The sequence below is a fragment of the Pseudomonas sp. BMW13 genome (genome assembly GCF_013357275.1).
GTDB classification, from domain to species: domain Bacteria; phylum Pseudomonadota; class Gammaproteobacteria; order Pseudomonadales; family Pseudomonadaceae; genus Aquipseudomonas; species Aquipseudomonas khazarica.
The window spans coordinates 221910-278530 of record NZ_SUKD01000022.1; the positions used below are offsets into that span (position 1 = coordinate 221910).

The 56621-nt window shown below is 63.9% G+C and carries 54 protein-coding genes, 1 tRNA gene and 1 pseudogene (2 of these 56 cut by a window edge); 35 read left to right on the forward strand and 21 right to left on the reverse strand.

Features of this window, described 5'->3' with window-relative positions; translation table 11 throughout:
- The 3 genes from E4487_RS17735 to cysB all read left to right on the forward strand — a co-directional run.
- Window positions 1-392, forward strand: the 3' end of a protein-coding gene (locus E4487_RS17735; protein WP_134677883.1) for a 5'-nucleotidase. 514 nt of this gene lie to the left of the window's left edge; only the last 392 of its 906 coding nucleotides appear in the window; the start codon falls outside the window, past its left edge; it ends in the stop codon at window positions 390-392.
- 121 nt (window positions 393-513) lie between these two features.
- Window positions 514-1014 carry a universal stress protein gene (locus tag E4487_RS17740; protein WP_037047740.1) on the forward strand — a complete coding sequence of 167 codons (501 nt, stop codon included), beginning with the start codon at window positions 514-516 and terminating at the stop codon, window positions 1012-1014.
- 107 nt (window positions 1015-1121) lie between these two features.
- A complete protein-coding gene (gene cysB, locus E4487_RS17745; protein WP_037047738.1) occupies window positions 1122-2096 on the forward strand; it encodes an HTH-type transcriptional regulator CysB in 975 nt (324 codons plus the stop codon).
- A 63-nt stretch (window positions 2097-2159) separates the two neighbouring features.
- On the opposite strand, the gene E4487_RS17750 is transcribed toward cysB, so the two are convergent.
- Entirely contained in the window at window positions 2160-2780 is a 621-nt protein-coding gene (locus tag E4487_RS17750) for a phosphoadenosine phosphosulfate reductase family protein (protein ID WP_037047737.1), read from the reverse strand.
- A 176-nt stretch (window positions 2781-2956) separates the two neighbouring features.
- Between E4487_RS17750 and thrH the strand changes: the two genes are divergently transcribed.
- Window positions 2957-3574 (forward strand): bifunctional phosphoserine phosphatase/homoserine phosphotransferase ThrH, encoded by a 618-nt coding sequence (gene thrH, locus E4487_RS17755; RefSeq protein ID WP_047593108.1) that lies wholly within the window; start codon window positions 2957-2959, stop codon window positions 3572-3574.
- 75 nt (window positions 3575-3649) lie between these two features.
- Here thrH and pabB read toward each other — a convergent pair whose 3' ends face one another.
- On the reverse strand, window positions 3650-4993 hold the full coding sequence (gene pabB, locus E4487_RS17760) for an aminodeoxychorismate synthase component I (protein WP_175253997.1): 1344 nt from the start codon (window positions 4991-4993) through the stop codon (window positions 3650-3652).
- A 165-nt stretch (window positions 4994-5158) separates the two neighbouring features.
- On the opposite strand from pabB, the gene E4487_RS17765 reads away from it, so the two are divergent.
- From E4487_RS17765 to E4487_RS17795, 7 genes are all read left to right on the forward strand, one after another.
- Window positions 5159-7873, forward strand: coding sequence for a LuxR C-terminal-related transcriptional regulator (locus E4487_RS17765; protein WP_134677885.1), 2715 nt, complete (start codon window positions 5159-5161; stop codon window positions 7871-7873).
- Entirely contained in the window at window positions 7870-10593 is a 2724-nt protein-coding gene (locus tag E4487_RS17770) for a LuxR C-terminal-related transcriptional regulator (RefSeq protein ID WP_037047729.1), read from the forward strand. Before E4487_RS17765 ends, E4487_RS17770 begins: the two co-directional genes overlap by 4 nt.
- Before the next feature lie 234 nt (window positions 10594-10827).
- The gene (locus E4487_RS17775) at window positions 10828-11250 is read left to right on the forward strand and encodes a DUF6160 family protein (RefSeq protein ID WP_037047726.1); all 423 of its coding nucleotides are present in this window, start codon (window positions 10828-10830) and stop codon (window positions 11248-11250) included.
- An 84-nt stretch (window positions 11251-11334) separates the two neighbouring features.
- Window positions 11335-12096, forward strand: coding sequence for a C39 family peptidase (locus E4487_RS17780; RefSeq protein ID WP_134677887.1), 762 nt, complete (start codon window positions 11335-11337; stop codon window positions 12094-12096).
- Between the two features lie 38 nt (window positions 12097-12134).
- Entirely contained in the window at window positions 12135-13139 is a 1005-nt protein-coding gene (locus E4487_RS17785) for a transporter (protein WP_037047719.1), read from the forward strand.
- Between the two features lie 18 nt (window positions 13140-13157).
- Window positions 13158-14747, forward strand: a complete 1590-nt coding sequence (locus tag E4487_RS17790; RefSeq protein WP_037047716.1) for an outer membrane protein transport protein — start codon at window positions 13158-13160, stop codon at window positions 14745-14747.
- Window positions 14748-14751: 4 nt separating this feature from the next.
- Complete coding sequence (locus tag E4487_RS17795; protein ID WP_175253998.1) at window positions 14752-15903, forward strand: MalM family protein; 1152 nt, start codon at window positions 14752-14754, stop codon at window positions 15901-15903.
- Between the two features lie 68 nt (window positions 15904-15971).
- Here E4487_RS17795 and E4487_RS17800 read toward each other — a convergent pair whose 3' ends face one another.
- From E4487_RS17800 to E4487_RS17810, 3 genes are read right to left on the reverse strand one after another with little or no spacing between them, the layout of a single operon-like run.
- Entirely contained in the window at window positions 15972-16958 is a 987-nt protein-coding gene (locus E4487_RS17800; RefSeq protein WP_037047711.1) for an alpha-L-glutamate ligase-like protein, read from the reverse strand.
- Window positions 16959-16962: 4 nt separating this feature from the next.
- Entirely contained in the window at window positions 16963-18489 is a 1527-nt protein-coding gene (locus tag E4487_RS17805) for an inactive transglutaminase family protein (RefSeq protein ID WP_037047708.1), read from the reverse strand.
- 5 nt (window positions 18490-18494) lie between these two features.
- Window positions 18495-19031 carry an ATP-dependent zinc protease gene (locus E4487_RS17810; protein ID WP_037047706.1) on the reverse strand — a complete coding sequence of 179 codons (537 nt, stop codon included), beginning with the start codon at window positions 19029-19031 and terminating at the stop codon, window positions 18495-18497.
- Window positions 19032-19335: 304 nt separating this feature from the next.
- On the opposite strand from E4487_RS17810, the gene E4487_RS17815 reads away from it, so the two are divergent.
- The 5 genes from E4487_RS17815 to prpF all read left to right on the forward strand — a co-directional run bounded on the left by E4487_RS17815 (window position 19336) and on the right by prpF (window position 26122).
- Window positions 19336-20073, forward strand: a complete 738-nt coding sequence (locus E4487_RS17815; RefSeq protein ID WP_037047704.1) for a GntR family transcriptional regulator — start codon at window positions 19336-19338, stop codon at window positions 20071-20073.
- Complete coding sequence (prpB, locus tag E4487_RS17820) at window positions 20070-20957, forward strand: methylisocitrate lyase (RefSeq protein ID WP_037047702.1); 888 nt, start codon at window positions 20070-20072, stop codon at window positions 20955-20957. Before E4487_RS17815 ends, prpB begins: the two co-directional genes overlap by 4 nt.
- A gap of 30 nt (window positions 20958-20987) precedes the next feature.
- Complete coding sequence (gene prpC / locus E4487_RS17825) at window positions 20988-22145, forward strand: 2-methylcitrate synthase (RefSeq protein WP_037047700.1); 1158 nt, start codon at window positions 20988-20990, stop codon at window positions 22143-22145.
- 14 nt (window positions 22146-22159) lie between these two features.
- Window positions 22160-24769: a Fe/S-dependent 2-methylisocitrate dehydratase AcnD gene (acnD, locus tag E4487_RS17830; RefSeq protein ID WP_175254022.1), complete on the forward strand. Its 2610-nt coding sequence runs from the start codon at window positions 22160-22162 to the stop codon at window positions 24767-24769.
- Window positions 24770-24934: 165 nt separating this feature from the next.
- Entirely contained in the window at window positions 24935-26122 is a 1188-nt protein-coding gene (gene prpF / locus E4487_RS17835) for a 2-methylaconitate cis-trans isomerase PrpF (protein WP_175253999.1), read from the forward strand.
- Between the two features lie 5 nt (window positions 26123-26127).
- Here prpF and E4487_RS17840 read toward each other — a convergent pair whose 3' ends face one another.
- From E4487_RS17840 to E4487_RS24925, 3 genes are all read right to left on the reverse strand, one after another.
- Complete coding sequence (locus tag E4487_RS17840; protein WP_175254000.1) at window positions 26128-26757, reverse strand: LysE family translocator; 630 nt, start codon at window positions 26755-26757, stop codon at window positions 26128-26130.
- Window positions 26758-26774: 17 nt separating this feature from the next.
- A complete protein-coding gene (locus tag E4487_RS17845; RefSeq protein WP_037047682.1) occupies window positions 26775-27593 on the reverse strand; it encodes a pyruvate, water dikinase regulatory protein in 819 nt (272 codons plus the stop codon).
- A gap of 86 nt (window positions 27594-27679) precedes the next feature.
- Entirely contained in the window at window positions 27680-27895 is a 216-nt protein-coding gene (locus E4487_RS24925; RefSeq protein ID WP_371923154.1) for a hypothetical protein, read from the reverse strand.
- Between E4487_RS24925 and ppsA the strand changes: the two genes are divergently transcribed.
- From ppsA to E4487_RS17885, 8 genes are all read left to right on the forward strand, one after another.
- A complete protein-coding gene (ppsA, locus tag E4487_RS17850) occupies window positions 27842-30214 on the forward strand; it encodes a phosphoenolpyruvate synthase (protein WP_175254001.1) in 2373 nt (790 codons plus the stop codon). The genes E4487_RS24925 and ppsA overlap by 54 nt on opposite strands.
- A 207-nt stretch (window positions 30215-30421) precedes the next feature.
- On the forward strand, window positions 30422-31411 hold the full coding sequence (locus E4487_RS17855; RefSeq protein WP_175254002.1) for an alpha/beta fold hydrolase: 990 nt from the start codon (window positions 30422-30424) through the stop codon (window positions 31409-31411).
- A 204-nt stretch (window positions 31412-31615) separates the two neighbouring features.
- Window positions 31616-32104, forward strand: a complete 489-nt coding sequence (gene rraA / locus E4487_RS17860; RefSeq protein ID WP_037047675.1) for a ribonuclease E activity regulator RraA — start codon at window positions 31616-31618, stop codon at window positions 32102-32104.
- A gap of 5 nt (window positions 32105-32109) precedes the next feature.
- Window positions 32110-33096 (forward strand): zinc transporter ZntB, encoded by a 987-nt coding sequence (locus tag E4487_RS17865; RefSeq protein WP_150609783.1) that lies wholly within the window; start codon window positions 32110-32112, stop codon window positions 33094-33096.
- A 49-nt stretch (window positions 33097-33145) separates the two neighbouring features.
- Window positions 33146-33397 (forward strand): CrfX protein, encoded by a 252-nt coding sequence (locus E4487_RS17870; protein ID WP_371923282.1) that lies wholly within the window; start codon window positions 33146-33148, stop codon window positions 33395-33397.
- 1 nt (window position 33398) lies between these two features.
- Window positions 33399-34223, forward strand: a complete 825-nt coding sequence (locus E4487_RS17875) for a mechanosensitive ion channel domain-containing protein (protein ID WP_037047666.1) — start codon at window positions 33399-33401, stop codon at window positions 34221-34223.
- An 83-nt stretch (window positions 34224-34306) separates the two neighbouring features.
- The gene (sigX, locus tag E4487_RS17880; RefSeq protein WP_037047663.1) at window positions 34307-34897 is read left to right on the forward strand and encodes an RNA polymerase sigma factor SigX; all 591 of its coding nucleotides are present in this window, start codon (window positions 34307-34309) and stop codon (window positions 34895-34897) included.
- A gap of 108 nt (window positions 34898-35005) precedes the next feature.
- The gene (locus E4487_RS17885; protein WP_037047661.1) at window positions 35006-35983 is read left to right on the forward strand and encodes an OmpA family protein; all 978 of its coding nucleotides are present in this window, start codon (window positions 35006-35008) and stop codon (window positions 35981-35983) included.
- Between the two features lie 57 nt (window positions 35984-36040).
- Here the strand turns inward: E4487_RS17885 and cobA are convergent, their stop codons facing one another.
- The 9 genes and pseudogenes from cobA to E4487_RS17930 all read right to left on the reverse strand — a co-directional run bounded on the left by cobA (window position 36041) and on the right by E4487_RS17930 (window position 46607).
- Window positions 36041-36784 (reverse strand): uroporphyrinogen-III C-methyltransferase, encoded by a 744-nt coding sequence (gene cobA, locus E4487_RS17890; RefSeq protein ID WP_175254003.1) that lies wholly within the window; start codon window positions 36782-36784, stop codon window positions 36041-36043.
- Between the two features lie 10 nt (window positions 36785-36794).
- Window positions 36795-39506: a nitrate reductase gene (locus E4487_RS17895; protein ID WP_175254004.1), complete on the reverse strand. Its 2712-nt coding sequence runs from the start codon at window positions 39504-39506 to the stop codon at window positions 36795-36797.
- Window positions 39507-39597: 91 nt separating this feature from the next.
- Window positions 39598-40803: pseudogene (locus E4487_RS17900) on the reverse strand (NAD(P)/FAD-dependent oxidoreductase); the annotation flags it as partial.
- A gap of 676 nt (window positions 40804-41479) precedes the next feature.
- Entirely contained in the window at window positions 41480-41926 is a 447-nt protein-coding gene (locus E4487_RS17905) for a thioesterase family protein (protein ID WP_037047655.1), read from the reverse strand.
- Window positions 41927-41974: 48 nt separating this feature from the next.
- The gene (locus E4487_RS17910; protein WP_134677898.1) at window positions 41975-42664 is read right to left on the reverse strand and encodes a polysaccharide lyase family 7 protein; all 690 of its coding nucleotides are present in this window, start codon (window positions 42662-42664) and stop codon (window positions 41975-41977) included.
- Between the two features lie 97 nt (window positions 42665-42761).
- Window positions 42762-43556 carry an ABC transporter ATP-binding protein gene (locus E4487_RS17915; RefSeq protein WP_037047650.1) on the reverse strand — a complete coding sequence of 265 codons (795 nt, stop codon included), beginning with the start codon at window positions 43554-43556 and terminating at the stop codon, window positions 42762-42764.
- A gap of 15 nt (window positions 43557-43571) precedes the next feature.
- A complete protein-coding gene (locus tag E4487_RS17920; protein WP_175254006.1) occupies window positions 43572-44564 on the reverse strand; it encodes an ABC transporter permease in 993 nt (330 codons plus the stop codon).
- Between the two features lie 52 nt (window positions 44565-44616).
- Complete coding sequence (locus tag E4487_RS17925) at window positions 44617-45978, reverse strand: CmpA/NrtA family ABC transporter substrate-binding protein (protein WP_037047634.1); 1362 nt, start codon at window positions 45976-45978, stop codon at window positions 44617-44619.
- A 314-nt stretch (window positions 45979-46292) separates the two neighbouring features.
- On the reverse strand, window positions 46293-46607 hold the full coding sequence (locus E4487_RS17930; RefSeq protein WP_037047631.1) for a hypothetical protein: 315 nt from the start codon (window positions 46605-46607) through the stop codon (window positions 46293-46295).
- A gap of 152 nt (window positions 46608-46759) precedes the next feature.
- On the opposite strand from E4487_RS17930, the gene E4487_RS17935 reads away from it, so the two are divergent.
- Entirely contained in the window at window positions 46760-47152 is a 393-nt protein-coding gene (locus E4487_RS17935) for a hypothetical protein (RefSeq protein WP_037047628.1), read from the forward strand.
- 87 nt (window positions 47153-47239) lie between these two features.
- Here the strand turns inward: E4487_RS17935 and E4487_RS17940 are convergent, their stop codons facing one another.
- Window positions 47240-47929 (reverse strand): crotonase/enoyl-CoA hydratase family protein, encoded by a 690-nt coding sequence (locus tag E4487_RS17940; protein WP_037047625.1) that lies wholly within the window; start codon window positions 47927-47929, stop codon window positions 47240-47242.
- Between the two features lie 185 nt (window positions 47930-48114).
- On the opposite strand from E4487_RS17940, the gene E4487_RS17945 reads away from it, so the two are divergent.
- The 5 genes from E4487_RS17945 to efp all read left to right on the forward strand — a co-directional run bounded on the left by E4487_RS17945 (window position 48115) and on the right by efp (window position 50831).
- Window positions 48115-48333 (forward strand): hypothetical protein, encoded by a 219-nt coding sequence (locus E4487_RS17945; protein ID WP_037047623.1) that lies wholly within the window; start codon window positions 48115-48117, stop codon window positions 48331-48333.
- Window positions 48334-48425: 92 nt separating this feature from the next.
- Window positions 48426-48515 (forward strand) — tRNA-Ser (locus E4487_RS17950).
- A gap of 252 nt (window positions 48516-48767) precedes the next feature.
- A complete protein-coding gene (locus E4487_RS17955) occupies window positions 48768-48974 on the forward strand; it encodes a hypothetical protein (RefSeq protein ID WP_037047610.1) in 207 nt (68 codons plus the stop codon).
- A 104-nt stretch (window positions 48975-49078) separates the two neighbouring features.
- A complete protein-coding gene (earP, locus tag E4487_RS17960; protein WP_175254007.1) occupies window positions 49079-50221 on the forward strand; it encodes an elongation factor P maturation arginine rhamnosyltransferase EarP in 1143 nt (380 codons plus the stop codon).
- A 34-nt stretch (window positions 50222-50255) separates the two neighbouring features.
- A complete protein-coding gene (gene efp / locus E4487_RS17965) occupies window positions 50256-50831 on the forward strand; it encodes an elongation factor P (RefSeq protein WP_037047597.1) in 576 nt (191 codons plus the stop codon).
- Between the two features lie 72 nt (window positions 50832-50903).
- On the opposite strand, the gene E4487_RS17970 is transcribed toward efp, so the two are convergent.
- Window positions 50904-51866, reverse strand: a complete 963-nt coding sequence (locus E4487_RS17970; RefSeq protein WP_150609734.1) for a LysR family transcriptional regulator — start codon at window positions 51864-51866, stop codon at window positions 50904-50906.
- A gap of 101 nt (window positions 51867-51967) precedes the next feature.
- Between E4487_RS17970 and E4487_RS17975 the strand changes: the two genes are divergently transcribed.
- Window positions 51968-52732, forward strand: a complete 765-nt coding sequence (locus E4487_RS17975; RefSeq protein WP_037047593.1) for a sulfite exporter TauE/SafE family protein — start codon at window positions 51968-51970, stop codon at window positions 52730-52732.
- Here E4487_RS17975 and E4487_RS17980 read toward each other — a convergent pair.
- A complete protein-coding gene (locus tag E4487_RS17980; protein WP_037047591.1) occupies window positions 52727-53581 on the reverse strand; it encodes a LysR family transcriptional regulator in 855 nt (284 codons plus the stop codon). The two genes, E4487_RS17975 and E4487_RS17980, sit on opposite strands and share 6 nt — an antisense overlap.
- Before the next feature lie 97 nt (window positions 53582-53678).
- Here E4487_RS17980 and E4487_RS17985 point away from each other — a divergent pair, with 97 nt between their 5' ends.
- The 4 genes from E4487_RS17985 to E4487_RS18000 are packed head-to-tail and all read left to right on the forward strand — an operon-like array spanning window position 53679 to window position 56531.
- On the forward strand, window positions 53679-53903 hold the full coding sequence (locus tag E4487_RS17985; protein WP_037047589.1) for a DUF1127 domain-containing protein: 225 nt from the start codon (window positions 53679-53681) through the stop codon (window positions 53901-53903).
- A gap of 23 nt (window positions 53904-53926) precedes the next feature.
- Entirely contained in the window at window positions 53927-54859 is a 933-nt protein-coding gene (locus tag E4487_RS17990; RefSeq protein WP_037047588.1) for a DMT family transporter, read from the forward strand.
- A gap of 17 nt (window positions 54860-54876) precedes the next feature.
- The gene (locus tag E4487_RS17995) at window positions 54877-55323 is read left to right on the forward strand and encodes a DUF3291 domain-containing protein (RefSeq protein WP_150609732.1); all 447 of its coding nucleotides are present in this window, start codon (window positions 54877-54879) and stop codon (window positions 55321-55323) included.
- A 14-nt stretch (window positions 55324-55337) separates the two neighbouring features.
- On the forward strand, window positions 55338-56531 hold the full coding sequence (locus tag E4487_RS18000) for a winged helix-turn-helix domain-containing protein (protein ID WP_150609730.1): 1194 nt from the start codon (window positions 55338-55340) through the stop codon (window positions 56529-56531).
- Here E4487_RS18000 and E4487_RS18005 read toward each other — a convergent pair.
- Window positions 56528-56621, reverse strand: the final stretch of a protein-coding gene (locus E4487_RS18005; RefSeq protein ID WP_175254008.1) for a lysozyme inhibitor LprI family protein. 287 nt of this gene lie beyond the right edge of the window; only the last 94 of its 381 coding nucleotides appear in the window; its start codon lies off the right edge, out of view; the stop codon is at window positions 56528-56530. The two genes, E4487_RS18000 and E4487_RS18005, sit on opposite strands and share 4 nt — an antisense overlap.

A 56621-nucleotide genomic window follows, 5' to 3' on the forward strand; every position in this document is an offset into this window, starting at 1 on the left:
AGCGCGTCTACCAGAGCGGTGGCCTGCATGCGTTCCAGAGCCACGAGCGCGAGGCGGCGCGGCAGGCGCTGCCTGGCGGGCCGTTCAAGCCGTTTCTCGCGGCGCTGCACAGCCTGCAGCAGGAGTTTCCCGAGACGGACTGCCCGATTCGCACCGCACTGGTGACCGCACGCTCGGCGCCGGCGCATGAGCGGGTGATCCGCACCTTGCGCGAATGGAACATCCGCCTGGACGAGTCCTTCTTTCTCGGCGGGCTGGACAAGTCGGCGGTGCTCGAGGCGTTCGCGGCCGACGTGTTCTTCGATGACCAGACCGGGCACTGCGAGAAGGCCCGCCAGGTAGTGGCCACGGGGCACGTGCCGCACGGGGTGAGCAACGAGTCGCAGCCTTGAATCTGGTGGCCGCTGCCACCTTGCATATAGCCATTCGTCCTAAATAACGCCGCCGACCTTGCTTTGTCTGATGCGCTGCTAAGCTCAAACAAGGGCCTGCGTCTGCAGTCAAGGAGGCCGCGTGATTCGCTCGATACTCTATGCCACCGATCTGGGGCTTTATGCCTCTTACGTCTTGCAGCACGCCCTGGCGGTGAGCCGCAGTTTCAAGGCCGACCTCTATGTCGTCCATGCCGTCGAACCCATGGGGCTGTTCGCCGAGTCCGTGCTGCAGACCTACCTGGATGAAGACACCCTGGACGAGTTGCGCCGCAACGGCCTCGGTACGGTCATGGCCAGCATCGAGCAGCGTGTTCTGGAAGGCTTTCGGGATGAGCTGGGGGACGGGCTTCAGGACCTGCATCTGATTCGCGCGGTGCGAGTGCTGCAGGGCGATCCGCCAACGGTGATTCTCGAGGAGGCGCAGAAACTTGGGGTGGATCTGCTGGTCGTAGGCAGTCACAGCCATGGCGCGGATCTCGCGGTGCCGCTGGGGCGTACGGCCGCGCGCATCGTGCAGCTGTCGGAGGCACCGGTGTACCTGGTGCCCATGTTGCAGCATCGCGGACATGGTGACTTGTAGGAGGGTGTAACTAATAAAACGATCTATGCTGATGTATTAGACCAATAATATGGTTATATAAGGCGTTGACAGGCTGCTGGCCTGCCTTACTGCTCTGAGGGAAATCTATGAAGCTTCAGCAACTGCGCTACATCTGGGAAGTCGCGCACCACGACCTCAACGTATCGGCTACCGCTCAAAGCCTTTACACCTCGCAACCAGGGATCAGCAAGCAGATTCGCTTGCTCGAGGATGAGCTGGGCGTGGAAGTCTTCGCCCGCAGTGGCAAGCACCTGACCCGTGTCACCCCCGCCGGAGAACGGATCATCACCACCGCAGGAGAGATTCTGCGCAAGGTGGAAAGCATCAAGCAGATCGCCCAGGAATTCTCCAACGAGAAGAAGGGCACCCTGTCCATCGCCACCACGCACACCCAGGCGCGCTACGCCTTGCCGCCGGTGATCAGTGCCTTCATCAAGCAGTACCCGGACGTCTCGTTGCACATGCACCAGGGCACGCCGACGCAGATCGCCGAGATGGCCGCCGATGGCAGCGTCGACTTCGCCATCGCCACCGAGGGTCTGGAGCTGTTCAACGACCTGATCATGATGCCGTGCTACCGCTGGAATCGCTGCGTGGTGGTGCCGCAGGGGCATCCGCTGGCCAAGCTGCCGAAGCTGACGCTCGAAGCGCTCGCCGAGCATCCCATCGTGACCTACGTGTTCGGTTTCACCGGGCGCTCGAAGCTGGACGAGGCCTTCAGTCACCGTGGGCTGACGCCCAAGGTGGTGTTCACCGCAGCCGACGCCGACGTGATCAAGACCTACGTACGCCTCAACCTGGGCGTGGGCATCGTGGCCAAGATGGCCGTCGACAGCAAACTCGATCAGGACCTGGTGGTGCTGGACGCCGACGAGCTGTTCGAGCCCAGCGTGACCAAGATCGGTTTTCGTCGGGGCACCTTCCTGCGTGGCTTCATGTGCGATTTCATCGAGAAGTTCGCCCCGCACCTCAGCCGTGAGATGCTGGCCAAGGCGGTGCAGTGCCACAACAAGTCCGAACTCGAGGAGCTGTTCGAGGGCGTGAAGCTACCGGTGCACTGAGCCTGCGACTCAAACGAAACATGGCGCCCTGGGGCGCCATGTTTCGTTTGAGCTACCTGCCACTCAGTGGCTGAGGTGCAGGCCGCACTCGCGGTTGTCCTCGCCCTTGGTCGGGTCGAAGTAGTCGAACTCGTTCGGCAGGTCATGGGCGACCAGGTACTGGTACAGGTCCTTGGAGGTCCAGTGCAGCAGCGGCGCGACCTTGATCAGGCCGTCCGGGTTGATGCTCACCGGGTCCATCTGCGCGCGTACGGCGGTGTCGGTGGCACGCAGGGCGGTGAACCAGACGCTGGGCGCTGTTTCGCGCAGGGCGCGGGCGAAGGGCTCGAGCTTCACCTCTTCGGTGAACGCCGCGTGACGCGGATCGTCCAGCGCCGGGACCGGGCCGTCGATGGCCTCGCGGTGAGCGCGCGAACGCTTGGGCAGGTAGGTGATCAGGTTGAGGTTGAGCTTGCGGGCCACCTCGTCAGCGAAGCGGTAGGTCGCTTCGGTGTTGTAGCCGCTGTCCATCCAGACCACCGGAATGTCCGGCTTGACCTGGCTGACCATGTGCAGGATCACCGCTTCGAACGGGCGGAAGTTGGTGGTGCAGATGGCGGGTTTGCCCAGCCCGATGGCCCACTGAACCAGCTTTTCAGGCTGGTTGCCGAATTCGGCATTGAGCGCGTCCAGGTCGAGTTCCATGCTGAGGACTCCAGATCGTGTGCGTGAGGGCGCGATCTTAGCAAAGGCTGGTTATGCTTCTAAATAACAAGCTACTTCTATGACCTTTCATGCAGTTATAAGCCGCGCGGATTGCGTGACCACCGCCCACTCGTTAGAGTGCCGGCTCCCTTTTTGGCTCAACCGAGGAGTGTCCTGTGGAAATCGCGTGTCTCGACCTGGAAGGTGTACTGGTCCCGGAAATCTGGATCGCCTTTGCGGAAAAAACCGGCATCGAGTCGCTCAAGGCGACCACCCGCGACATTCCCGACTACGACGTGCTGATGCAGCAGCGCCTGCGCATCCTCGACGAGCATGGCCTGAAACTGAAGGACATCCAGGACGTGATCGCCACGCTCGAGCCGCTGGAAGGCGCCGTGGAGTTCGTCGACTGGCTGCGTGAGCGTTTCCAGGTGGTGATTCTCTCCGACACCTTCTACGAGTTCTCCCAGCCGCTGATGCGTCAGCTCGGCTTTCCGACCCTGCTGTGCCATCGCCTGATCACCGACGAGCATGATCGCGTGGTCAGCTACCAGCTGCGCCAGAAGGATCCCAAGCGCCAGTCGGTCATCGCCTTCAAGAGCCTGTACTACCGCGTGATCGCCGCGGGCGACTCGTACAACGACACCACCATGCTCAGCGAAGCCCACGCCGGCATCCTGTTCCATGCCCCGGACAACGTGATCCGCGAGTTCCCGCAGTTCCCGGCGGTGCACAGCTATGCCGACCTCAAGCAGGAATTCCTCAAGGCGTCGAATCGCACGCTGAGCCTGTGACAGCCCACCTGCTGTCGTGAAAACGCCGCGATTTCCGTGAGAAAACGCGGCGTTTTTCTTGCTGCTCGCGTTGGGCTACAGGCGTTCCAGCGTTTCCAGCAGGACCTTCACCTTGGTCACCGACTCCTGGTACTCGGCCTGCCAGGCCGAGTCGGCGACGATGCCGCCACCGCCCCAGCAACTGACCTTGCCATCCTTGACCAGCAGGCTGCGGATGGCGATGGAGCTGTCCATTTCGCCGCGCACGTCCAGGTACAGCAATGAGCCGCAGTAGAGGCCGCGCCGGCTGGGCTCCAGTTCGTCGATGATCTGCATGGCGCGGATCTTCGGGGCCCCGGTGATCGAACCGCCGGGAAAGCTGCCGGCGATCAGGTCCAGTGCGTCCTTGCCGGGCGCCAGCTCGGCGGTCACGCAACTGACCAGGTGGTGCACGTTGGGGTAGCTCTCCAGGGCGAACAGTTCAGGCACCTTCACCGAGCCGATACGGCAACTGCGGCCGAGGTCATTGCGCAGCAGGTCGACGATCATCAGGTTCTCGGCGCGATCCTTGCGGCTGGCCAGCAGCTCCTCGGCCTGGGCCAGGTCGTCCACGGCATCGACGCCGCGACGGCGGGTGCCCTTGATCGGACGGGTTTCCACCTGGCCCTCGCTGACCTTGAGGAAGCGCTCCGGCGAGAGGCTGAGGATGGCGTTGCCATCGCCCAGGTTCTGGAAGCCCGAGAACGGTGTCGGGCAGGCCTGGCGCAGCGCCAGGTAGGCCGCCCATGGGTCGCCTTCGCAGGGGGCCTGAAAGCGCTGGGCGAAGTTCACCTGGTAGCAGTCGCCAGCCAGGATGTACTGCTGGATGCGCTCGATCGCCTGGCGGTAGTGATTCTCGTCGATGTCGGCCTGGAACGGCTGGGACAGCCGGAAACTCGCCGGCTCCTCGCGGCTCGGGGCCTCGAACAGCGCCAGCAGGCGCTGCCGCTCGGTCTGCGGCAGGGCGGGGTGAAACAGCAGGTGGCTGGTGCCGAGCTGGTGATCGCTGATCAGTGCCCAGGCATACAGGCCGAAGCGCGCATCCTGCAGGGCGAGGTCATCGACGCTGTGTGCGGGCAACGCTTCCAGGCGCCGGCCGAAGTCGTAAGACAGGTAGCCGATCAAGCCGCCGACGAATGGCAGCTCCATTGCGCTCGGCGCCTCGGCGTTGCCGAGGCTGTGCAACGCGCCACGCAGGCGTTGCAGAAAAGCGTTGGCCGATTCGTCGTGCGCGGGCGCCAGTTCTGCCAATGGCCACGCGCTCATAAGGTCATAGCGTCCCCGCTTGGCACTCGGGCGTCCGGCGTCCAGCAATACGGCGCCGGGGGCCTGGCGGATGCGCTGGAAATAGTCGCCAGGGTCCGTCCGATAGGGAAGAGGGTGCAGAGAACAGCTGGGCATGCGGGCAGTCGGGAATTGGCTGAAAGGGCGATTGTAGTCTGCCGCTAACATTCATCCTAGAGCTTCTGCCGGGTTTGCTCCGGCGCACAGGGCTGATTAGTATGGAGCGCTTGCAGAACGTTGAACCGTTGTACCAGAACAATAATTAATGAAGGGATCCTGGCTATGGATGAAGTCATAGGTCCAGCCGCTGGAAGCCTGCAGCGTTCGAAACTTTCGCCGCCCCAGGCATCCACCGAGTATCTGCTAAGACCCCAGGTGGAGGCTGCGCTGTCAGCCCATCCCCATGCCCGCCTCGTGCTTTTTTCCGCGCCTGCCGGCTTCGGCAAGACCACTGCACTGATGGTGCTGGCCGAGCGACACCGCGAGGCTGGTGGTGCCGTGGCCTGGGTATCGCTGAGCGCCGATGATGACGATCCCGTGCGCTTCTTCCAGCAACTGATCGACGCGCTGGGGCGTGCCTTGCCGGGCCTGGGCGAGGATGCGCTGGGCTATCTGCGCAATACCATGCGCGTGCCGGTCGAGGCCGTGATGGAGAGCCTGCTGGCGGAAATGGCGCAGCGCAACGAGCCGCTGCTGCTGGTGCTCGATGACCTGCACCTGCTCCAGGACCCGGAGCTGCTCGCCGCTCTCAACCGCCTGGCCAAGCTGGCGCCGGCGAGCTTCACCCTGGCCATCGGCAGTCGTTCGCAGCCGGCCCTGAGCCTGGCCACCCTGCGTGCCAAGGGCATGCTGCTGGAGTTCGGTGCCGACGAGCTGCGCCTCAATCCCGAGGAGGTGCGCAGCTATCTCGAGCGCAGCGGCCTGCAACTGGAGCCTGACGCACTCAAGGCCCTGTACAGTCACACCGAGGGCTGGATGGTGGGCGTGCACCTGGCCAGCCTGTGGCTCAGGCACCATCCGCAGCCCGCACAGCGGATGGCGGAGCTGGGCGCCGACCAGACGGCGGTAGGCGACTACCTGCTGCGCTCGGTGTTCGAACAGTTGCCGCAGGCGCGGCAGGAGCAATTGCTGGCGCTGGGTATCGCCCAGCAGCTCAGCGGTGACCTGGCCAACGCCTTGTGCGGGCGTCAGGATGGCCAGCAGCTGCTGGAGGAACTGGAAGCCATGCAGCTGTTCCTTCTGCCGCTGGACCGTGAGCGGCAGTGGTACCGCTTCCACAACCTGTTCGCCGAATTTCTCCGCGCGCGTCTCAAGGAGCGCGATCCCGAACGCTTCAAACAGCTGCATTTCAACGCCAGCCTGTGGTTCACCAACCACCACATGCAGAACCTGGCCATCGAGCACGCCTGCCTCGCCGAGGATGCCGAGATGCTCGCGGCGTTGCTCGACGGCTGCGGCCTGGAGCTGATCAACCGTGGGCAGTTGAACCTGATCTACAAATGGCGCCAGCACGTACCGGACGACATCGCCCTGCGTTTCCCGGTGCTGGTGCTCGCCGATGTCTGGGTGCGGGCTGCCGAGCTGGGTTTGAACGAAGCCAATCGGATGCTCGATGAGCTGCTCGAGCGCTGGGGCGAGTCGCGCAGCAGCGGGCCGCTCAGCGACAAGTTGCTCGCGACCCTGGCGATCAAGGCGGTGATTGCCCTGCAGAAGGACGACCTGGATACCTGCGTCAGCCTGGCGCGTCGCATCGAGGCGCAGCTTGGTCAGCACACCGCCTTCCTCGAGGTGGCGATACTCACCGTCGGCGCGCTGGCCAACGTCATGCTTGGCCAGGCGGAGCAGGCGCGCAAGCTGCTGGCGCTGGCGCAGCAGCGCAACCACTTCCTCGAAGGCCGCTACCTGGACATGCAGCTGGCCAACGTGGAAATCCTGCTGTGTCTGGAACAGGGGCGGGTCAAGCAGGCGCAGCTGCTGTTCGACCAGTTGCGGGCGCGGATGATGCCCTGGTTCGGCGAGCGCTCGCGTGCGCTGGTTTTGCCGACCATCAGCGAATGCCTGATCGCCTACCAGCAGGGGCGCCTGGACGGCCTGCAGGATCGACTGCGCTGGGCGCTGGCGACCGTCGACGTGATCAATCCCATCGATCTCTATGCCCAGGCCATGCTCTGCCTGGCGCGGGTGCAACGTCTGCAGGATGCGCCCAAGGAGGCCAGCGCGACGCTGGTGCTGATGCAGAACCTGGCCGCGCGCAACAATTCCTGGCGCTTCTACGTGCAGGCGGTCACCGACGAGATCGCGCTGACCCTGCAGGAGCCGACGGCCGACCGCAGCAAGCGCGCCGAGCAGCGCCTGAAATCGGTCGACTGGAACAAGCTGGCCGCGCACTACACCCAGCGCAGCTTCAACCCGGTGCTCTGGGCGCTCGGCCTCAGCCGCATTCGCCTGCAGCAGGCACGTGGACACTTCAGCGAGGCCCTGCACGAGATCACCCAGTTGCGCAGCCAGTTGCAGAATGGCTGGCACGGTCTGCACCGCCTGCGCCTGGATCTGCTGGCGGCCCTGAGCTACCAGCGGCTCGGCTATCAGGAGCGTGCGCAGAGCCTGCTGGTGCAGTGCCTGATCGGCGCCGAGCGGGAAGAGGCGCGCAGCCTGTTCATCGAGGAGGGCGAGGCGATTCGCCAACTGCTCCAGCAGCTGGAGTCGGCCGAGCGCCAGCCAGCGCTGCAGGCCTTCATTCGCAGCCTGCTGTCCGCCTGGCCCGGGCAGGCGTCACGCCAGGCGCTGGACACGCTGGAGGAAGGACTGACCGAGCGTGAACGCGAGGTGGTCTGTCTGGCGGCCAAGGGCATGTCCAACGAGGAGATAGGTCAGCAGCTGTCCCTGGCCCTGGGGACGGTCAAATGGCACCTGCACAACATCTACGAAAAACTCAAGGTGCGTAACCGCACTCAAGCCATCCGCCGTGCTCGCGAGCTGAGTCTACTGGAATCATGAATAGCCATAATCCCGTGTGCCAGGTCAGTGTGCCGTTGCTGCGCACCAAGCTTTATCCGGTTCATGCCGAGGGCGCGCTGCTGCTGGAGCGCTCGGCATTGCTCGAGCGTCTGCTGGAGGCGCGCGAGCAGCGTCTGATCGTCCTCAGCGCTCCTGCCGGGTTCGGCAAGAGCACCGTGCTGAGCCAGCTGCGCGGTCGTCTGCAGCAGAACGGCGCGAGGGTCGCGTGGTTGTCCTGCGATGAAAGCGACAGTGAACCGGCGAGGTTCCTGCAGTATCTCGTGGCCGCCGTGCAGGCCGCCTGTCCCGGATTTGGCGGCAGCGCCTCGGCGTTGTTGCAGGGCGAGATCAGCTGGCCGCTGGAAGCGGTCATCGATGCCTTTCTCGATGACCTGAAGGCGCTGCGGGAAAACCTCTACCTGATGCTCGACGACTTCCACCGCATTCGTCATCCATCCCTTGGCCAGGGCTCGCGCTACCTGATCGAGCGCCTGCCCAGGCATGTGCGGCTGGTGGTCAGCACGCGCTATCAACCCCGTTTTCTCGAAGAGCCGCCATCGCTTGGCGCCTGGGCGTTCTGGCTCAAGGCGGAAGACCTGCGCCTGACCCGTGCGGAAACCGCCGCGTATTTCCGTGACATCAAGCGCCTTGCCCTGGAGGAGAGCGAGCTCAACCAGCTGTATGCCCGCACCGAAGGCTGGATCACCGCGCTGCATCTGGCGGCACTGGCCTTGCCACGGCAGCGTGATCGGGCAGCCTTTCTTGCCGGACTGTCGGGCGCCGAGCGCAACATCGCCGATTACCTGGCCGAGGACGTCGTCGCCAGCCTGCCGGAACCCGTGCAGCTGTTTCTCGACCAGACCTCGGTGCTCGACGAGTTCAACGCGCCATTGTGCAATGCCCTGACGGGTCGTCAGGACGGCGCCGAGATGCTGCGTCGCCTGCAGGGCGAGCAGCTGTTCGTGATCCCGCTGGACGAGCAGGGCGAATGGTTCCGCTATCACCACCTGTTCGCCGAGTTCCTGCAGGGGCGCCTGGCCAAGCGCGGCGATCCCGCACACCTGCTGCATGCGGCTGCGCGCTGGTGCGAAGGGCGTGACCTGGCCGACAAGTCGATCAAGTACGCCCTGCGCGCCCGTGACTACGGCTTTGCCGCCGAGCTGCTGGAGCGCCAGGGCGCGCGCCTGATCGCCGGCAACCGGGTCTACGGCATCCTCGCCATTCTCAAGGACATTCCCCCGGTGGTGATCGCCGAGCAGCCGGTGTTCCAGATCTTCTATGCCTGGCAGCTGGCCTTCGAGCAGAAGTTCGCCGAATCCGAGGCGTTGATCGAGGAGGTCAGCACGCGCCTGACCCAGGGCCGCGGCAAGGGCATGCACTTCGGCCTGATCGAGCTGCTGGCGGCTGCCCAGGTGCTCAAGGCGCTGGTGCTGCTGTATCAGGACAAGCTCGAAGCCTGCCTCAAGGTCGCCGGCCACTGGCTGGCCCTGGTGCCGCAGAACCAGCCGGTGTTCCGCGCCAGCCTGGCCTGCGTGCAGGCGGCGGCATTCGCGCTGCTGGGCGAGTTCGGCGAGGCGGCCAAGGCGATTGCCGTGGCCCGCGAGAATCTGCGTCAGTGCGAGAGCGAGTACCTGCACGTGATGGCCAGCCTGATCGAGGCGCTGATCTGCAAGGAGTATGGCGAGCTGGAGCGTGGCCGGGCCCTCGCCGAAACCGCACGCGCCCGCGTGGAGCAGGTGTTCGGCCGCCGCAGTCGGGTCGGTGGTCCGCTGGGGCTGGCCTATGCCGATCTGCTGTACGAGCAGGACCGGCATGGCGCGATACTCGCCGAATTGCCGCTGGCCACGACCTGGCGCGACGTGGCGACACCGGTGGAGCTGATCAGTCGCGGCAAGCTGGTCATGGCGCGGGCACGCTTCTTTGCCGGGGCTGCCGAGCAGGGTCTGGAAGAGCTGGACGAATGGCTGGCGGGCTTGCAGGGGCCGGGCTATGAACGGGTGTTCGCCATCGGCATGGGCTGCAAGGTGCAGTTTCTCCTGTGGCTGCGCCGGCCCAACGAGGCGCAGCGCATCTATCTGCAGCTGGAGCGCCACCTGGCGGCGCTGCCCATCGAGCGTTACGGCGACGCGCACACCGCGCTGGCACTGAGTCAGGCGCGCCTGGCATTGAGCGATCGGCGCGTGGACAAGGCACAAGCCAGCCTGGAGGCCTGCCTGGCCAAACAGGGGGCCGAGCATCAGCGTGACCGGCGCTTGCGCCTGAGCTTGTTACTTTCTGTGGCGTACTGGCGCAAAGGTAACAGCGACAAGGCCTTCACCCTGCTGCGCGCGACCCTGGAAGAGGCCTGGCAATGCGGCTACCGCCGTCTGTTCCAGGACGACGCCATCTGGTTGCTGCCGCTCTGGGAAGCCTGGCACGAGGCCGAGCCGAAGCCGGCTGCGGCCTGGCAGGGCGTGGCCGAGATGCTTCGCGAGCAGTGTCGCCGGCTGTCCATCGATCCTGAAAGTTTCGAGGAAAATCAGGATGTTAGCCACCGCGAGCGGGAGATCCTGCGGCTCGTGGCTGCTGGCCTCTCCAACCGCGACATCGCCCAGGCGGTGCACCTGTCCGAGGCCACCATCAAATGGCATCTGCACAACCTGTTTTCCAAGTTGGGGGTACGCAGTCGTACCCAGGCCGTGCTCAAGGGCAAGAGCCTGGGATTGCTTAGTGAGGCATGACGGGAATTGAGGATCGTCCTACCTGCTCCATCCCTTGGATGGGCTGGCAGGGGCGGGGTGGATCAGTAGCTTGTAGCCATCTCGGAGCGCCATGCGCTGCGTGAATCCAAACCTGGCGTACCTAGGGAAGCCGCGACAGGTCTGGTGATCGGCATGAGCCGATCAGGCTGCTCGTGACAGGACGTCACCGGCAGAGCCCGGGGCCCCCCCATTTGAACTGTGGAGATAACAACAATGATGACCCTGAAAAAACTCGCTCTCGCCGCCGCCGTCATGGCTGTTCCGTTCGTGGCCCAGGCCGACCTGAAAGCGCTGGATGACTCCGACCTGGCCGGCGTCACCGGTCAGGCTGGTATCAGCATCGCCGGTAACTTCGATGCCACCATCGGTTCGATCGTCTACACCGATACCGAAACCGGTGTCAGCGACGGCAGCAACAGCCTGAGCCTGAACACCGTCACCCTGTCCGGCTTCAACATCGACGAAGCCAACCCGCTGACCGTCGATGTGGTCGACAACAAGCTGGAAATCGGCCTGCCGGGCATCAACGGCGGTGTCGCCGTGGACGCCGTGAAGATCGGCAACGGCACCATTGGTGGCGTTGCCATCAACGGTCTCGACATGGCCGGCTCCACCGTCAAGATCTGGGGCCATTGATCCTCGCTTGAGCTGATCCGCAGGAGCTCTGTCGCTGTTCGCGGCCGGGCTCCTGTCTCGTTGTATGCAGTCGCGGATTGACCAATGATCGAAATTCTCGTGGGCAGCCTGATCGGTTTGTACGGTTTCACCGAGGCTGTCGACACCAAGCCGCAGCCAGCCGGGACGGTGAACATCACCCAGCCCCTGCTGCCCAATGGCCCGCTGCGCGAGTCGGTGGTGCTGGAGCCGATGAGTCAGTTGCAGTTTCGCAACGTGATTCGCCAGGCCTACGACTACAGCTGCGGGTCCGCGGCCCTGACCACGCTGCTCGACTACTTCCTGGGGCGCAACCTGGAAGAGCGCCAGGTGATGGAGGGGCTGCTGCATTTCGGCGAGGCGGAGAAGATCGTCGAGCGGCGCGGTTTTTCGTTGCTCGACATGAAGCGCTTCGTCACCGCCCTGGGCTACAAGAGCGGCGGTTTCCGGGCTGCGTTCGATGACCTCGCGCAGCTCGAACACCCGGCCATCGTGCCGATCGAGTACGCCGGCTTCAAACATTTCGTGGTGGTGCGCGATGTCTACAACGACCACGTGTTCATCGCCGACCCGGCGCTGGGCAACATCAGTTTCACCCGCGTGCGTTTCGAGGAGGTATGGGATCAGAACGTCCTGTTCGTGATCTTTCCCAGTGGCAACGAGCCGGCCAACGCCATGGCGCTGACCGACCGTGACCTGCGCATCATCGATGACCGCACCATCAGCATGCTGGCTTTCCGCGAGTTTCCGCAGATGGCCAAGTTCACCACGAATCAGGCCGACCGCTTAGGGTCGGGAGGCGACATCCAGTACATTCGCCGCAAGTGATTCACCCGGCATAACAACAACGATCTGGGGATAGCGTCATGGGAGTTTGGGGGTATGCATGGCTGGCCATGCTGGCGCTTGCTGCTGCACAACCGGCCCTGGCCGAGGAGGCCACGGTCGACGATGCGCGTGATGCGCTGACCAAGAAGGACGATGACGCCGACAGCGCCAAGGCGCTGGAAGAGGTGTTCCAGGCCGCCGAGAAGAGCTACACGCTGCTCAAGAAGGGCGAGCGTACGCTGACCTACGGCTTCGACTACTCGTTGCTGCGCGATACGCAGATCCAGACCGTACGCACCGGACAGAACGTCTACAGCGTGATCGGCCAGAGCGAGGCGCAGCACACCTTCACCAACTCCTTCACCTTCGACTACGGCGTCTGGGACAACCTCACCTTCAGCATGCGTGTGCCGTTCCTGGCCAAGTACGACACCGAGCGCGACCTCAGCACCTACAGCCTTGGCGACGTCTCCGCCAGCCTGCGCTGGCAACCCTGGTCGTCCGAGCGCGGCCGGCCGGTCACCACCCTGTTCGCCACCCTCGGCCTGCCGACCGGGGACAGCCCCTACGACGTCAGCCTCGACGATGGCCTGGCCACCGGAAACGGCTACTACAGCCTGGGCGTCGGCGCCAACATGTCCTATGTGATCGACCCTGTGGTGCTGTTCGGTTCGCTGGGTTACACCTACAACCTGCCGATCCGCGATGCCGACCAGGTGCGTGGCGGCCGCCTGCTGGAAGAGGTCGAGCCCGGCTCCAGCCTGTCGCTGAGCATGGGCTTCGCCTACGCGCTGTCCTACGACGTCTCGCTGGCGACATCGCTGCAGATGGCGCACAACCTGGCGCCGACGTTCAAGTTCAGCGACGTCACGCTGGAAGGGAACGAACAGACCAGTGCGGTGATGAACTTCTCGCTGGGCCTGCGCACCGCGCCGAACACCATCGTCAACGTCAATGCCGGTTTCGGCATGACCGAAGATTCGCCCGATGTCCTGCTCGGGATCTCCATGCCCCTTGATATCAAGGGGCTCAAGGCCGAGTAAGCAGCGAGCGAACCGGATATGAATCATCTTGCCAAGTTGCAGGCGCTGCTGCTGCTCGGGTTGGTCGCAGCTTGCGTCCTGCCCGCACAGGCGCAGTTGGCCAACAACCTGACCATCGGCAACCCCAAGGCCATGGCCATGGGCAACGCCGTGACCGCCGACTCCACCGGCATCGATGCCGTGCACTACAACCCGGCCGCCCTGAGCAAGCTCAAGGGCCGGCAGACGACGGTCAAGCTGCTCAGCGGGGTGATGGACATTCGCGCCAAGTTCGAGGCCCGCGAAGGCTATGGCTTCATGGGCTACGACGACGACCCGTTCAAGAACTCCAGCAGCCGCACACTGACGCCTACCATGTACCTGCCCGGCGTCGGCGGGATGACCGAGCTGCCGCTCCTGGTGGCGCCGCTGGCGGGGTTGTCGATCAACCCGCCAGGCTCGAAGTTCACCTTCGCCACCAATGTCTACGCACCCATGGCGCTGGGCTATTCACGAGACTCGGACGACGATCCGGGCCGTTTCCAGGGGCGCCAGGTGTCGTTGCAGCGCATCACCTACTTCTCGCCGTCGCTGGCCTACCAGGTCAACGACGAGTTGTCCCTGGGCTTGTCCATCGGCTTCTCTCACCAGGCGGTGGCGCTCAACCAGGACTTCCGCAACCCCGGCATGCTCACCGGCCTGACCCGCATTCTCAACGAAGCGCTGTGCCTGCCAGGCCTGGGCGACATCGTCGGAGCGATCATCAACGTCTGCAGCGGCAAGATCGGTCCATTCGACTCGCTGGCCAATCTCGATCTCGACCTCGAACAGAGCCTGTCGCCGACCTACAACCTGGGCATTCTCTGGGAGCCGACCGACTGGTTCGCCTGGGGGGCGACCTACCAGAGCGAGGCGCGGATGAACCTCAAGGGCAAGTACCGCATCGACTACAGCGAGGACTGGGCTGGTTTCTGGTCGGGCCTGCAAGGCTCGCTGTTTGGCCAGATCCTCAGCCCGATCTTCCCTTATGGCGTCGACCAGGAGGCCGGCAACGCGTCCTTGAAACTGACCTATCCGGACGCCTTCAGCACCGGTATCAAGGTGCGCCCCTTCGACAAGTGGCAGTTCAACCTGGACCTGCGCTGGGTCGATTACAGTGACTGGAACGAGTTCGAGATCGAATTCGACCGCGAGCTGGATCTGCTGCGCATCGCCACGACCTTCGGTGGCGGTAACGCCACCAGTCGCAGCATCATTCTCGACCGTGGCTATCGTGACACCTGGAGCTGGGGTGTCGGCGTGCAGTACGACGTCAACGATCGCCTGGCCCTGCGCGCCGGCTATGAGTACCGCCCCTCGGCCATTCCCGAGAACAAGGCAGACGTGCTGGCGCCGGTCGGTGATGCCGACCTCTACGGCCTGGGTCTGGGGTACCGCTGGGACAAGGACAGCACCATCGATATCGGTTTCAACTACTTTGTCTCCAAGCAGAACATTCCGGCGGGCAGCAGTTGCAACTTGAGCTGCGAAGGCCTGGACAATCTGGTCTACAACCCCTACGCCGGGCTCAACGTGGAAACCACGGTCAAGGCCTACATCTTCTCCATGACCTACACCTCGAGGTTCTGAGACCATGCGCAGGCTCGCGTTCGCTCTGTTGCTCCTGCCCGTCGCCTGGCAGGCCGACGCCAGCAGCCGTTACCTGACCTGGGTCGACGAGCAGGGCCGGGTGCACAACACCTTCGTCGATACACGCTTCGCCGAGCAGCAGCGTCAGGCGAGGCTGCATGCGGAAAAAAGCGACCAGGCCCGTCTGGGCGAGGGCGGCACCTGGCCGGGGAGTGCGCCGAGCACCGGGGAGAGCAAGCGCCGCTATTTCACCTGGGTCGATGGCAATGGTCAGCTGCAGAACAGCTTCTATGCCGGTGCGCAGGTCGCTGGCGCGTCCGGGAACGACCACGTGCTGGCCAGTGGCGAGCGGGCAGGGGACTACATCGACTCGGAGGTGCTGGAAGGTCGTGGTTTCTCCCGGGGTACCTCCGACAGCCCTTACTACACCTGGGTCGACGAGCAGGGGCGCATGCACAACTCATCCGTCCCGACGCGCTCTGGCCGCTCCGAGGCCGAGGCGCCCTCCAGCGTTCGTTACAGCGAAGGCCGGCAGATCGAGTTCGAGCGCAGCAAGCCGGCGCTCCCCATGCTCGACGGGCAACCGACCGCCGCCATGCAGGCGTTGCTCGCCGGCAGCCAGTCGCGTGGTGACGGGCTGTACAGTGAATTGTCGACACGCTGCTGTGGCCAGTTGCGCGACAGCGATTTCACCGAGCTTTCGGCCGAAGAGCCGCGTTACGAGGAGCTGGACCGCTTCTCGCCGAGCTTCGATTTTCCCATGGGACGCAGCTACTACGCGGCCGTGAAACTGCCGGCATCACGGCGCAGCTATGGCTTGCGGGTGCGCAGTTTCGCCAATCGCCAGGTGGTCTATCCGTCACTGCTGTTTCTCGATGAAGCCAAGCAGCCGACCCGGCTGGTCAGCGATGCGGTGTATCAGCTGCACCCGGAAACCTGGTACCGCTACGCCTTCATCGAGGGGACGGTGCAGGTGCGTGCCGAACGCGGCGAGCGCTACGTGCTGCTGATCACCACCGATGAGGACCGTAGCCTGCAGACGCTCGACAACAAGCCGTTCAAGCGCCCCTTGCAGGCGCTGGCGGTGGATGAGGCGGGTATGCAGCGCCATGCGCATGCCGATGAAGGGGCCTTCGAGCTGGCGATCATGCGCTAAGGGGGGGGGGGCTACCCGCCATGCGCGGGCGGGCAGCAGCCTCCCTGCAAGACAGGGAGGCTTGGGCGTCAGACTTCCTTGCTGACGACGTGGCCGAACAAGCCCTGGGAGAAGCGTACGCGTTCCTCGGCGTCTTCCTGCAGACCCTTGGCTTTCAGCTCTTCCAGGTGGGCCTCCACCGCGTGGGCGCGATGGGTCAGACCGCAGTCGTTGGCGATCTGGATGTTCAGGCCCGGGCGGGCGTTGAGTTCGAGGATCAACGGCCCCTTGTCCTGGTCCAGGACCATGTCCACGCCGATGTAGCCCAGGCCGCAGAGCTCGTAGCAGCCGGCGGCGAGCTTCATGAAGCCATCCCAGTTCGGCAGTTGCACGCCATCCACCGCGTTGGTGGTGTCCGGGTGCTTGCTGATCTTGTTGTTCAGCCAGGTGCCGCGCAGAGTGACGCCGGTGGCCAGGTCGACACCGACGCCGATGGCGCCCTGGTGCAGGTTGGCCTTGCCGCTGGACTGCCGTGTTGGCAGACGCAGCATCGCCATCACCGGGTAGCCCATCAGCACGATGATACGGATGTCCGGTACGCCCTCGTAGCTGATGCTCTTGAAGATGGTGTCCGGGGTCACGCGGTACTCGATCAGCGCGCGATCGCGGTGGCCACCGAGCGAGTACAGCCCGGAGAGGATGCTGGAAATCTGCTGTTCCAGCTCCTCATGGCTGACGATCTTGCCGGAGACGGTCTTGAAGCGATCCTCGAAGCGGTCCGCGATCACCATGATGCCGTCACCGCCAGCGCCCTGCGCCGGCTTGATGACGAAGTCGTTGCGCCCGGCGATGATCTGGTCGAGCTTGTCGATGCCCTTCTCGGTATCGATGATGCCGTACAGCTCCGGTACATCGATACCGGCCTCGATGGCGCGTTCCTTGGTGATGATCTTGTCGTCGACGATGGGGTACAGGTGCCGTTTGTTGTACTTCAGCACGTAGTCCGCATTGCGTCGGTTGATGCCCATGATGCCTTTGGCTTCAAGGGCCTTCCACGTCTTGATCAGGCCGAACATGGTCTTAGTCCTTGAGGAAGGCTTTGAAACGGAACAGTTCGGTCAGGCGGTAGCCGCGGTAACGACCCATCGCCAGCATGAAGCCCACCAGGATCAGCAGGATCGCCGGGAAGGTGAACACGAAGTACACCAGCTCCGGAACCATCATCAGCAGGTGTGCGACGGTGGCGGCGAACAGGGTACCGATGGCGACCTTGAAGGCATGGCCGCCGCCGCGCTCTTCCCAGGTGATCGACAGGCGTTCGATGGTCATGGTCAGGATCACCATCGGGAACAGGGCGACGGACAGGCCGCGCTCCAGACCCAGCTTGTGGCTGAACAGGCTGATGGCGGCGATCAGCACCACCACGAAGGTCAGCACCACCGACAGGCGTGGCAGCATCTGCAGCTTCAGGTGTTCCAGGTAGGAGCGCAACGACAGGCCGAGCGCCGTGATCACGGTGAACAGGAAGATGCCGAAGCCCAGCTGGGTTTCGCGGAAGGCCAGGGCGATCAGCACCGGGGTGAAGGTCCCCAGGGTCTGCAGGCCACCCAGGTTGCGCAGGATGAGGATCACCAGTACGCCGATCGGGATCATGACCATGATCATGAAGGTCTGCTGGGTCTGCAGGGGCAGGCCGTACAGCGAGTACTCGAGGAAGCTGGCGTCGGTGTTCTCGTCGGTCAGCTTGGCCAGGCGGATGGCATTCATCTCGCTGTTGTTCAGGCTGAAGCTGACCTGGGCCTGACGACCCCCTTCGAGGTTGACCAACTCTTCGTCACCGATCCACCAGACCAGGCGATCGGCGGGCAGGCCCTGCTCGCCGGATTCGGGATTGAAGTACAGCCATTTCTGGCCATTGAAGCTGCGCAGCCACAGCTCGGGCGACTGGGCGACCTCGGCCTGCAGGCGAATGGTGTGCACGCGTTCCATCGGCACGTGAGCGATGGACAGCAGCAGCTCGACGACCTTGGCCTTGTTGACGGTGGACGCGTCGCCGCCGAGCAGCAGCTTGACGTTGTCGTCGTTGGCGTTGTTGACGCGCTTGATGGTCTCGCTGATGAAGGTCTCGACATCCGCGGAATGCTGGCGGATCGGCGCGAGCAGCGCTTCTGCGGCGATCTTCTCCGGGCCCTCCACGGCAATGCTGTCACGGAAGATCGGCCCCTTGGCAGGTGCCTGCTCGCCGCTGTAACGCTTGGTCAGCACCAGGCGGTAGTAGAGGGTCTGCTTGCCGTTGGCGCGGCGGGCTGACCAGGTGACGCGGCGATTGCCGTCGACACGGTTGACGCTGACGCCATAGTTGTTGGAGATGAAACTCTCGTTGAGGCTCACGTAATCCTGGTTCAGCGGCGGTACGAACATCTGCAGCTTGACCGGCTCACGCGGGCTGGCCTGAAACTCGACCTTGGCGTCGATGTTCCACAGATCGTCGGTCTCGTCCTCGGTCACCGGGATGCCGAGAATGAAGATTTGGTATGCCGTAATCAGAACGCCCAGGGTCACCAGCAGGGTGATCAGGACTTTCAGATGCAGGTTCAGAGAGCGCATGGGAATTACTCGCCAGGGGTTGCGTCATCGGTGCAGCCGGGTTTTCCAGCTGCATATTTTAGGCTTGGATCGACCATGGCACCGAAATGCTTGAGGGCTTCGGAGCCGATCAGAAGCGGGTATTGGAATGCACTTCGGTCGGTCAAGTTCACTTCAATTGTGCGCAGGGCCTGCCCCATGCACAGTTCAAGGTCGATTACAGGGCGCGCGGTGTAGGTCTTGCCCTCGTCCGGATCGTAGTCGCCGGCACGGCGTTTGATCTTGCTGATACGCGCCAGAGGGCGCTCGATCGTGCGCTCGTGGGTGTCGTCGATGGCCAGCACGAAACGCACCCAGGTTTCCCCGTCGCGTTTGAAGCGTTCGATGTCCCGGGCGCTGAGCGAGGCGGTCTTGGCGCCGGTGTCGAGCTTGGCTGCCACCTGGAGGTCGAGCTCTTCGATGTAGATGTATTCGTTCAGGCCATAGACAGACTTGCCCATGGCCAGAGCAGGGCAGGACAGGGTCAACAGGCAGAGCAGCAAGGAGAAGGGTTTCAGTCTCATGAGTCCTTGAGAGGTCTTGCCAGGAGAGGGTGATGAACAGCGCCTGGAGGCATCCTGCCAGACAGCTGTCCGCCATGAAGTCTAGCAGGCGAGGCAGCGGACGCTGGCCGGGCTTGAGTTCGGCGAATTCTAGCATGGAGATTTTCCATGCTGACAGACGCTTATGTAGCTTTCTGCAAGTAAGGTCGCGCTTTTCAGACCTGGCCGAGTTGAAAATATTGTCGACAATACTTTGGTCTGCTTTGACTGGTTCGGCTTTTGAGCGTAGTTTTGCACCTATCGAAATGCTCTGGTGTCGACAATCATGCTGCTCGAATCGAATGAACTGGTCACGCCTCAGGCGGATTCGGAAACACTTTCCGAGCATGTCTTTCGCTTGATCCAGGCGGCCATCGTCAAGGGCGAGATCGCTCCCGGCAGTAAGATCTCCGAGCCGGAGCTGGCGCGTACCTATGGCATCAGCCGCGGCCCGTTGCGCGAGGCGATTCACCGCCTGGAGGGACAGAAGCTGCTGGTGCGCGTCCCGCACGTGGGGGCGCGGGTCGTGTCGCTGAGCCATGCCGAGCTGATCGAGCTGTACGAGATCCGCGAATCGCTGGAAGGCATGGCCTGCCGCCTGGCCGCCGAACGCATGACGCAGACGGAAATCGACGAGCTGCGCCGGGTGCTGGAACTGCACGAGCAGGACGCCGCGTTCAAGGCGGGGGTCGGCTACTACCAGCAGGAAGGCGACTTCGACTTCCACTACCGGATCATCCAGGGCAGCGGCAACCGCACCCTGGCCAAGCTGCTCTGCGACGAGCTGTATCAGCTGGTGCGCATGTACCGCCTGCAGTTTTCCGCGACGCCCAACCGGCCGCGCCAGGCGTTCGCCGAGCATCACCGCATTCTCGATGCCATCGCCGAGCGTGACGGCGAACTGGCCGAACTGCTGATGCGCCGTCATATCGGCGCTTCCAAGCGCAACATCGAGCGCCACTACGTTGCCCAGAACGGGCAGGGCGCGCTCACCACTCCATCCAAGACCCGAGGTGATTCATGACTCAGCTTTCCGCCGGCCAGCGTTTCCGCCAGGCCCTCGCCATCGAGAGTCCGCTGCAGGTAATCGGTGCGATCAATGCCAACCACGCGCTGCTGGCCAAGCGCGCGGGGTTTCGCGCCATCTATCTGTCCGGCGGTGGTGTGGCGGCCGGCTCCCTCGGTTTGCCGGACCTGGGCATCAACACCCTGGATGACGTGCTGACCGACGTGCGGCGCATCACCGATGTCTGCGATCTGCCGCTGCTGGTGGACATCGACACCGGCTTCGGTCCCAGCGCCTTCAACATCGAACGCACCATCAAGAACCTGATCAAGGCCGGTGCCGCTGCGGCGCACATCGAGGATCAGGTCGGCGCCAAGCGCTGCGGTCACCGTCCGGGCAAGGAAATCGTCTCCTGCGAAGAAATGGTCGACCGCGTGCGTGCCGCCGCAGACGCCAGGACCGACCCCGATTTCTTCCTCATCGCCCGCACCGACGCCATCCAGGCCGAAGGCGTGGACGCGGCCATCGAGCGTTGCCAGGCCTACGTCGAGGCCGGTGCCGACGGCATCTTCGCCGAGGCGGCGTACGACCTGCCGACCTACAAGCGTTTCGTCGATGCGCTGAACGTACCGGTACTGGCCAACATCACCGAGTTCGGTGCCACGCCGCTGTTCACCCGCGACGAACTGGCCTCGGTCGGCGTCGCCATCCAGCTCTATCCGCTGTCCGCCTTCCGCGCGGCGAACAAGGCGGCCGAGAGTGTCTACACCTCGATTCGCCAGAACGGCCACCAGAAGGACGTGATCGAGCTGATGCAGACCCGTGCCGAACTCTATGACCGTATTGGCTACCACGCCTTCGAGCAGAAACTCGATGCGCTGTTCGCCGCCGGCAAGAAATAAAGACAAGAACAAGGATTCGAGGAGATAACCATGAGTGCCACTGAAACCACCCCTGGCTTCAAACCGAAGAAGTCCGTCGCCCTGAGCGGTACCGCCGCCGGCAACACCGCACTGTGCACCGTCGGCCGCACCGGTAACGACCTGCACTACCGTGGCTATGACGTGCTCGATTTCGCCAATCGCTGCGAGTTCGAGGAAATCGCCCACCTGCTGGTCCACGGCAAGTTGCCGAACGTCGCCGAGCTGGCCGGATACAAGGCCAAGCTCAAGGCGCTGCGTGGCCTGCCGGCCGGGGTGAAGGCCGCGCTGGAGCAGCTGCCGCCGTCCGCCCATCCGATGGACGTGATGCGTACCGCGGTGTCCGTGCTCGGTTGTCTGGCGCCGGAGAAGGACGATCACAACCATCCGGGTGCCCGCGACATTGCCGACAAGCTGATGGCCTCGCTGGGTTCGGCGCTGCTGTACTGGTACCACTACAGCCACAACGGCAAGCGTATCGAGGTGGACACCGACGATGACTCCATCGGCGGCCATTTCCTCCATCTGCTGCACGGCGAGAAACCGCGCGAGTCCTGGGTGCGTGCCATGCACACCTCGCTCAACCTGTACGCCGAGCACGAGTTCAATGCCTCGACCTTCACCTCGCGGGTGATCGCCGGCACCGGCTCGGACCTGTTCTCCTGCATCGCCGGTTCCATCGGTGCGCTGCGCGGGCCGAAGCACGGCGGCGCCAACGAAGTGGCCTTCGAAGTGCAGAAGCGCTACGACAGCCCGGACGAAGCCGAGGCCGACATCCGTGCCCGGGTCGAGCGCAAGGAGGTGGTGATCGGCTTCGGTCATCCGGTCTATACCGTCAGCGACCCGCGCAACAAGGTGATCAAGGAAGTGGCTCGCGAGCTCTCGGTGGAGCAGGGCAACAGCAAGATGTACGACATCGCCGAGCGCCTGGAGAGCGTGATGTGGGACATCAAGAAGATGTTCCCCAACCTCGACTGGTTCAGCGCCGTCAGCTACCACATGATGGGTGTGCCCACCGCGATGTTCACCCCGTTGTTCGTCATCGCCCGCACCGCCGGCTGGTCCGCGCACGTCATCGAGCAGCGCATCGACGGCAAGATCATCCGCCCGAGCGCCAACTACACAGGCCCCGAAGACCTGAAGTTCGTGCCGCTCAAGGATCGTAAATAATCATGACCGACACCGTGAATAGCCAATACCGCAAGCGCTTGCCCGGTACCGCGCTGGATTACTTCGACGCCCGTGAGGCGGTCGAGGCGATCCAGGCCGGCGCCTGGAGCAAGCTGCCCTACACCTCGCGCGTGCTCGCCGAGCAGCTGGTACGTCGCTGCGCGCCGCAGGACCTGACGGCGTCGCTGGAGCAACTGGTCTATCGCCGGCGCGACCTGGACTTCCCCTGGTATCCGGCGCGCGTGGTGTGCCACGACATCCTGGGCCAGACTGCGCTGGTCGACCTGGCCGGCCTGCGTGATGCCATCGCCGACAAGGGCGGCGATCCGGCCAAGGTCAACCCGGTGGTACCGACGCAACTGATCGTCGATCACTCTCTGGCCGTGGAGGCAGCGGGGTTCGATCCGGATGCGTTCGAGAAGAACCGCGCCATCGAGGACCGCCGCAACGAGGATCGCTTCCACTTCATCGACTGGACCAAGACCGCGTTCAAGAACGTCGATGTGATCCCGGCCGGCAACGGCATCATGCACCAGATCAACCTGGAGAAGATGAGCCCGGTGATCCAGGCGCGTGGCGGCATCGCGTTTCCCGACACCTGCGTCGGCACCGACTCGCACACGCCGCACGTCGATGCGCTGGGCGTGATCGCCATCGGCGTCGGCGGCCTGGAGGCCGAGACCGTGATGCTCGGCCATCCATCGATGATGCGCCTGCCCGATATCGTCGGCGTCGAGCTGACCGGCAAACGCCAGCCGGGCATCACTGCCACCGATATCGTCCTGGCTCTGACCGAATTCCTGCGCAAGGAGCGCGTGGTGGGTGCCTACGTCGAGTTCTTCGGCGAAGGGGCCGACAGCCTGTCCATCGGCGACCGCGCGACGATCTCCAACATGTGCCCGGAATACGGCGCCACGGCCTCGATGTTCTACGTCGACGAGCAGACCATCGACTACCTCAAGCTCACCGGTCGCGAGCCGGAGCAGGTGGCGCTGGTCGAGCACTACGCCAGGACCCTGGGGCTGTGGAGCGATGCGCTGACAAGCGCGGAGTACGAGCGGGTACTGCGTTTCGATCTGGGTAGCGTGGTGCGCAACATGGCGGGGCCGTCCAACCCGCATCGACGCCTGCCGACCTCGGCCCTGGCCGAGCGCGGCATCGCCGATGAAGCCAAGCTGCAGTCCGGCAAGGGCGAGGAAGCCGAGGGGCTGATGCCCGACGGCGCGGTGATCATCGCGGCCATCACCAGTTGCACCAACACCTCCAACCCGCGCAACGTCGTCGCGGCCGGTCTGGTGGCGAAGAAGGCCAATGCCCTGGGGCTGGTACGCAAGCCCTGGGTGAAGACCTCGTTCGCGCCAGGCTCGAAGGTCGCCAGGCTGTATCTGGAAGAGGCCGGCCTGCTGCCGGAGCTGGAGAAGCTCGGCTTCGGCATCGTCGCCTACGCCTGCACCACCTGCAACGGCATGTCCGGTGCGCTCGATCCGCAGATCCAGAAGGAGATCATCGACCGCGACCTGTACGCCACCGCCGTGCTCTCGGGCAACCGCAACTTCGACGGGCGCATCCATCCCTATGCCAAGCAGGCCTTCCTCGCTTCGCCGCCGCTGGTGGTGGCCTACGCCATCGCCGGCACCGTGCGCTTCGATATCGAGCAGGACGCGCTGGGTACCGATGCCAATGGCAATCCGGTCACCCTGAAGGACCTCTGGCCGAGCGACGAGGAGATCGACGCCATCGTCGCCGCCAGCGTGAAGCCGGAGCAGTTCCGCCAGATCTACATTCCGATGTTCGACCTCGGTAGCGTGCAGGAGGCGGAAAGCCCACTGTACGACTGGCGGCCGATGTCCACCTACATCCGCCGTCCGCCGTACTGGGAAGGCGCACTGGCCGGCGAGCGCACGCTCAAGGGCATGCGTCCGCTGGCGATCCTGCCGGACAACATCACCACCGATCACCTGTCGCCGTCCAACGCCATCCTGGCGGACTCGGCGGCGGGCGAGTACCTGGCCAAGATGGGCCTGCCGGAGGAGGACTTCAACTCCTACGCCACCCACCGTGGCGATCACCTGACCGCGCAGCGTGCCACCTTCGCCAACCCGCAGTTGGTCAACGAGATGGTCGTGGTCGACGGGCAGGTCAAGAAGGGCTCGCTGGCCCGCGTGGAGCCGGAAGGCAAGGTCATGCGCATGTGGGAGGCGATCGAAACCTACATGAACCGCAAGCAGAACCTGATCATCGTTGCCGGTGCCGACTACGGCCAGGGCAGCTCGCGCGACTGGGCGGCCAAGGGCGTGCGCCTGGCGGGCGTGGAGGTGATCGTCGCCGAAGGCTTCGAGCGTATCCACCGTACCAACCTGGTGGGCATGGGCGTGTTGCCGGTGGAGTTCAAACCTGGCACCACGCGCCTGACCCTGGGCCTGGACGGTACCGAGACCTACGACATCGAAGGCGAGATCTCGCCGCGTTGCGAGCTGACCCTGGTGGTCAACCGCCAGAACGGTGAAGTGCTCAAGGTGCCGGTGACCTGCCGCCTGGATACCGCTGCCGATGTCAGCGTGTACAAGGCCGGTGGTGTGCTGCAGCGCTTCGCCAAGGACTTCCTCGAAGGCGCGGTGGCCTGACCTCGCAGAGTGGATCAGGCCTCATCCATCTACCGTGGAATCTGCCACGGTGGATGGGGCAGCGCCATCCACCCAGCGTCTGGCACGTAGCCCGGATGCAATCCGGGCATGACCAAATCTGCTTGCCCCGGATTGCATCCGGGCCACTTTTTCAGGACTGCACTCATGGCTCATCTGCCGCAAGTGAAAATCCCCGCTACCTACATCCGTGGCGGTACCAGCAAGGGCGTGTTCTTTCGCCTGCAGGATCTGCCCGAGCGCTGCCAGGTGCCAGGCGCGGCGCGTGACCGGTTGTTCATGCGCGTCATCGGCAGTCCTGATCCCTATTCGGCGCATATCGATGGCATGGGCGGTGCGACCTCGTCCACGTCGAAATGCGTGATCCTGTCGGCCAGCAGTCGGCCGGAGCACGATGTCGATTACCTCTATGGTCAGGTCTCCATCGACAAGGCCTTCGTCGACTGGAGCGGCAACTGCGGCAACCTGTCCACGGCAGCGGGGGCGTTCGCCATCCATGCCGGTCTCGTGGACCCGGCGCGGATCCCGCAGAACGGCACCTGCGTGGTGCGCATCTGGCAGGCCAACATTCACAAGACCATCATCGCCCATGTGCCGATCAGCAACGGCCAGGTGCAGGAAACCGGCGATTTCGAGCTGGATGGCGTGACCTTTCCGGCGGCGGAGATCGTGCTGGAGTTCCTCGACCCGTCCGACGATGGCGAGGAGGGGGGCTCGATGTTCCCCACCGGCAACCTCGTCGACGACCTGGAGGTGCCTGGCATCGGCACCTTCAAGGCGACCCTGATCAGCGCCGGCATCCCCACGGTGTTCGTCAATGCCGAGGACATCGGCTACCAGGGCACCGAGCTGCGCGAGGCCATCAATGGCGACCCGGCGCAGCTGGCGCGTTTCGAGCAGATCCGCATCGCCGGTGCGCTGCGCATGGGGCTGATCGCGACTGCCGAGGAGGCTGCGACCCGTCAGCACACGCCGAAGATCGCCTTCGTCAGCCCGCCCAAGGATTACCGCACCTCCAGCGGCAAGCAGGTGCAGGCCGGCGAGATCGACCTGCTGGTGCGTGCGCTGTCGATGGGCAAGCTGCACCACGCCATGATGGGCACCTGTGCGGTGGCCATCGGCACGGCGGCGGCGGTGCCGGGGACCCTGGTCAACCTGGCCGCCGGTGGTGGTGAGCGTGAAGCGGTGCGCTTCGGCCATCCGTCCGGCACCTTGCGCGTCGGTGCCGAGGCCCGGCAGGTCGAGGGGCAGTGGGCGGTGACCAAGGCGGTGATGAGCCGCAGCGCGCGCATCCTGATGGAAGGCTGGGTACGGGTGCCGGGCGACAGCTTCTGAGTCGCTCAGTGCTGGCTGGTACCCAGCAACAGGCCGCCGGCGCCGACGAAGAAGGCGCCGGTGGTGCGGTTCAGGTTGCGCACGCCACGGGCACTGCGAATCAGGCGGCGGATTTGCAGGCCGAACAGTGCATAGAGCAGCGAAGCGGCGTACTCCGCCAGCAGATAGGTCGTGCCCAGGTAGAGAAACTGCTCGGCGGCAGGCTGATCGGGGCGGATGAACTGCGGGAAGATCGCCGCGAACAACAGGATGGCCTTGGGGTTGCTGATGCCGATGAGAAATTCCTGGCGCGTCGCCAGCCACAGGGTGCGCCTGGGTTGCGTCAGACCTTGCTGTTCGTCCAGGGCGAAGGCGCGGCTGCGCCAGGCGCTGACACCCAGGTAGAGCAGGTAGGCGGCGCCGACCCACTTGATCGCGGTGAACAGCTGTTCGGAGGCCATCAGCATGGCGCCGAGGCCGACCGCCGAAATGAGCAGGAAGAAAGCGAATGCGATGACCCGCCCGGTGGTCGCCACTACGGCGGTCGTCACACCATGGCGGATACCGTTGTTCATCGCGCAGAAGTTGTTGGGCCCCGGGGTGATGGCGATCAGCAGGGCGATCGGGGCGAACAGCACGGCATCGTTGAGCGTCATGGCGGGCTCGCGGCAGGTTATTTGAGACGGCGTTCCACGCCTTTTTCCACCAGGATCTTGGCGGAAATCTCTTCCACGGAGAAGTGCGTGGAGTTGATGAAGGCGATGTTCTCGCGGCGGAACAGGCTCTCCACCTCGCGCACCTCGAACTCGCACTGCGCATAGCTGGCGTAGCGGCTGTTGGGTTTGCGCTCGTGGCGGATGGCGGTGAGGCGATCCGGGTCGATGGTCAGGCCGAACAGCTTGTCGCGGTATTTCTTCAGCGACTCGGGCAGTTGCAGGCGCTCCATGTCGTCTTCCGTCAGCGGATAGTTGGCCGCGCGGATGCCGTACTGCATGGCCATGTACAGGCAGGTGGGCGTTTTGCCGCAGCGTGATACGCCGACCAGAATCAGGTCGGCCTTGTCGTAATAGTGGGTGCGGGCGCCATCGTCGTTGTCCAGGGCGAAGTTCACCGCCTCGATGCGCTCCATGTAGTTGGAGTTCTGGCCGATGGAGTGCGACTTGCCGACGGAGTAGGAGGAGTGCGAACTCAACTCCTGCTCCAGCGGCGAGAGAAAGGTGGAGAAGATGTCGATCATGAAACCATTCGCGGTATCGAGGATCGCACGAATGTCACGGTTGACGATGGTGTCGAAGATGATCGGGCGCATGCCGTCTCTTTCGGCAGCGGCATCGATTTGTTGTACCATGGCGCGCGCTTTTTCGACGCTGTCGATATAAGGGCGGGTCAGTTTGGTGAACTGAATGTTCTCGAACTGCGCGAGCAGGCTCTGGCCCAGGGTTTCGGCCGTGATGCCGGTGCCGTCGGAGATGAAGAAAGCGGTTCGTTTCATTTGCGCCAAAGGCCTTAAGCTGAGTTCGATTCTTGGCTATGATAGGCCGCGTTTTTCGCCGGCCCCATGGGGTCTGGCATTGTTACTTATTCAAGGGCAAGGCCACAATCTTGCGGCAACCTGTCGCCGGAGCGTCCAGCCCCCCGAGAATTTGCGTGAAGGCTGCCAGCTGGAGCCCTGCAGGGCCGAAGTGCAGCAGGCTTCACGCGAGTTCTGAGCTTTTCCAACATTCTAGTGGAGAGATCACCTTGGTAGAGTACGTAGTTTCCCTCGATAAGCTCGGCGTCCACGATGTAGAGCATGTGGGGGGCAAAAACGCATCCCTCGGCGAGATGATCAGTAATCTGGCGGGTGCCGGCGTCTCGGTTCCCGGTGGTTTCGCCACGACCGCCCAGGCCTATCGTGATTTCCTCGAGCAGAGCGGCCTGAACGAGCGCATCCACGCCGCACTGGATGCGCTGGACGTCGATGACGTCAACGCCCTGGCCAAGACCGGCGCAGAAATCCGCCAATGGGTGATGGACGCCGAATTCCCGGCCCGTCTCGATGCCGAGATCCGCGAAGCCTTCGCCGCCATGAGCGCCGGCAACGACAACATGGCGGTCGCCGTGCGTTCCTCCGCTACCGCCGAAGACCTGCCGGACGCGTCCTTCGCCGGCCAGCAGGAGACCTTCCTCAACATCCGTGGCGTGGACAACGTGATCCGCGCCGCCAAGGAGGTGTTCGCCTCCCTGTTCAACGACCGCGCCATCGCCTACCGCGTGCACCAGGGCTTCGACCACAAGCTGGTCGCCCTGTCCGCCGGCGTGCAGCGCATGGTGCGTTCGGAAACCGGCACCGCCGGCGTGATGTTCACCCTCGATACCGAGTCCGGCTTCCGTGACGTGGTGTTCATCACCGGCGCCTACGGCCTCGGCGAGACCGTGGTCCAGGGTGCGGTCAACCCGGACGAGTTCTACGTGCACAAGCCGACCCTGGAAGCCGGTCGCCCGGCGATCCTGCGTCGCAACCTGGGCAGCAAGGCGATCAAGATGGTCTATGGCGACGAAGCCAAGGCCGGCCGCTCGGTCAAGACCGTGGAAGTCGACCGCGCCGAGCGCGCCCGTTTCTGCATCAGCGATGCCGAGGTCAGCGAGCTGGCCAAGCAGGCCCTGATCATCGAGAAGCACTACGGCCGCCCGATGGACATCGAGTGGGCCAAGGACGGTGACGACGGCAAGCTGTACATCGTGCAGGCCCGTCCGGAAACCGTGAAGAGCCGTTCCAGCGCCACCGTGATGGAGCGCTACCTGCTGAAAGAGAAGGGCACCGTGCTGGTGGAAGGTCGCGCCATCGGTCAGCGCATCGGCGCCGGCAAGGTCCGCGTGATCCACGACGTCTCCGAGATGGACAAGGTCCAGCCGGGCGACGTGCTGGTCTCCGACATGACCGACCCGGACTGGGAGCCGGTGATGAAGCGCGCCAGCGCCATCGTCACCAACCGTGGCGGGCGTACCTGCCACGCGGCGATCATCGCCCGTGAACTGGGCATTCCGGCCGTGGTTGGCTGCGGCAACGCGACCAGCGTGCTGAAGGACGGCCAGGGCGTCACCGTTTCCTGCGCCGAAGGCGACACCGGTTTCATCTTCGAAGGCGAACTGGGCTTCGACATTCGCAAGAACTCGGTCGACGCCATGCCGGACCTGCCGTTCAAGATCATGATGAACGTCGGTAACCCGGACCGCGCCTTCGACTTCGCCCAACTGCCCAACGAGGGCGTGGGCCTGGCCCGCCTGGAATTCATCATCAACCGCATGATCGGCGTGCACCCGAAAGCGCTGCTGAACTTCGCCGGCCTGCCGCCGGAGATCAAGGACAGCGTCGAGAAGCGCATCGCCGGCTACGGTGACCCGGTCGACTTCTACGTCGAGAAACTGGTCGAGGGCATCAGCACCCTGGCCGCCGCGTTCTGGCCGAAGAAGGTCATCGTGCGCCTGTCGGACTTCAAGTCCAACGAATACGCCAACCTGATCGGCGGCAAGCTGTACGAGCCGGAAGAAGAGAACCCGATGCTCGGCTTCCGTGGTGCCTCGCGCTACATCAGCGAGTCGTTCCGCGACTGCTTCGAGCTGGAGTGCCGCGCACTGAAGAAAGTGCGCAACGAGATGGGCCTGACCAACGTCGAGATCATGGTGCCGTTCGTGCGTACCCTCGGCGAAGCCAGCCAGGTGGTCGAGCTGCTGGCCAGCAATGGTCTGTCCCGTGGTCAGGATGGCCTGAAGGTCATCATGATGTGCGAGCTGCCGTCCAACGCCCTGCTGGCCGATGAGTTCCTGGAGTTCTTCGATGGTTTCTCCATCGGTTCCAACGACCTCACCCAGCTGACCCTGGGCCTGGATCGCGACTCCGGCATCGTCGCGCACCTGTTCGATGAACGTAACCCGGCGGTGAAGAAGCTGCTGGCCAACGCCATTGCCGCCTGTAACAAGGCGGGCAAGTACATCGGCATCTGCGGTCAGGGCCCGTCGGACCACCCGGACCTGGCGCGCTGGCTGATGGAGCAGGGCATCGAGAGCGTGTCGCTGAACCCGGATTCGGTACTCGACACCTGGTTCTTCCTGGCCGAGTCCCAACCGGCCTAAGCCTCGCGATCGACCGAAGAAGGGCGGGTTGATCCCGCCCTTTTTTTGCTTATCAGGCCGTCGAAAGCGATCGTGCAGACGCTCCCGACGGTTTTCGTTGCCTGCCATCCGAGCAGGCAGCCCCCTGGTCCGTCGCTGACGGCGGCATGAATTGCTTTCGGCAGTTCTTTCGCATGCCGTTCAGCGCCATTGTGGTCTCCTTGGTCCATGCAGAGCAGTAGTGAGCTTTTCCCGGTATCTCTGATCAGCGCCGAGTTGCGTGGCGACCTCAGTGAGGACATCTACCTTCTCAAGCCCAACAACAGCCCGGACCCGAGTGTCGAGCTGGCGCTCACGCGTCTCGGGCCGGCCCGCCACGAGGATGGCCGTGGGGTGCCCGTGGTGCTGCTGCATGGCAGCTTCTCCAATCGACGCTTCTGGTACTCGCCCAAGGGCATTGGCCTGGGCGCGCACCTGGCGCGGGCCGGTTTCGATGTGTGGATCGCCGAAATGCGCGGTCATGGCCTGTCGCCGCGCAACGAGTGCTACCGCAGCAACAGCGTGGCCCAGTACGTACGTTACGACCTGCCGGCCATCGCCGACTTCATCTTCGAGCAGAGTGGCCAGGTGCCGCACTGGATCGGTCACTCGCTGGGCGGGGTGATCCTGGCCGCCGCGCTTGGCGGTGGCTATCTCGACGAGACACGGGCGTGCTCGGCGGCACTGTTCGGCAGTCAGATCAGCCGCATCTACTGGCCGCTGAAGATCCCGCCGCTGGAGTGGGGCAGCCGCCTGTTGTTGCGTGCCTTTCCCTACCTGTCCGGGCGGCGTCTCAAGCGCGGTCCCGAGGACGAGCCCGTCGGGCTGGCATTGGAAACCCTGCGCTGGTTGCGCCTGTTCGGGCGTTTCGCCGACGACGAGCGGGACTGGTGGGCCGGGCTTGCCGAGGTGCGCCTGCCGCTGCTCGCGGTCAGCGCGGCCGGCGACCATCAGGACCCGGCCTGGGCCTGTCGCAAGCTGCTCGAGCAGTGCTCGGCGGCGGACTCGGAGTTTCTCCTGCTGGCCAAGACGGCTGGCTTCTCCAGCGATTTCGGCCATATCGAGATGCTGGTCAGCAAGGAGGCGCAGCGCGAGGTATGGCCGCTCGCCGAATACTGGTTGCAGCACCTGCGATTGCCCGATGGCTTCGCCGAGCGAGGCGCCAGCCAGGACGCTTGAGGGGTTGCGGGCGTTTCTTCATGGCGCGCTTGACGCTAATATGTGACGCATCAGGCGCAGCCGGTCATTTTCAGGATTTGTTGCCAGTCACTCGTTCGCCTGGCGCAGCCGCATTGCGCTGAATTGTCCCGGCGAGCGCGGGTCAATGAAGGTGACCCCGGCGCCAGCCGCCCTTGCTTATCCAATGTCGAAAGGAGTTCTGTCATGCACTACGTCACCCCCGATCTGTGCGATGCGTACCCGGAGCTGGTTCAGGTGGTCGAGCCGATGTTCGCCAACTATGGCGGCCGCGATTCCTTCGGTGGCCAGATCGTCACGATCAAGTGCCACGAAGACAACTCCCTGGTGAAGGAGCAGGTCGACCTGCCTGGTCAGGGCAAGGTACTGGTGGTGGACGGTGGCGGGTCCCTGCGCCGTGCGCTGCTCGGCGACATGCTCGCCGAGAAGGCGGCCAAGAACGGCTGGGAAGGTATCGTGGTGTATGGCTGCATCCGTGACGTCGACGTGATCGCGCAGACCGATCTCGGCGTGCAGGCGCTGGCCAGCCACCCGATGAAGACCGACAAGCGCGGTATCGGCGACCTCAACGTGGCAGTGACCTTCGGTGGCGTCACCTTCAAGCCGGGTGAGTACCTGTACGCCGACAACAACGGCGTCATCGTGTCCCCGCAAGCGCTGAACATGCCGGAGTGAGTGCGATGCCGGGGCCGAATGCCGCGCTGCTGCATGCCTTCGTGCTCGACGGGCAGGGCGGTGCGCGCAGCATCGAGCGCAGCCAGCTGGACAGCCTGCAACTGGCCGAACAGGAAAGCCTCTGGCTGCACTGGGATCGTAGCCAGGAGCAGGCGCAGCGCTGGCTGCGCGAGAGCAGCGGGTTGGACGAATTCAGCTGCGACCTGCTGCTGGAGGAGAACACCAGGCCGCGCCTGCTGCCCTTGCCGGACCATGAACTGCTGGTGTTTCTGCGGGGGATCAACCGCAACCCAGGGGCCGAGCCGGAGGACATGGTCTCGGTGCGCATCTTCGCCGATGCCAGGCGCATCATCTCCCTGCGTCTGCGCCCGCTGCTGGCGACCGATGCGCTGATCGCCGATCTGCAGGCCGGCAAGGGCCCCAGAACCTCCTCCGAGCTGCTGCTGGAGCTGGCACGTCACCTGACCAGTCGCGTCGACGATCTGGTGACCGAGCTGAGCGAGCAACTCGATGACGAGGAAGACCGTCTCGACGAAGATGAATGCTACCGCCCGGATCACGGCCTGATGCTGCAGGTGCGCCGACGCGCTGCCAGCCTGCGCCGGTTCCTGGCGCCGCAGCGTGACCTGTATGCGCAGCTGGCACGCAACAAGCAGCCGTGGTTCGTCGAGGACGACGATGACTACTGGAACGAGCTCAACAACAGGCTGACGCGTTACCTGGAGGAACTGGAGCTGATCCGTGAGCGGGTCGGCCTGGTGCTCGAGGCGGAAAGCAGCCGGCTTGGCGAGCGCATGAATCGGATCATGTACCGCTTCACGGTGATTACCGGCCTGTTCCTGCCGCTGAGCTTCCTGACCGGGCTGCTGGGCATCAACGTCGGCGGCATTCCGGGGGCTGACAATCCCACCGGTTTCTTCGTCGCCTGCGGCCTGATGCTGCTGCTGGCGGTGGGGCAGTTGTTGCTTTTCCGCCGTTGGCGCTGGCTGTGATGTGTGACTCATTGCCCTGCCATGACGTCTAGCCGTGACATCCCGTGAGGTGCGCATGCACGATCCATTTGAAGAATCTCTACGCGATTTGCTCAAGTCCTCGCCGTCCAGCCATGACGACGATGCCTGTCTGCACCGGGTTCTCAAGACCGCCAACCGGCAAGTCGGTGCGGGCGATCTGTTCAGCCTGATGGGGCACTGGGCACAGGCCTTGATGATCGCCCTGAACAACGGTTCGGCGCATGTGGCGCCGGTTTCGCGCCGTACCCAATCCTCTGCTGCTGCTGATAAGGCTGATTGAAATGGAACTCGACCCCTGGACCCAAAGCCTGATTTCCGCGATGACCGCACTCTGGACCAAGGTTGCCGGCTTCATTCCCAACCTGTTCGTTGCGCTGGTGCTGGTGCTGCTCGGCTTCGTCGTCGCCAAGCTGCTCGATACCCTGCTGTCCAAGCTGCTGGGCAAGGTCGGCCTTGATCGCCTGATGACCGGCACCGGCCTGACCAAGATGCTGGCCCGCGTGGGCATTCATGCCTCGGTGTCGACCCTGATCGGCAAGATCGTCTACTGGTTCGTGCTGCTGATCTTCCTGGTCTCGGCTGCGGAGTCCCTCGGCCTGCAACGCGTGTCCGCCACGCTCGACGTGCTGGCGCTGTACCTGCCCAAGGTGTTCGGTGCCGCACTGGTGCTGCTCGCCGGCGTGCTGCTGGCGCAACTGGTCAGTAGCCTGGTGCGTGGCGCCGCAGAAGGCGTGGGTCTGGAGTATGCGCACGGTCTTGGCCGCGTGGCCCAGGGCCTGGTGATCATCATCAGCATTTCCGTGGCCATCGGTCAGCTGGAAGTCAAGACAGACTTGCTCAACAACGTCATCGCCATCGTCCTGATTTCCGTCGGGCTGGCGGTTGCACTGGCCCTGGGCTTGGGCAGTCGGGATATCGCCAGCCAGATCCTGGCAGGCATTTATGTGCGCGAGTTGTACCAGGTCGGGCAACAAGTGCAGGTGGGTGATGTCGAAGGACAGATCGAAGAGATCGGCACGGTGAAAACCACCTTGCTCACCGACAGCGGTGAGCTGGTATCCGTCGCGAATCGAGTGATGCTCGAGCAACGCGTGAACAGTCGCTGACGCCAATCTGTTATTTTATGTAGCTGCCCGGCAAGGTGTGACCTGTCGGGCACTTTTCGTCCTGACCGTCGGCCCGACCCGTTTTGAACAAAGTTCAGCCACTGCCCAAGCGCTACGACCCCCGCGAGCTCACCGATGAAGAGCTGGTGACGCGCGCCCATGACGAGCTGTTTCACATCACGCGTGCTTACGAAGAGCTGATGCGTCGCTACCAGCGCACGTTATTCAATGTGTGCGCACGTTATTTAGGGAACGAAAGGGACGCTGATGATGTCTGTCAGGAAGTCATGCTTAAAGTGCTCTATGGCCTGAAGAACTTCGAAGGCAAGTCCAAGTTCAAGACCTGGCTGTACAGCATTACCTACAACGAGTGCATTACGCAGTATCGAAAAGAGCGGCGTAAGCGTCGATTGATTGACGCCTTAAGTTTGGACCCACTTGAAGAAGCGTCCGACGAAAAGACTCCCAAGGTCGAGGAGCGAGGCGGTCTGGACCGCTGGCTGGTCCATGTCAATCCGATCGACCGAGAGATTCTCGTGTTGCGTTTTGTTGCAGAACTCGAGTTTCAAGAGATTGCAGACATCATGCACATGGGCTTGAGCGCGACGAAGATGCGCTACAAGCGAGCATTGGATCGGTTGCGGGATAAATTTTCGGAAACTTCCGAAACTTAGTTCAGCTTTCCGACCACTAAGGGGATGGCGAGACCTGATAAAATCGCCGCCAAGTTGCCGACTGATTTACCTGGCAACTGACTAACCACCAAGATGGGGATTTAACGGATGAAAGTAAAAAACACCTTGGGCGTTGTGATTGGCTCTATCGTTGCCGCAACTTCCTTCGGCGCGCTGGCGCAAGGCCAAGGCGCTGTCGAGGTGGAGGGTTTCGTCAATCGCTACTTCGCCGACTCTCAGCGTGATTTCGCTCACGACGAAGGCAACCTGTTCGGCGGCAGCATCGGCTACTACCTGACCGACGACGTCGAGCTGGCACTGTCCTATGGCGAGTACCACGACCTGCGTGGCGAAGGTTCTGCCGGTAGCAAGAACATCAAGGGCAACCTGACCGACCTGAAGGCCATCTACCACTTCGGCCAGCCGACTGCCGGTCTGCGTCCGTACGTGTCTGCCGGTTTCGGCCATCAGAGCATCGGCGACGCCAACGGCAGTGGTCGTAACCACTCCACCCTGGCTATCGCAGGCGCTGGCGCCAAGTACTACTTCACCGAGATGTTCTATGCCCGCGCTGGCGTGGACGCTCTGTACAACATCGACCAGGGCGACACCGAGTGGCAAGCCGGCGTCGGTGTGGGTCTGAACTTCGGTGGTGGCAGCAAGCCGGCTCCGGCTCCGGTCGTCGCCGCTGTCGAGCCGACTCCCGAGCCTGCTCCGGAACCGGCCATGGAAACCGTTCGTGTCGAGCTGGACGTCAAGTTCGACTTCGACAAGGACCGCGTGAAAGAAGAAAGCTACGGTGACATCAAGAACCTGGCTGACTTCATGAACCAGTACCCGCAGACCACCACCACCGTTGAAGGTCACACCGACTCCGTCGGTAGCGATGCTTACAACCAGGGTCTGTCCGAGCGTCGTGCCAACGCCGTGCGTAACGTGCTGGTCAACCAGTACGGTGTGGACGGTGAGCGCGTGAACGCTGTTGGCTACGGCGAGACTCGCCCGGTTGCCGACAACGCCAGCGACTCCGGCCGCGCCATCAACCGTCGCGTTGAAGCCGAAGTGGAAGCCCAGATCAAGCAGTAATGCATCTGGCGCTCTGAGAAAACCCGGCTTCGGCCGGGTTTTTCTTTTTCTGCGCGCTCATCCGTGCGCCAGCTGCGCAAGATCCAGCGTGGCGCGTTGTTGCACGACCTCGCCGATGACCAGGATCGCCGGGCTCTTCAGGGCGAAGGCTGCCGCATCGTCGAGCATGCTGGTGAGGCGGCTGCGGCATTCGCGCTGCTGTGGCAACGAGGCGCTCTCGATCATCGCCACCGGTATCTCGCCCGGCATGCCGCCGGCGAGCAGTCCCGTGCGGATGTCCGCCAGTTTCGCCACGCCCATGTAGATCACCAGCGTCGTGCCGCTCTGCGCCAGCGCGGCCCAGTTCAATGCGCTGTCGTCCTGGGTGTGGGCGGTCAGCAGGGTCACGCCACGGGCCGTGCCACGCAGGGTCAGGGGGATGCCGCAGCTGGTTGCGCCTGCCAGGCCGGCGGTGATGCCGTTGACGATCTCCACCTCGATGCCTCGTGCGGCCAGCCAGTCCGCTTCTTCGCTGCCGCGGCCGAAGATGCACGGATCGCCACCTTTCAGGCGTACCACGCATTTGCCCTGGCGGGCGTAGCGCAGCATCAGGCGATGAATGAAGGCCTGTGGCGTGGAGCGGCATCCGCCACGCTTGCCCACCGGGATGATGCGCGCTGTGTGGCTGTGTTCGAGCACGGCCGGGTTGACCAGATCGTCGATCAGGACGATCTCGGCCTGCCGCAGTGCCTTGACCGCCTTGAGGGTGAGCAGCTCCGGGTCACCGGGGCCTGCGCCTACCAGCCAGACTTTTGCACTCATGTCAGGTTCCTCACAGGGTTTGCGCGACTGGCCGGGTGGCCAGCAGGCGCTTGATTTCGGGGACGCAGGAGCCGCAGCTGGTGCCGCAACCGAGCGTCTGCTTCAGGTCGGCCAGGTCGAGACCCTTGGCAATGCCGGCGCGGACCTTGGCCTCGCTGACGTTCAGGCAATTGCACAGGACCTTGCTGGGCGCTGCGCCGACGTTGCCGGGTGGCGCCGACAGGGGGGCGAGCAGCCAGCGCTGCTGGTCGCCTGTGAGTCGTCCGTCCTGCCACACGCTGCGTAGCCACTGGCCGGCGAGGGTTTCGCCGGCCAGTCGGAAACCGCTGATTCGGCCTTCGTCCAGGCGTACGCGCTTGCTGATGGATCGGCTCGGATCGTCATAGGCCAGGATCGGTCCGCTGCTGAGCTGCAGCAGCTGATCGATCCGCTCGAGCAGCTCCGAGGCAGGAGGCTCGGCACTGGCTGCACGGATCAGCAGTGCCGGTCGTTTGCGGCCGGTCGGTACCAGGCTGGCGTAGGCGAACGCTTCGAACAGCGGGCGCAGGGCCTGCAAGCGGCTCTGCACCTCGCCCTCGACCAGCGCGACGAGGCGCCAGGGCAGCTCGGCCTTGCTGACTTCGACGCTGGCATGCTTGAGCTCGGGCTGCCTGGACAGCGGGTCGACGGCGGGCAGGGTCAGTGCGTTGCTCCCCAGTCCCTTGAGAAAGCGCTTGCCCCAGTGCATGGGCAGCCAGGCCTGGCCAGGTCGCAGGGCATCGTCTGCCTGCACCGGCAGGATCAGGCTGCCGCGGCGGCTGCTCAGTGTGATCAGGTCGCCGTCCTGAAGCTGGCGGCGCTGCAGATCCTCGGGGTGCAGGCTGAGTGTCGCGGCTTCGACATGGCCGAACAGGCGGGAGGCCGTGCTGGTGCGGCTCATGCCGTGCCACTGGTCGCGCAGGCGCCCGCTATTGAGGATCAGCGGGTAGTCGGGGGTGCAGGGCTCCTGGGGCGTCAGGTAGGGATCGGCATGGAAGCGGGCGCGGCCGGAGTCGTGCGGGAAGCGGCCATCCGTGTAGAGGCGCGTGGTGCCTTGATCAGCGCCGGGCGGAAATGGCCACTGCTGCGGGCCCAGTTCGTCCAGGCGTGCGTAGCTCAGCCCGGACAGGTCGAGGTCGCGCCCTCGGGTCAGTGATTTGTATTCCTCGAACAAGGCCTCGGCGCTGCTAAAATCGAACAGGCTGGGGCGTTCGGGGTGCAGGCGCTTCTCCAGGCGGCGGGCGAAGTCGCAGGTGATCGACCAGTCGGCGCGAGCCTGGCCCGGGGCCGGCACGGCAGGGCGTACATGGCTGACGCGGCGCTCGGAATTGGTCACCGTGCCTTCCTTCTCGCCCCAGCTGGCGGCGGGCAGCAGCAGGTCGGCATGCTCGCAGGTCTCGGTGTGGCGAAAGGCTTCCTGGACCACCACGAACGGGCAGCCGGCCAGGGCCTCGTGCACCCTGCGCTGGTTGGGCAGCGACTGGGCCGGGTTGGTGCAGGCGATCCACAGCGCCTTGATGCGCCCGGCGTGCAACGCATCGAACAGCTCGATGGCAGGCAGGCCCGCAGTGCTCGGCAGCTGTTCGATGCCCCAGTAGGCGGCCACTTCGGCGCGGTGCTCGGGGTTGGCCGCATCGCGGTGTCCCGGCAGCAGGTTGCTCAGGCTACCGGTCTCACGGCCGCCCATGGCATTCGGCTGGCCGGTGAGGGAGAAGGGCCCGGCACCGGCCTTGCCGATCTGCCCGGTGGCCAGGTGCAGGTTGATCAGTGCGCTGTTCTTGGCGCTGCCGGCGCTGGACTGGTTCAGCCCCATGCACCACAGCGAGAGGAAGCTCGGCGACTGGCCGATCCAGCGCGCGCAGGTGAGCAGGTCGTCGCGGCTGATCTGGCAGAGCTCCGAGACCCTGGCCGGCGGATAGTCGTGTACATGTCGCTCCAGGGCGGCGAAGCCCTCGGTATGCGCGTCGATGAAGTGCCGATCGATCCAGCCTTCCTGCAGCAGCACATGGAGGATGCCGTGAAACAGCGCGACGTCGCTGCCTGGCTGCAGCGCCAGGTGCAGGTCGGCCAGCTCGCAGGTCTCGGTACGCCGGGGGTCGACGACGATGATCTTCATCTGCGGGCGTCTGGCCTTGGCTTCCTCCAGGCGACGGAACAGCACGGGATGGGCGTAGGCCATGTTGGAGCCGGCGATCAGCAGGCAGTCGCTCTGCTCGATGTCGCTGTAGGAGCAGGGCGGTGCATCGCTGCCGAGGCTGCGCTTGTAGCCGACGACGGCAGAACTCATGCACAGGCGCGAGTTGGAGTCGATGTTGTGGGTGCCGACCACGGCGCGGGCCAGCTTGTTGAAGGCGTAGTAGTCCTCGGTGAGCAGCTGCCCGGATATGTAGAACGCGACGCTGTCGGGGCCGTGCTGGCGGATGGTCTCGGCGAATACCGTGGCGGCATGATCCAGCGCGCTGTCCCAGTCCGTGCGCGAGCGTGCCAGGCTCTTGCCCAGGCGCAGCTCGGGGTAGAGTGCGCGGGCATCGAGGTCGCCGGTCAGGTGCAGGGTCGAACCCTTGCTACACAGTCGACCGTAGTTGGCAGGATGCTCCGGATCACCGCTGACGCCGAGAATCCGTGCGCCGTCGTGTTCGATCAGTACCCCGCAGCCGACGCCGCAGTAGCAGCAGGTGGAGGCGGTGACGTGATGGCTGGTCATTGCTGACACTCCTTGCGGGCGGCCGCCGGGCCGCTCAGGCGCATTGCCTGGTGGGCTCATGGGGCTGGCTGTGGGCGGACTGGCTGCGTGTCGCGAGTTCACCGAACATCAGTGCGTCGCGGAGCTCGCCGATGTGGCGTTTCTCGTGGATCAGCCGCAGATACCAGGCGCTATCGGCGGTGTCGCCGTACAGGCAGGCACCGACCAGCAGGTCATCCTCGATCACCAGTTTCTTGTAGATACCGTTGAGCGGGTCGCGGAGCGTGATGCTCTCGGTGCCGGGCGCGCCCATGAAGTCGCCGGCCGAGAACAGCTCGATGCCGGTGACCTTGAGTCGGGTGGCTGTCACGGAGCCCGGGTAGCGCGCGAAACCCAGCTGTGCCAGGTGATTGGCGCAGACCCTGGCCTGTTCGTAGAGCGGTGCCACCAGGCCATAGGCGACGCCGCGATGAGCCGCGCATTCACCGATGGCGTAGATGCGCGGGTCGTAGGTCTGCAGCGTGTCGTCGACGACGATGCCGCGATTGCAGGCAAGGCCGGCGCTCTGCGCCAGTTCGATGTTGGGGCGGATACCGGCAGCCATCACCACCAGGTCGGCGGGGATTTCCTGACCATCCGCGAGCTTCACGGCGCGCACGCGGCCGGCGCCGTTGTCCAGCAGCTCGGCGGTCTGCCTGCCCAGCAGCAGATTCAGCCCTCGCGCCTGCAGCGACGTCTGCAGCAGCGCTGCGGCGCTTCGATCCAGCTGACGATCCAGCAGCCATTCGCCGATGTGCACCACGCTCGTTTGCATGCCGCGTAGCTTGAGGCCATTGGCGGCCTCGAGGCCGAGCAGGCCGCCACCGATGACCACGGCATGTCGATGGGTCCTGGCGGTGTCCATCATCATGCGTGCATCGGCCATGTCGCGGTAACCGATGACCCCTTCGAGCCGGTTGCCGGGGATCGGCAGGATGAACGGGCTGGAGCCGGTGGCGATCAGCAGGCGGTCGTAGGGCGCCTGGCTGCCGTCATCGGCCACTACCCGGCGTGCCTGGCGATCGATCTTCACCACTTTGCGCCCCAGTTGCAGGCGGACGCCGTTCTTCGCATACCAGTCGAGGTCATTGAGAATGATGTCCTCGAAGCCCTGCTCGCCCGCCAGCACCGGCGACAGCAGGATGCGGTTGTAGTTGGGCCGAGGTTCGGCACCGAACACGGTGATGTCATACAGCCCCGGCGCCAGCTTGAGCAGCTCCTCGAGGGTGCGTACACCTGCCATGCCGTTGCCGATCATCACCAGCTTGAGTCTTTCCACGCCGCTTCTCCCGAATGCGCCATCACGTAACGCTGGCTGCCCATCGGGCGTGCCAGGGTAAGCAACTTGCCGGGAGCGGTTTGCCGCTCGCCGGGCTTGGAAGGTCGCCGCCAGGAATGACAGGCAACAAAAAAGGCGTCCCGCTAGTTACCTAGCGAGGACGCCTTTGTCCAAGTCCCGAGTCTCCGGGAAGTGCGGCGCTCTTCGTTGAGCGTCGCGCTTTGATCAAGTTGTGCCTTCAGTAATGCAGCGCTTGTGCCAAGTCGCCCGAGCCGCTGCTGTCGGGCGTTTCAGGGCAGGGTGGTGGCCCGCCTCGTGGCGCGGGTGCACTGTTTCAACGCCGGATGCGCTGATCTGGTGCGCGGCGCCGTAGGCTTCAGCGAATGGAATCGACCTGGCGCGCCGGGCTTGCCAGTGCTGCGACGGCCCCGGAGAACGCACTCGCCGATGCCGAGGTGGCGTGCGTAGGCAGGGGCAGTGCGAGCAGGGACCAGGCCGAGAGGCTGGCGATCAGAGCCGTGCGTTGAGCGCGCTTGCGTATGGCTGGCATTGCGGTTCCTCCCAAGGTCAGCCTGGCATGCTGCCGATTCGTCGATGAACCTGGCATGACAGGCTGTTTATCGTTATGCCCTAAGGCGTAGCAGAGGATTCAGCAACTGTCACGCCAACAGGTCAGTTATCCGACCACGCGATTGACCTTGGGGAACTTGGCGCCGAATTCCTGCGGCATCTGCACGACCTTCGACTGACGGTAATCGAAGAACACGAAGCCGGACTTGGCCATGGCCACCAGCGTGCCGTCGGCAGGGCGGGTGATGCGAAAGGTGATATCGCCGCCGTACTTGTTGAAGTCCATGACGCCCACTTCGAACAGCAACTGGTCGCGTGCATGCGCCTCGGCGCGGTAGGTCGTCGCCAGGTCGGTGACGATGATGCCCACGCCATTGCCGTCGCTCTCGCGGATGCCGAATTCGAACAGGAAGCGTGCACGGGCCTCGGAAATCATCGAGATCATCGAGTCGTTGCCCAGGTGGTTGGCGCCGTTGATGTCGGTAACGCGAACGGTGAGATGGGTGCTGTAGCAGTACTGGTCTTCGGGAAAATCGAGGGTCAGGCGCGCCATGATCGTGTCACTGTCGGGGAAAGTGGCGATTGTAAGCGCCTGGCCAGCTCATCGGTGCAAGCTGTTGAGGTGGTAGAAGGTCACACGACCGCCTTCGCTGTCCGGCCCCGAGTTGTCCTGGATATAGGCGCCTGCCTTGAAGTAGAGGTACTGGGTGTCCCAACTGCTGCTCAACTGGCGGTAGTAGGAGCCAGCATCGCCGTCCGTGCTGGACACGCTGATGCCGATGCGCCCGCTGGGGGTGACGCGCAGGTCGTAGCCAAAGCGCTCGCCCAGCTGCACGTTCTCGGCCAGCAGGATGTTCTTCACTTCACTGTCGCCCGGCCGGGCGCGCAGCAGCAGTTCGATGCGGCCGACACCGCGAAGGTAGTGATACTGCAGCTTGAGCAGCGGATCGTTCTGGCTGCCGGGTACGTCCGTGCTGTGGATCTGCCCGATCACCACCTTGTTGCGACTCGGCACCTGGTCGACCTGCAGCACCGCGCTCAGGTAGCTGTCCGAACTGGCGTGCAGCCAGTTGTCGAGGCTGCCGTCACGCAGGGTCTCGCGCAGCTCGCTGCGCGGGTAGCGGGCATCGGCCGTGCGTGAGCCGGTCACCGGTACCCAGAAGGTCACGCTGCCGTCGGCGTTGCGCCGGAAGTAGCGGCTCTCGTAAGCATTGTTCAGGCGCTCGGTACTGATGGTGGTCGGCGTCGGGTGGGTGGGAATCGACAGGTTCCAGGTGGTGAGATCTAGCACGGGACTCTCTGCTCGTCGGTTGAAGGCACTTCTTCGTCCCCCTCACGGGCCAGAGGTTCAACCGCGCCGACCCTCGAGCCGGCGCGGCAGAGCCACGTCAGGCCGCAGGGCGCTGCTGACGCTGGTAGAGGAATTCCAGTACCGCGGCCCGGTAGGCGTGGTACTGGCTGTCGTGCGCCAGCGCCATGCGCTGCCGAGGCCGCTCGAGATCGACCTGGAGGATTTCACCGACGGTGGCCGCCGGGCCATTGCTCATCATCACGATACGGTCGGACAGCAGCACGGCTTCGTCCACGTCGTGGGTGATCATGATCACCGTGTTGCCCAGTTCGGCGTGAATCTCCATCAGCGAATCCTGCAGGTGCGCGCGGGTGAGGGCGTCGAGCGCTCCGAACGGCTCGTCCATCAGCAGCACCTTGGGTTGCATGGCCAGGGCGCGCGCGATGCCGATGCGCTGCTTCATGCCGCCGGATATCTCGCCGGGGCGTTTGTCGCGCGCGTGCGTCATGTGCACCAGGGCCAGGTTGTGTTCGATCCAGTCACGCATTTCCGCGCGCGTCTTCTGCCTGCGAAATACCTGGCGTACGGCCAGTTCGACGTTCTCGTAACAGGTCAGCCAGGGCAGCAGGCTATGGTTCTGGAACACCACGGCGCGTTCGGGGCCGGGTTCGTTGACTTCCCGGCCATCGAGGATGATGCCGCCGGCCGTGGCCTGATGAAGCCCGGCGACGATGTTCAACACGGTGGACTTGCCGCAACCGGAATGGCCGATCAGCGAGACGAACTCGCCTTTGGCGATCTTCAGATTGACGTTCTGCAGGGCGCGGAACAGGCCTTTATCGGTGGGGAAATCGATGCCGACATTGGTCAGTTCGAGGTGGGCGTGGCTCATGGCGGTTCTCCTGGGTCAGCGCAGTACGGCGTTCTTGTCCCAGCTGAACAGGCGCTGGAGCAGAAGCATCAGACGGTCGAGGGCAAAGCCGATCAGGCCGATGACGATCACCGCCACCATGATCCGCCCGAGTGAATTGGAGCTGCCGTTCTGGAACTCGTCCCAGATGAATTTGCCTAGCCCCGGGTTCTGCGCGAGCATCTCGGCGGCGATCAGCACCATCCAGCCAGTGGCGAGCGACAGGCGCAGACCGGTGAAGATCATCGGCAGCGCCGCCGGCAGAACGATGCGCCGCACATGGCTGAGCGGTGACAGGCGCAGCACCCTGCTGACGTTGTTGAGGTCCTTGTCGATGCCGGCCACGCCCACGGTGGTGTTGATCACCGTTGGCCACAGGCAGCACAGCGCCACGGTGAAGGCCGAGGTCAGGAACGACTTGGCGAACAGCGGATCGTCACTGACATACAAGGCGCTGACCAGCATGGTCACCAACGGCAGCCAGGCCAGTGGCGATACCGGCTTGAACACCTGGATCAGCGGGTTGAGCGCGCTGTACAGCGATTTGCTGAGGCCGCAGACGATGCCCAGGGGGATGGCCACCAGCGAGGCGATGACGAACCCGGCCGCCACGGTATAGAGACTGGTGAAGATCTGCTGGATGAAGGTCGGCTTGCCGGTGTAGGGGCGGATCTTCACCTCGGCGGCCGGATTGCTGGCCAGCAGCCTGGCGTTGCGCTCGTCCTGGCGCTGGTAGAACGCGGCCGCCTTATCCTGTTCGCGCTGATGGGCGGCGATCAGCCCGGAGAACTGCTCGCTGACCTGCAACGGGCCGGGAAACTGGCCCAGGCTGGTCTGGATGTGATTGGCCAGCCCCTGCCAGCACAGCAGGAACAGGGCGATGCCCAGTGCCGGCAGGATCAGGCTGCTGGCCAGGCGCTTGAGCAAGGCGCTGTGACGCGCTGTCTTGAGGGTCTGCTGAATCGGAGTGGCGACGTTCGGGTTGCTCATCGTCCTGTCCTCGGGTCGGTTGAGGCCGCGACCAGGCGCGGCCACTGGTGGCTTAGAGCGTGCGGTCGCCTTTCAGGCCGATGCTGAACTGCTGCAGGTAGGCGTTGGGCTGATGGCCGTCGTAGACCACGCCGTCGATGGTGTCGGCCAGCGGTTCACGAAAGCCATCCTCATCGGCCGGCGGGAAATCGCTGGCCTGCGCGTGGCCTTCGGCGACCAGCTCGGCAGCGGCCTGGCGATAGATCTCCGGGAGGAACACGCGCTTGGCCGTTTGCACGTACCAGTCGTCCGGCTTGGCGTCGGCAATCTGCCCCCAGCGGCGCATCTGCGTCAGGTACCAGATGGCGTCGGAGTAGTAGGGGTAGGTGGCGTGGTAGCGGAAGAACACGTTGAAGTCCGGAACCTCGCGCTTGTCGCCTTTCTCGAACTCGAAGGTGCCGGTCATCGAATTGGCGATGACCTTGGCATCGGCGCCGACGTACTCCGGACGCGAGAGAATCTCCACCGCCTCGGCGCGATTGGCGTTGTCGTCCGCATCCAGCCATTTGCCGGCGCGGATCAGCGCCTTGATCAGGCGCTTGTGAGTCTCCGGATTGGCTTGCGCCCAGCTGCGCGAGACGCCGAAGACCTTCTCCGACATGTTCCTGCGAATCGCGTAGTCGGCCACCACCGGCACGCCGATACCCTTGAACACGGCTGCCTGGTTCCAGGGCTCGCCGACGCTGTAACCGCTGATGGTGCCGGCTTCGAGTGTCGCCGGCATCTGCGGCGGTGGCGTCACCGAGAGCAGCGCCTGGGCATCGATCTGGCCGCTGATGTCGCCCTTGTTCGGGGCGTAGTAACCGGGGTTGATACCGCCAGCCGCGAGCCAGTAGCGCAACTCGTAATTGTGTGTCGACACCGGGAACACCATGCCCAGGTTGAAGGGCTTGCCGGCGGCAGCGTACTGCTCGATCACCGGCTTGAGCGCGTCGGCCTTGATCGGGTGCACGGGCTTGCCATCGGCCATTGGCACCTGTGGCTTCATCGCCTGCCAGACCTCGTTGGAAACCGTGATGGCATTGCCATTGAGGTCCATGGTGAAGGCCGTGACCACATCCGCCTTGGTGCCGAAGCCGATGGTGGCCCCCAGTGGCTGGCCGGAGAGCATGTGCGCGCCGTCCAGTTCACCGTCGATCACCCGGTCCAGCAACACCTTCCAGTTGGCCTGCGCCTCGAGCGTGACATACAGCCCTTCGTCCTCGAAGTAGCCCTTTTCATAGGCAATGGCCAGCGGCGCCATGTCGGTGAGCTTGATGAACCCCAGTTTCAGTTCGGCTTTCTCCGGTTCGGCGGCGTGCAGCAACGGCGCGCTCAGCAGACTCAGGGCAAGACCCAGCGAAGACAGGCGGCGGGGCGATAGGCGATGGAGCATGGCATTTCCTCGACTGACAGAAACGAAAAAAGACGTCGCAGACAACCTGCTGCCGATGGCAACGAGGAGTCTTTGACGTCTTTGTCGGTGTGCCCGAATCGCCGCCGTTGGCGATCTGGAGCGTGGTCAGGGTTTCCTTAGCAAGGCCTTTGCCAGCTTTCGTCGTGGCTGCCCCCGGATACGGATATATCCATATCTTTCAAGGACCTGGCTCTTCAGTGGCGGCTCCGTCAGGGTGCTCGATCCTGCTGCGGACTGCCCAAAGACTGTGCAGCAGGATGATCGCTGGCCGATTTCGGAGCGTGGCGCGCGCCTCAGTGACAGGACTGCTGTTGTTTCAACTCGACGAAGTCACGCAACCAGTGCAGCACCTCGACGGCCTCCCAGCGGGCGGGGTCGAAGAGCGCATAGGCAAGGCCCTGGTAACCGACCACATCGAGCTGACGGTGGTAGCCGGCACGCTGCAGCAGGGCCTCGATTTCGGCGAAGCAGGTATTGAAGTGCTGACGATTGAAGGGCGTGCGGTTCTCCGTGACGATGCCTTCGAGCAACAGCTCATCGACCATGTCGCGTACGCGTTCCAGCGGCATGCGGTTCACTCGGTGTTTCAGCTGTAGTACGTCCAGCATGGTGGCGCTCCTGTGCAGTCGATCGTTTACCTGCCCAATAGGGTAATCGAAAAATACTGTACAAATAAACAGTGTTGGGTGATAGTGGCCTCATTCCGGCGACGACAACCTGCTCACTCTGCGAAGCGAGCACCTTGCAAGGGGTATTGGCAATGCAACAGATGCTGATGACGATTGTGCTATTGGTCCTGCTAAGCGGATGCGCCCAACCTCAGGTCGAACGGCCCCAGGCCAATGGCGCTTACCTGGTCATAGAGGGCGAGCAGGCCTGGGCGGTGCTGGTGTCCAATGGCCGCCGGGTCGAAGAGGCGGGCAGGGTGCTGGATGTGGTCCGTCTGCCGAGCCCCCACTCCAATATCGCGGCCAGTTATGTCATCGAAACGCCCAACTGCGGCAAGCTGCAGTGGTTGACCGAGCGGCACGGCATGGCGGAAGGCGATACGACCTTGCTGCCCGCAGCGTTCAACGAGCAGTTGAGCAATCCTGACTGCGTGCTGGCGCAGGGTTTGAGCCGCGCCTGGACCGCACTGGATTACTCCAGCTGAGCAGGGCGCCTCGATCAGGGCACAAAAAAACGCCGCGACTATAGAAGTCGCGGCGTTTTCTTTTGCAGCATGAGTCCTTCGTGGGGACTACATCAGGTGTTGCTTGTCCATCTCGATGGCGGCATCGAGCGTTTCCAGCAAGGCCTTGCGCACCTTCAGCTTGGTGTTCTTGTGCGCGGTCATGTTGATCTTCTTCATCTGCTGGGCTGCGGCCTGAGCGGTAGCCAGCAGCTGCTCGCCGGGCACGACCTTGTCCAGGAAGCCGGCATCGACTGCACCTGCCGGGTCGAACATTTCGCCATTGATCACCGAGCGGTGGAATGCCGACTTGCGCAGGCGATCACGTGCCAGTTCGATGCCGACATGGTGCATGGTCATGCCGATCTGCACTTCGTTCAGGCCAATGTTGAACGGGCCCTCGACACCGATGCGGTAATCGGCAGACAGTAGGATGAACGCGCCTTTGGCCACAGCGTGGCCTGGGCAGGCGACGATGATCGGGTAGGGGTGAGCGAGCATGCGCCGCGCCAGCGTGGAACCTGCCGCCACCAGGTTGACGGCGTTCTGCGGGCCGGAGGTCATCACCTTCAGGTCGTAGCCGCCGGAGAGGATGCCTGGCTGGCCTGTGATGATGACGATGGCGCGATCCTGTTCCGCACGGTCGAGTGCGGCATTGAAGGCAGCGATCACGTCAGGGGAGATGGCGTTCACCTTGCCATTGCTCAGGGTCAGGGTGGCGATGCCATCTTCGAGTTGATAGCTGATCAGGTCGCTCATGGCAGTTTTCCTTGTTGGCGCCGCGGGGCTGAATGTGGGCAGAAGGTACTCAGCCGAACCGCTCTGGTAAAGCGCTGTGACTGACCGGCTGGTCAGTGTTTCTGCCTATCGCGGCGATGCCGAATGGCAATTGGTCGTGCATGGAGGCTGACATTTAAGGTAGGCCGCATATCCGAGGAGCGCCCATGAACAGCCTTTACTCCACCCTCTATCTGATTGCCGTGCTCGGCTTGCTGCTGGCAGCCGTCGTGCTCAGCGACAGCCTCTATCTGCGCAGCCCGTCCGGCGTCCTGATGCTGTTCGGCATTGGGCTGTTCCTATCCCTCGGTTTTCTGCTGTTTGGCCACATCCGTTTCGACGAAACACCCTCCGGCGAGCCCGAGGAAAACCGCTTGCGCTCTTAAGCGCATGAATCCTTTAAAAAAATTTGCCATTCGTAAAACATTCGACTACATTAGCGCACCTCGACGGGCTGCACGCCAAAACGTCGAGATCCGGTGAAGTGTCCGAGTGGTTGAAGGAGCACGCCTGGAAAGTGTGTATACGGGAAACCGTATCAAGAGTTCGAATCTCTTCTTCACCGCCACTTTCGCAAAGCCCCTGAGAGAGCAGTCTCTCAGGGGCTTTTGCTTTCTGTTTTCTGCTTTCAGATTTTTGCGTGATCCCGTCGCCAGGCCGCGCGCGGCTATCTTCCTTCGCGAATTAGCTTCCCTCTATCAGCCCGTGCCAAGTGCCATTGGCAATAGCCATGGTCACTATCGAGAGCACTGATTTCCGCTCGCCAGAGCATCGGCCTACTGTTGGCTCCAACACAGATAGCGTTGAGTTGGAGGTCATCATGCCCCGTATCGATGTGGTTTCCCTGGTTGGCAGCGCCGTACCTGCCGAGCTTCGTTCCGATGGTCTCATGGCGTGCTGGCTGTTGATGGTTGACGGTCAGCCCAAGGCCGGTCCCTTTGCGTCGCGAGACGCTGCGCTTGCCTGCCAGGCTGTCTGGATGCTGAGCAACATTGCTCGCCCTGAGGGCGACTCGCTTCTGGCCTGACACCGCTTTACCCCGCGCTCGCTCCAGCGCCCCCTTGGCCCGCCTCTGGCGGGCATTTTCTTGTCCGGCAGGTACAATGGCGATCATTTTTCGAGGGGCGCGGCGTGGCCAGGTGGGACATTTTCTGCAGCGTGGTGGATAACTACGGTGACATCGGTGTGACCTGGCGGCTGGCCCGGCAACTGGTGGCCGAGCAGGGGCATGCCGTGCGCCTGTGGGTCGACGAGTTGCCTGCCTTCGTGCGCTTGTGTCCAGGCGCCAGCGCCGATGCTGACTGTCAGTACCATGCAGGCGTCGAGGTGCGGCGCTGGTCGCAACCTTTTCCCGCTGTGGAGCCGGCGGATGTGGTGATCGAGGCATTCGCCTGCCAGTTGCCAACGACTTATATAGCGGCCATGAGTGGCGACGCCGTGAAGCGACTCTGGTTGAACCTGGAGTACCTCAGTGCCGAGGACTGGGTTGCCGGTTGTCATGCCTTGCCGTCGCCACAGGCGGGTGGCCTGCAGAAGTTTTTCTTCTTCCCGGGATTCACGCAGGGCACCGGTGGGCTGCTGCGCGAGACGGATCTGTTGGCTCGTAGGCGGGCGTTTCAGGCCGATCCAATGGCTCAGCAGGCATTTCTTGAGGGCCTTGGGGTAGCGCGTGATCCGGGCGCTCGGCTGGTCTCCCTGTTCGCCTATGAAAATGCCGGGCTGGCCAACTGGCTCGACGCCATGGCGGGCGACTCACGCGCGACCCAGTTGCTGGTACCACAGGGCAAGGTGCTCGTGGATCTGCAGCATTGGCTCGGTGAAACGGAGTTGATACCAGGCGACCAGCGCCGCTGCGGTCGCCTGCATGTGCAGGTACTGCCTTTCGTGGCGCAGGACGATTACGATCGTCTGTTGTGGTGCTGCGACTTCAATGCCGTGCGCGGCGAGGACTCGTTCGTGCGTGCGCAGTGGGCCGGTCGGCCTCTGCTCTGGCATATCTACCTGCAAGAGGAAGGCGCGCACTGGGACAAGCTGGAGGCTTTCCTGGCGCTGTACTGCGTCGATCTGAGCCCTCGGGCCGCGGCTGCGCAAGCCGAACTCTGGCGGGCATGGAATGCTGGGCGGGGGGTGAATGACGCCTGGTCGGAGGCGCTCGAGTGCTGGCCGGAGCTGTCGGAGCATGCCGAGCGCTGGTGCGCCCGACAGGCTGCTCAAGCGGATCTTGCCACGGCGCTGGAACAGTTTTACCGAAATTGGCTATCATACGCGGCCTAGATTTCTGTACCTCCCGCATATTTCGGATATCCGCATGAAAACTGCACAAGAAATGAGAGTCAACAGCGTGGCCCTGATCGATGGCCAGCCGTGGCTGATCCAGAAGGCCGAGTTCACCAAGTCCGGCCGTAACAGCGCCATCGTCAAGATGAAGCTGAAGAATCTGCTCAACGGCTCCAAGACCGAGACCGTCTACAAAGCCGACGACAAGATGGAGCCGGTGATTCTCGAGCGCAAGGAAGTGAACCTGTCCTACATCAGCGGTGAGGACTACGTGTTCATGGATCCGGAGTACAACTCCTACGAACTGCGTGCCGAAGACCTGGAAAGCGTTCTGCCGTTCATCGAAGAAGGCATGAACGATGTCTGCGAAGCTGTGTTCTTCGAAGGCAAGGTGATCTCCGTCGACCTGCCGACCACCATCGTGCGTCAGGTTGTCTACACCGAGAACGCCGCCCGTGGTGACACCTCCGGCAAGGTGATGAAGCCTGCCAAGCTGCGCAACGGTACCGAGATCAAGGTTGCCGAGTTCGTCGATATCGACGACTGGATCGAGATCGATACCCGTGACGGTTCCTACAAGGGCCGCACCCAGGCGCCGCAAGCCTGAGCTTGAGCGTCACCAGAAAACCCGGCCTTCGCGCCGGGTTTTTTTATGGTTTGCGTTCGCCTGAGCAACAGGTCATTGCTGCGGCGCTGCCAGGCTGGCCTGCAGGGCCTGATCCCAGGGGGGCGGAAAGCCGAAGCGCTGCTTGAGGAAGCTCAGCAGCAGACGTGTGCGTGGGCTGGCCTCGCGCTCCAGGCGCAGGGCGTAGATGCTGACCGGCTCCACCGCAGGCAAGCCGTTCTCGCAGAACAGGGGAATCAGTTCGCCACGCTGCAGGTGCTCGCTGCTCATCCAGGTCGGCAGGTGCGCCACCCCTAGGCCGGCGAGGGCACTGAACAGCAGGGTCTCGGCATTGTTGCTGGTCTGCCGCAGGCGCTTGGGCTTGCATTGCTGCAGCTTGCCGTCGACCTCGAAGCGCCATGCATAGGGCGGTGCCAGGCTGTCCCAGTCGAGACCGTCGTGCTGCTCCAGCTCCAGCGGGCTGCGTGGGATTCCGCGGCGGCGCAGGTAGTCCGGGCTGGCGCAGACGATACGTGTCATCGAAGCCAGTGGCGTGGCCACCAGGCGGCTGTCGGGCAGTGGTCCGATGCGCACCACGATATCCACTTCACCCAGGTGCTCGCCCTGCAGGTCGATGAAGCTGTCGATCAGGCGCAGTTGTACGTCCAGCCCGGGATTGGCCCGCAGGAAGTCGGCGATCGCAGGCGCCAGGTGGCGCCGGCCAAAGGGAGTGGGCGCGTCGATGCGAATCAGCCCTTCCGGGGCGCTGCTCAGCGACACCGCCTCGGCGCGGGCCAGGTGCAGCTCGGCAAGGATGCGCCTGGCTCGTTCGGCGAACGCCAGGCCGGCCGGGGTGACGCGCACCGCGTGGGTGCTGCGGCTGAACAGGCTGCTGCCCAGGGCGCGTTCCAGTGCATCGATTCGCCGGGCGACCGCCGAGGGGGTCAGCGGGTGGCGTCTGGCCGCAGCGGAGAAACTGCCGGTTTCCAGGACATCGAGAAAGAGCTCCAGCTGGTCGGTCAGGGCATCGGGATTCATGTGGCGCTCTGCTTATGCGTATATGGCAAAGCCATTTTGCATTCTTGTGCGTTTCCATACTAGCTGCGCCTCTCTAAGATGCGCCCTGGCATGGAGGTGTCATGAGCCTGATCGATCTGTTATTGAATCTTGTCCTGGGCGCTGCTCTGGGAACCGTGGGTGGGCTGTTCGGTATCGGCGGCGGCCTGATCGCCATTCCGGTGCTGGGCGTGCTGTTCGGTCTGGATCAGCAGCTGGCTCAGGGTACTGCTCTGGTCATGGTGGTGCCCAACGTGATGCTGGCGATCTGGCGCTACAACCAGCGCAACCGCATCGATTTGCGTCATGCCTTGCTGCTCGGCATTACCAGCCTGGTGTGCGCCTGGCTCGCTTCGCTGTACGCCGTGGAGCTGGATTCGCGCACCATGCGCTGGGCCTTCATCGGTTTCCTGCTCGCCCTGGCCGCCTACAACCTGGTACGCATGATGATGGCGCAGGCGCCGAGCAGCAGCGAGCTACGTCATCCCTGGGGCTGGTTCGGGGTGCTCGGCGGTGTGTCCGGTGCCATGGGCGGTCTGTTTGGTGTGGGCGGCGCAGTAGTCGCCACGCCGGTCTTGACCAGTGTGTTCGGCACCACGCAGGTGGTGGCGCAGGGGCTGTCCCTGTCCCTGGCGCTGCCCAGTACCGGGGTCACGCTGCTGACGTACGCGCTGCATGAGCACGTCAACTGGTGGATGGGTGTCCCCCTGGCGGTTGGCGGTCTGCTCAGCATCAGTTGGGGCGTGCGTCTGGCCCACTCGCTGCCGGAGCGTCTGCTGCGCAGCCTGTTCTGCGTGTTCCTGCTGATCTGCGCACTGATGCTGGGCCTCGAAGCCAGCGGGCTATAGGCGAAACCCCTCGACGATGTGGTCGGCCAGGCACTCGGTGACGGGGGACTGGCTGCTCTCGTTGCGCAGCAGCACGATGCTGGTCAGCGGCAGCAGTGGCAGGCCCTCGGCTTCACCGAGGATGCGCAGGTCCGGGGTGATCAGGCTCTGCAGCTGTGCGGTGACGGCCAGGCCCGCGCGCACGACGGCGAACAGCGCCGACAGGCTGGGGCTGGTGTAGGCGATGCGGTAGGGACGCGCCATGGCATCGAGCGCGTTGCAGGCCCACTCCCGGCAGAAGCAGTCAGCATTGAACATCGCCAGGGGCATGGGGTTCTGCTCGTGCGGGCAGAAGCCCTGAGCGACGGCCCAGGCAAAGCGCTCCTGGCGCAGCAGTTGGCCAATTTCCTTGCCCGGCTGACGAGTGACGATGGTCAGGTCGAGGTCCTGGCGCAGCAGCAGCTGACCCGAGGGTTCACAGTGAACCTCGACCTGCACCAGCGGATAGGCCTGGGCGAAGCGCGAAAGAATCTCCGGTAGAAAACGCATGACGTAGTCATCCGGCGTACCGATACGCACGGAGCCGACCATGTGCGGCTCACGCAAGGTATTGAGAACTTCACCGTGCAGCTTCAGGATACGGCGCGCATAGCCGAGCAACACCTGGCCCTCGGGGGTCAGGCGGACCTGGCGGCCATCGCGCTCGAACAGCGCGCGCTGCACCACGTCTTCCTCCAGCCGCTTCATCTGCATGCTCACTGCCGATTGCGTGCGATTGACCGTTTCGGCGGCGCGTGTGAAGCCGCCGGTGTCGGCAATGGCGACGAAACTGCGCAGCAATTCGGTATCGATACTGGGGTGGAAGGCCATTCATCAATCCTCGAGATGGATTCCATAAGAAACATTCGTTGGATTGATCTTAATCCTGGCTCGACACTGATGCCAACCCCACAGGGAGGGCATCGAGATGAAAGGTCAAAAAGGTTATGCGTTGGCTCAGGCTATCCACTTCGACCGTCTGCCATCGCTGGCAGAAATGTGGCGTGTACTGCGGCGCTGGCGTCAACTGGCTCGAGAGCGTCAGCAACTGGCGCGTCTGGATGGAGCGGCGCTGAAGGACCTCGGTCTATCCCGGGCCGATGCGTTGCAGGAGGCCGAGCGGCCGTTCTGGGATGACCCGCTGAGAAAGTGAGTCGTGATCATTGGAGTGACTGAATGACCGCTGTACGCAAGGGTGCGGACTTTTTCCTGTTTCAACTAATGTTGCTGCTGTGCGCCATATGGGGCAGCCAGCAGGTCGCCATCAAGCTGGCGGCCGAGGACATCGCGCCGATGTTGCAGGTGGCATTGCGCTCGGGCATCGCTGCCGTGTTGGTTGGCATTCTGTTGCTCTGGCAGCGCGGTTGGCGGGGCTGGCTGGGAAGTACCTGGCTGGCAGGGATGCTGGCTGGCGTGCTGTTCGCCCTGGAGTTCTTCTTCATCGCCCTGGGGCTGCGTTACACCTCAGCCTCGCACATGGCGGTGTTTCTCTATACCGCGCCGATTTTCTCGGCGCTGGGGCTGCACCTGATGCTGCCCAGCGAGCGCCTGCGCCGCTTGCAGTGGCTGGGCATCGCGTTGTGCTTCGGCGGCGTGGTGATGGCCTTTGGCGTGGGCGGCGAGTGGAGCGAGATAGACGCCGACATTCTGCTTGGCGATGCACTCGGGCTCTGCGCAGGCATGGCCTGGGGCGCGACTACCGTGGTCGTGCGCGGTTCGCGCCTGTCCGAGGCGCCGGCGGGGCTCACCCTGTTCTATCAGTTGACGGTGGCCTTCGTTCTGCTGCTCGGCTATGCCCTGGCGATGGTCGATCTCGGGCAGGTGCGCTGGACGCCGCTGGCCATCGGCAGCGTTCTGCTGCAGGGCGTGGTGGTGTCGTTCTTCACCTATCTGGCCTGGTTCTGGCTGTTGCGTCGTTATCTGGCCTCGAACATGGCGGTGTTCTCGTTCATGACGCCATTGTTTGGCGTGACGTTCGGTGTGCTGGTTCTGGATGAACCGCTCACCCTCAACTTCATCATCGGCGCCGCGCTGGTGCTGGCGGGGATCATGCTGGTCAGCAGCGAGCGCTGGCTGAAGCGACGCCTTGCCGGCCTGCGCGGCCAGTAGCGGTCTGGAGGCAGTTCGTGTCCATTCATCATTTGGCTCAGCTCAACATCGCGGCTATGAAGGCGTCCCTGGAGTCGGCGGAGATGGCGGACTTCGTCGCCAACCTGGAGCGGATCAACACACTGGCCGAGGCGGCGCCGGGCTTCGTCTGGCGACTGCAGGACGAGGCGGGGGATGCCACGGCGATCAGGCCGTTCGGGGATGAGGTACTGGTCAACATGTCGGTCTGGCAGGACGTTCAGTCGCTCAGCGACTACGTGTACAAATCCGCGCATACCGAGATGCTCAAGCGCCGACGTGAATGGTTCGGGCGCATCGAGCAGGCCCACCAGGTACTGTGGTGGGTGCCGTCGGGGCATCGTCCAGACGTGGTGGAAGCGGCCGAGCGCCTTGCGCACCTGCGCGAGCATGGCGCGACGGCGCATGCCTTCACCTTCCGCCATGCGTTCGCGGCGCCGGCCTGATAGGCTGGCGCGTCATGACTCTCTCACTCTCTCTCGCCGAGGCACGTCGCCTGGCCCTGTCTGCCCAGGGCTTCGGTCGTGTGCCACGTGGCGCCATCGCTCATCGGCAACTGCAGGCGCAGATCGAGCGCCTGGGTGTGTTGCAGATCGATTCGGTCAACGCCGTTGTGCGCTCGCATTACCTGCCGGCGTTTTCCCGCCTTGGCCACTACCAGGCTGAGCACCTCGATGAGCTGGCCTGGGGGCGCGCACGGCGTCGGCGTCTGTTCGAGTACTGGGGGCACGAAGCGTCGCTGCTGCCTCTGGAGCTCTATCCACTGCTGCGCTGGCGCATGCGCCGCGCCGCGGACGGCCAGGGCATCTATGGCCAGCTGGCGAAGTTCGGGGTCGAGCGGCGCGACGTGATCGACTCGGTGCTGCAGGCGGTGCGCGAACGCGGCGCACTGGGCGCTGGCAGTCTCAGCACACGCAGCGAGAAGGCCGGGCCCTGGTGGGACTGGAGCGCGGAGAAGACCGCACTGGAGTGGCTGTTCGCTGCGGGTGAGGTGACAGTGGCCGGGCGTCGTGGCTTCGAGCGCCTGTACGATCTGCCGGAGCGGGTGATCCCCGGCGAGCTGCTCGATCAGGCCGAGCTGGATGAGGATGAAGCGCAGCGTCGTCTGCTGTTGCGCTCCGCCGATGCCCTCGGGGTGGCCAGCGAAAAGGATCTGCGCGACTACTACCGACTGGACGCGGGCGACAGCAAGCGCCGAGTCGCCGAGCTGGTGGAAGAGGGCGCGTTGCTGCCGGTGGCGGTGCAGGGCTGGCAGCAGCCGGGCTATTGCCGCGGCGAGCCGCGCATTCCGCGACGCGTACGTCACAGTGCATTGCTGTCACCCTTCGACTCGCTGATCTGGGCGCGCGAGCGGACCGAGCGATTGTTCGGTTTTCGCTATCGCCTGGAAATCTACACGCCACAGGCCAGGCGGGTGTATGGCTACTACGTGCTGCCGTTCCTGCATCACGAGCGTCTGCTGGCGCGGGTGGATCTGCGCAGCGAGCGCGCGGCGGGGCGTCTGGCGGTGCATGCCGTGCACCTCGAAGAGGCGGTGCTGAGCGAGGAGGCGCGACAGGCGCTGAGCGATGCGCTGCACGGGCTGGCGCAGTGGCTGGGGCTTGCCGATGTGTGGCTGGCGCCCGGGGTCAGGCAGCAGGGGCTGCTTGGCTAGCCGGCGTGTTCCAGGAGGAATTGCAGTTCGCTGACGCGCTGGATGTTCAGTTCCATGGGGCAGGTGTAGTACATCGGTGAGCCGATGTGC

Bases quoted from the DNA above. Each gene is read 5' to 3' on its own strand.
- E4487_RS17810 (WP_037047706.1), bottom strand. From the start codon at position 19,031: ATGAGACTGAAACCCTTCTCCTTGCTGCTCTGCCTGTTGACCCTGTCC.
- E4487_RS17770 (WP_037047729.1), top strand. From the start codon at position 7,870: ATGAATAGCCATAATCCCGTGTGCCAGGTCAGTGTGCCGTTGCTGCGC.
- E4487_RS17775 (WP_037047726.1), top strand. From the start codon at position 10,828: ATGATGACCCTGAAAAAACTCGCTCTCGCCGCCGCCGTCATGGCTGTT.
- E4487_RS17975 (WP_037047593.1), top strand. From the start codon at position 51,968: ATGAGCCTGATCGATCTGTTATTGAATCTTGTCCTGGGCGCTGCTCTG.
- pabB (WP_175253997.1), bottom strand. From the start codon at position 4,993: ATGCCCAGCTGTTCTCTGCACCCTCTTCCCTATCGGACGGACCCTGGC.
- E4487_RS17750 (WP_037047737.1), bottom strand. From the start codon at position 2,780: ATGGAACTCGACCTGGACGCGCTCAATGCCGAATTCGGCAACCAGCCT.
- prpC (WP_037047700.1), top strand. From the start codon at position 20,988: ATGAGTGCCACTGAAACCACCCCTGGCTTCAAACCGAAGAAGTCCGTC.
- E4487_RS17940 (WP_037047625.1), bottom strand. From the start codon at position 47,929: ATGAGCGACCTGATCAGCTATCAACTCGAAGATGGCATCGCCACCCTG.
- E4487_RS17905 (WP_037047655.1), bottom strand. From the start codon at position 41,926: ATGGCGCGCCTGACCCTCGATTTTCCCGAAGACCAGTACTGCTACAGC.
- E4487_RS17915 (WP_037047650.1), bottom strand. From the start codon at position 43,556: ATGAGCCACGCCCACCTCGAACTGACCAATGTCGGCATCGATTTCCCC.
- E4487_RS17935 (WP_037047628.1), top strand. From the start codon at position 46,760: ATGCAACAGATGCTGATGACGATTGTGCTATTGGTCCTGCTAAGCGGA.
- efp (WP_037047597.1), top strand. From the start codon at position 50,256: ATGAAAACTGCACAAGAAATGAGAGTCAACAGCGTGGCCCTGATCGAT.
- E4487_RS17865 (WP_150609783.1), top strand. From the start codon at position 32,110: ATGCCGGGGCCGAATGCCGCGCTGCTGCATGCCTTCGTGCTCGACGGG.
- E4487_RS17985 (WP_037047589.1), top strand. From the start codon at position 53,679: ATGAAAGGTCAAAAAGGTTATGCGTTGGCTCAGGCTATCCACTTCGAC.
- E4487_RS17765 (WP_134677885.1), top strand. From the start codon at position 5,159: ATGGATGAAGTCATAGGTCCAGCCGCTGGAAGCCTGCAGCGTTCGAAA.
- E4487_RS17840 (WP_175254000.1), bottom strand. From the start codon at position 26,757: ATGACGCTCAACGATGCCGTGCTGTTCGCCCCGATCGCCCTGCTGATC.
- E4487_RS17855 (WP_175254002.1), top strand. From the start codon at position 30,422: ATGCAGAGCAGTAGTGAGCTTTTCCCGGTATCTCTGATCAGCGCCGAG.
- E4487_RS24925 (WP_371923154.1), bottom strand. From the start codon at position 27,895: ATGCTCTACATCGTGGACGCCGAGCTTATCGAGGGAAACTACGTACTC.
- E4487_RS17875 (WP_037047666.1), top strand. From the start codon at position 33,399: ATGGAACTCGACCCCTGGACCCAAAGCCTGATTTCCGCGATGACCGCA.
- E4487_RS17785 (WP_037047719.1), top strand. From the start codon at position 12,135: ATGGGAGTTTGGGGGTATGCATGGCTGGCCATGCTGGCGCTTGCTGCT.
- E4487_RS17980 (WP_037047591.1), bottom strand. From the start codon at position 53,581: ATGGCCTTCCACCCCAGTATCGATACCGAATTGCTGCGCAGTTTCGTC.
- prpF (WP_175253999.1), top strand. From the start codon at position 24,935: ATGGCTCATCTGCCGCAAGTGAAAATCCCCGCTACCTACATCCGTGGC.
- E4487_RS17805 (WP_037047708.1), bottom strand. From the start codon at position 18,489: ATGCGCTCTCTGAACCTGCATCTGAAAGTCCTGATCACCCTGCTGGTG.
- cysB (WP_037047738.1), top strand. From the start codon at position 1,122: ATGAAGCTTCAGCAACTGCGCTACATCTGGGAAGTCGCGCACCACGAC.
- rraA (WP_037047675.1), top strand. From the start codon at position 31,616: ATGCACTACGTCACCCCCGATCTGTGCGATGCGTACCCGGAGCTGGTT.
- E4487_RS17780 (WP_134677887.1), top strand. From the start codon at position 11,335: ATGATCGAAATTCTCGTGGGCAGCCTGATCGGTTTGTACGGTTTCACC.
- E4487_RS17800 (WP_037047711.1), bottom strand. From the start codon at position 16,958: ATGTTCGGCCTGATCAAGACGTGGAAGGCCCTTGAAGCCAAAGGCATC.
- prpB (WP_037047702.1), top strand. From the start codon at position 20,070: ATGACTCAGCTTTCCGCCGGCCAGCGTTTCCGCCAGGCCCTCGCCATC.
- E4487_RS17895 (WP_175254004.1), bottom strand. From the start codon at position 39,506: ATGACCAGCCATCACGTCACCGCCTCCACCTGCTGCTACTGCGGCGTC.
- E4487_RS17955 (WP_037047610.1), top strand. From the start codon at position 48,768: ATGCCCCGTATCGATGTGGTTTCCCTGGTTGGCAGCGCCGTACCTGCC.
- E4487_RS17795 (WP_175253998.1), top strand. From the start codon at position 14,752: ATGCGCAGGCTCGCGTTCGCTCTGTTGCTCCTGCCCGTCGCCTGGCAG.
- E4487_RS17790 (WP_037047716.1), top strand. From the start codon at position 13,158: ATGAATCATCTTGCCAAGTTGCAGGCGCTGCTGCTGCTCGGGTTGGTC.
- E4487_RS17945 (WP_037047623.1), top strand. From the start codon at position 48,115: ATGAACAGCCTTTACTCCACCCTCTATCTGATTGCCGTGCTCGGCTTG.
- E4487_RS17815 (WP_037047704.1), top strand. From the start codon at position 19,336: ATGCTGCTCGAATCGAATGAACTGGTCACGCCTCAGGCGGATTCGGAA.
- E4487_RS17925 (WP_037047634.1), bottom strand. From the start codon at position 45,978: ATGCTCCATCGCCTATCGCCCCGCCGCCTGTCTTCGCTGGGTCTTGCC.
- E4487_RS18000 (WP_150609730.1), top strand. From the start codon at position 55,338: ATGACTCTCTCACTCTCTCTCGCCGAGGCACGTCGCCTGGCCCTGTCT.
- E4487_RS17970 (WP_150609734.1), bottom strand. From the start codon at position 51,866: ATGAATCCCGATGCCCTGACCGACCAGCTGGAGCTCTTTCTCGATGTC.
- E4487_RS17885 (WP_037047661.1), top strand. From the start codon at position 35,006: ATGAAAGTAAAAAACACCTTGGGCGTTGTGATTGGCTCTATCGTTGCC.
- E4487_RS17990 (WP_037047588.1), top strand. From the start codon at position 53,927: ATGACCGCTGTACGCAAGGGTGCGGACTTTTTCCTGTTTCAACTAATG.
- E4487_RS17920 (WP_175254006.1), bottom strand. From the start codon at position 44,564: ATGAGCAACCCGAACGTCGCCACTCCGATTCAGCAGACCCTCAAGACA.
- E4487_RS17930 (WP_037047631.1), bottom strand. From the start codon at position 46,607: ATGCTGGACGTACTACAGCTGAAACACCGAGTGAACCGCATGCCGCTG.
- E4487_RS17845 (WP_037047682.1), bottom strand. From the start codon at position 27,593: ATGAAACGAACCGCTTTCTTCATCTCCGACGGCACCGGCATCACGGCC.
- cobA (WP_175254003.1), bottom strand. From the start codon at position 36,784: ATGAGTGCAAAAGTCTGGCTGGTAGGCGCAGGCCCCGGTGACCCGGAG.